This is a genomic window from Gordonia metallireducens (genome assembly GCF_021245825.1).
Taxonomy (GTDB): domain Bacteria; phylum Actinomycetota; class Actinomycetes; order Mycobacteriales; family Mycobacteriaceae; genus Gordonia; species Gordonia namibiensis.
In genome coordinates this window covers 1-57,461 of the sequence record NZ_JAJQJP010000047.1, presented here as the reverse complement: position 1 = coordinate 57,461, position 57,461 = coordinate 1, and the positions used below count along the sequence as shown (strand labels likewise).

Here is a 57,461-nt window from a genome sequence, read left to right as displayed (position 1 = left end):
AGGTGTACGTCCCGCAGTCATGACCATCGTGATCGCGGCGGCGGCAGGGCTCGTGATCGCCGGTGTCACCTCGCCTGCGCGGGCGGCGGTTCCCCCGCTCGGACCCGACTTCGAGTTCGGCGTCGCCCAATCCGGTTTCCAGTCGGAGGGATACAACCGCGACTCGAACTGGCTGCGGTACGGCAAGCAGGGCAAGGTGGATCAGCCCGTCGGCAACGCCGTCGACTTCTACCACCGCTACGACGAGGACATCGACCGCGCGGCGTCGCTGGGCGTGGGCATCTACCGCACGTCGGTGGAGTGGTCGAGGGTCGAACCCACGCGTGGGCGCGATGATCCGGCCGGCTGGGCGTTCTACGACCGCGTGATCCGAAAGGTCGTGGACGCCGGCATGCGGCCGATGATCACCCTCAATCACTGGGTGCATCCCGGGTGGGCAGTGGATCTCGGTGGCTGGAACCGTCCCGGCATGACCGAGGACATGGTGGCGTTCGCCGCGCGGGTCGTCGACCGGTATGCCTGGGCCGACCCGCTGTGGATCACCTTCAACGAACCGACCGAATATGTTCGGCGTGAGGCCCAGTACGGCGGGCTCGCACCGCAGAACATGGGCCGGATGGCCGACGGCATCGTTGCGGCTCATCGAGCCATCTACCGGCACACCCACCGGGTGCAACCGGGTGCACAGGTGTCGTCGAACTTCGCCTACTACCCGATCGTGGGTCTGCAACCGTGGCTGGAATCGGTCTTCCCGCAACGAATGCGCGACACCCTGGACTTCGTCGGCGTCGACCACTACTACTCGTTCTCGGTCACCGATGCGTCGGTCGCCTACGGGGCCCTCGGCGAGTTCTGGAAGAGCTCGCAGGCTCCGGAGAGCATCTACTACGTCCTCCGGCACGTGGCGCGGCAGTTCCCGGGCAAGCCGATCCGCGTCATCGAGAACGGGTTGGCCACCGGCCCGGACGGTCGGCGCCCGGACGGTTACCGGCGTGCAGACCACCTGCGCGACACCGTCTACTGGCTGCAGCGCGCCAGGCAGGACGGCATCGACGTGATGTCGTACAACTACTGGAGCCTCACCGACAACTACGAGTGGGCGACTTCGACTCGCGCTTCGGTCTCTACACCGTCGACGCGCAACGCGACCCATCGCTGACACGGCGACCCACCGACGCCGTCGCCGCGTACCGGGAGATCACCCGAGCCGGGGGAGTGCCCGCCGGATATCGGCCGACGCGACTGCCGGTGCCGTGCTCGCTGGTCGACGTCACCGACAGTTGCGCCGAGCCCGCCACCGTTCGCTGAGTGTTCCGCAAACCCACCCCTTTTCGGCAAACCCAGCACCCCGACGGGTGGTGATTCTGCCGAATAAGGGTGGGTTTGCAGGTGGTCAGGCGATGCCGAGCGCGCGTAGGCCGGCGGCGGTCGCCGCGGCGAGGATGACCACGACCGCGATCGGGGCGCGAAAGATCGCCGCGAGGATGCCGACGGCGACCCCTGCCGGTCGTGCCCATCCGGCGAAGTCGTGGTCGACGAAGAATGCGCCGGTCAGGGCCACTGCGACCAGCAGTACCACGGTGGCGCGGTCCATCAGCTTCTCCGCATTCGCCGACACGGACAGGCGGTTGCGGAGTAGCGGTCCGGCCAGCCGGATCACGTAGGTGCCGACAGCGAGAACGGCGATTCCGATGCCGAGGGACAGTCCGGGGGTCATCGGGGCACCTCGCTGTCGACGAGAGGGTGGGCTGGGGCAGGGGCCCGATGTGGCAGAAGACTCCGAACGACTTCGACAGCGGCGAAACCCGCCAGCGCGCAGAGAATCGGCAACCCGGCCGGCAGGAATGGTGTCGACGCCAACGCGATGGCACCACCGACGGCGACCGCTGCCCAGGTTGCGCGCGTTCTCAGCGCCGGAATGGCAAGTGCGGCAAGCAGAGCGGGGAACGCGGCGTCGAGCCCGAGGACCTCAGGGCTCGCGACGCTGCTGCCGAGCAGGGCGCCCAGTCCGGCGCCGGCCGGCCAGCAGATGAGAATTCCCAAGCCGCACAGCAGAAATGCGGCGCGGGCACGACGCGGCTCGGATTCCGCGGTGGTCATCGCCGCCGTCTCGTCGTTGATCAGGTGCGCACCGAAGAGGATCTCCGTGAGTCCGCGTAAGTGCTTGCCCACCGCGAGTCCGTAACCGAAGTTCCTCGTGTTGACCAGAAGTCCGGCGAGGGCTGCGACGACGGGTACGCCACCGGCGGCGAGCACGCCGACGAAGACGAACTCCGACGACCCGGCGAGTACGACGGTCGCGATCAGCATGATCTGCCACAGGGCCAGCCCCGCGCTGTGGGCCGCGACGCCGTACGACGCGCCGATCACGAGTACCGACAGGCACATCACGATCACGGCGCGCAGGGTCGCCGAATCGAGTGTTCTCCAAGCCGAACGCATGACTATCATAGTGAACACACGACGAGTGTTCGTCAAGATGGACGATCGGACGGTTCAATGAACAATGCTGGGCAGGTGAACCCGAAAGAGCTGGTCGCCGCGTCGCTGAAACGCGAACGGAACCGCGCGGGACTATCGCTCACCGAGCTGGCGCGACGTGCGGGGATCGGTAAGTCGACGCTGTCCCAGCTCGAGTCGGGGGAGGGGAACCCCAGTGTGGAGACGTTGTGGGCGCTCTCGACAGCCCTCGGCGTGCAGTTCTCGGCGTTACTGGACTCGCCGGCACCGACCGTCGAGGTGATCAGATTCGGGGAGGGGCCGGTGATCCCGGCCGCTGATGCCGACTATTCGGCGACGCTGCTGTCGACCGCCGCACCGGGTTCCCGCCGCGACATGTACGTCATCCGGGCAGAGCCCGGGAAGCCGCGGGTGTCCGCGCCGCATGCGCGCGGGGTCCTCGAACATGTCGTCATCAGTGCAGGTCGCGCCCGTCTCGGACCCAGCGACGCCGCCGAGATCCTCGGCCCGGGTGACTACATCTGTTACCCCGGCGATGTCGAGCACGTCTTCGACGCATTGGAACCCGGCACGGTCGCGGTCATGCTGAGTGAGGCGTTCTAGCGGCTCGTTCCGAGTCGCGACCTCGGTCACAACAATTCGCTTCTTTCGTTACCGGCGCGTAGTGTCAATCGCAGTGATGCACCTTGATGGATGCATCTCCGCGTCGTAGAACGCCTCTCTCGCAGGTCGGGGCCCACTTAAGGTGGTCGCCGAGGTAGGACACTTCAGATGTCCACCGCCTGCCATTGACTTCATACGGCGAACGAGCCCGCGTACCCGCGTGTTCGCCATCGGCACCGACCTTTCGGCAGAGATCTGCCGCCCTGCTCGCGTGCCACGCACAGGAAGAGCTCCGCTCACATAATGACTGCTGTCCTCGAGACCCCCTCGGCCACTGCAACCCAGCTCGTCGAGACCATTCCCGCCGACACCGCCGCACCCCAGGTTTCCTTCGAATCCCTCGGCGTGCCAAGCAAATTGGTCGAGGTCCTGACATCGCAGGGCAAGGCCAACGCCTTCCCGATCCAGGCCGACACCCTGCCCGACACCCTTGACGGCAAGGACGTCCTCGGCCGCGGCAAGACCGGCTCGGGCAAAACCCTCGCCTTCTCCATCCCGCTGGTCGCCGGACTCGCCGAGATGGAGGTCAAGCGCTACGTCGGTGCGCCGACCGGCCTCATCCTGGCTCCGACCCGCGAACTGGCCACCCAGATCGCTGCTGTCGTCGAGCCGCTCGCGGCCGCCGTCGGCCTCACCGTGACCACCGTCTTCGGTGGCGTCAAGCAGACGCGTCAGGAACAGGCCTTCCGCCGCGGCGTCGACATCGTCGTCGCCTGCCCGGGACGCCTCGAAGACCTGATGCGCCAGGGCATCGTGAAGCTCGACGAGGTCGAGGTCACCGTCATCGACGAGGCCGACCACATGGCCGACCTCGGCTTCCTCCCGGTTGTCACCAAGCTTCTCGCCGCCACCCCGTCCGACGGTCAGCGCCTGCTGTTCTCGGCGACCCTCGACAACGGCGTCGACAAGCTGGCCAAGCGCTTCCTCGACAACCCGGTCCTGCACTCGGTCGACTCGGCCGAGTCCCCGGTGGCCGCCATGACCCACCACGTCTTCGAGGTCTCCTCGGCAGGCAAGGCCGATCTGGTCGCCGAACTCGCTTCGGGCACCGGTCGCCGAATCCTGTTCATGCGCACCAAGCATCAGGCCAAGAAGCTCGCGAAGAAGCTGACCGAGCAGGGCATCCCGGCGGTCGACCTGCACGGCAACCTGAGCCAGGCCCAGCGCGACCGCAACCTCGCCGCCTTCGGTGAGGGAGACGTCCGCGTCCTCGTCGCCACCGACGTCGCCGCGCGCGGTGTGCACGTCGACGCCATCGAGCTGGTCGTCCACGTCGATCCGCCCGCCGAGCACAAGGCTTACCTGCACCGCTCGGGCCGCACCGCGCGTGCCGGCAGCTCCGGTGACGTCGTCACCGTGTGCCTTCCCGAGCAGCGCCGTGAGGTCTCGCAGCTACTGCGCAAGGCCAAGATCAAGGTCACCCCGAAGCAGGTCGACGCCAAGGCCGACGCCGTCGACGAGCTCGTCGGCGAGCGCGCACCCCGCGTCTCCGCTGCCGAGCGTGCGGCCGCCGAGGCCGCTCGTGGCGGCCGGCGCGATGGTTCGCAGGGCGGTCGCTCGCAGGGTGGCCGTTCGCAGGGTGGCCGTCGCGGCGGCGGACGCCCGGGCCGCGCTCGCGGTGAAGGACGTGGCAACGGTGCCGCTCGCGGCGAGAGCCGTGGCGGCGCACGCGGTCAGGGCGGAGAGTCGCGCTCCGGGGGGCAGCGTTCCACCGACGATCGCTCGGCCGGCCAGTCCCGTTCGGCGGGCCAGTCGCGTTCGGCAGGGCAGGGTCGCTCGGCGGGTCAGCCCCGTACCGGCGATCAGCATCGTGCCGGTGGACGCGCACAGGGCGGACGCCGTTCCTCCCGCCGTCCGGCCGGTTCGCCGACCAACCGCTGAACCAACGCCCTACACAACTGAATCAAGCCCGTTGGACTAGGCGGGTAGGAACTTCGAAGCAAGCCGTGGCGCAAGCCACGGCTTGCTTCCCCATGCGAAGGCTCTTCCGGTCAGTGCAGCCCAGGTGGGGGAGAGCCGACCGTAGCCGGTCAGCAGTGCGGCTGTCGGGTCGACGCTGATGTGGACATCGGGGCGTCGGGGCTCGTCGGGGTTGATGACCAGCTCGCCGTCGGTGAATTCGTAGACGTAGCGTTCCGAACATCCGCGTAGCCGGATGTCATAGGTGGCCCGGTGTCCTGCCGCCATCGTCGTGTCCACCCAGCTGGGCAGGATCTGCTGTCGCCCGCGGACGATCATCAGCACCACCTCGGGCTCGACCCGCCAGCGGGCGCCGACCGCTCGCGCGACGTCGAAGCCGTGCACCACGAACTCGCCGATGAGGATGCCCAGCGCGGCGTCGGCGCGGATCAGCCGGTCACCGTCGAACCGCATCTTGGGGACCTGCGCGTTGAAGTGTGAGACGGCGTCGACCAATGTGTCGAGGTCGTCTCGCAGCTGGCGGGCGAGAACCGACACCTCACGGGTCGGCAGGTTTGCGATCTGCTTCGCGTTGAAGTCCGGGACGTCGATCGCCTGGCGACACCATTCCCCCTCGCCGCGCGCGAGCTCGAGAAACCGAGTCGGTGCCAGGGCAACGTGCCCCAGGCAGTCGACCAGCGTCCATCCCGGTGTATCCGGCACACGCGTCTCCGGCTCGTCGACCCCCTCGACGAGTTCCAGAAAGCGTTCCCCGGTGGTCAGCGCGGCGTCGGTGTAGTCAAACCTCGAGAACATCCCCGTCACGCGTGGTTCCTCCCCCACATGGGGCGCAAGACTACTCGTGCGTAATGCGACGTGCGACACATACTTTGGAACCGGCCGGGTTCCGGTGCCGATAGGGAACGCGCACAACGACATCCGAAGTCGAGCCGCGCTGGTCCCAGGTCTTGAGCCCAGGTTCAGGGTGCCTCGCCCAATCGGACGAACACGACACCGGCGACGATCAGCAGGCCACCGAGAAGCTGTATCGGCGCCGGGAGCTCGTCGAGGGCGAGCCAGGCGAACAGCACCGCGAACAACACCTCGGACAGGGCGACGAACGACATCACCCGGGCGCCGAGTATCCGGCCGGCCGCGATGCCGAAGGCGTACGCCATCGCGGCTGACACGACACCCAGCATCAGCAGAGGAGCCCACCAGGGCAGCGAGAGGTCGCCGATACGGACCGCCGAGGTCGACGCGGTCATCGGCAGCGCTCCGATGACTCCGGCCGCGGCGAGCGTGATCGCGCCGATCACGAGACCGCCGGCCGCGAGCGCGAGGGGCGGCAGACCGGTTCGTTCGTCGGCGGAGATCACGAAGTAGGCAGCAGCACCCACCATCGCGGCCAGAGCCCACAGAACGCCCACGACGCTGATCGAGACCTCTCCCGTCAGGTCGAGGACCAGGGCGAGGCCCGCGATCGCGAGAGCGGCCCCGAACACGGTGACGCGGGTGGGTCGCTGGGCGTGCCGCAGCCACATCCACACCAGGACCGCGACCGGTGCGGTGTACTCGATCAGCAGAGCCACGCCGACCTGCAGGTAGGTCACGGCATAGAAGTAGGCCAGCTGGCATCCCGCGACGGCCAGTAGTCCGTAGGCGATCAGCACCCACCAGGATCGGGCGGGGGATTGTGGGGGCACCGGCGGTGGCAGCAGGGGCTGTCGGTCTCGGAAGGCGAGCAACCCGGGAACCGCGAGTACGGCAGCACCCACCGCGATGCGCACGGTCACGGTCGCTCCCGCCGACCACCCGGACTCGATCATCGCCCGGGCCAGGACCCCGGAGATGGCGAAGCAGGCCGACGAGATCAGCGCCAGTGCGATACCGACGGACGGTCGGTGACCACGGGTCTGGACAGGGCCGCTCACGGATTCTTCGCGGCCACGATCGCCGCACGTACCGCTTCTCGGCACTCCTCGCCGTGAGGTTCCCCGACGCCCAGGTAGTAGCTGCCCGGACGGCCGCTCTCGCCGGCGAAGCCGACCACCGCGAATCCGTCCGGGGATTCCGGCGTCTCGATCGAGGCAATACCCAGCGGCACCGACAGCGCCGAGATCCCGCGCTTCGCCCCCGAGTTGACGATGACGAGGTGCGTCGGATGCAGGACGACGAGCGTCTGGTTCTCGGAGTCGGGGTCGACGGGGTTCGCGCGCCGGCCGAGCACTCTGCCGATCGCGGAGGTAGCGGGCGGGTTGATGCTCCGGGTGCTCCAGGCGGGAAGGTCGTCGGTGACGGTCAGTTGCCGCGAGTCGGCGTGGTCACGCAACGCCGCCGCGACGTCGGCCGGCAGAGCGGACAAATCGGCGCGCACGGTGGTGCGCTGGTATGCGGGCCCCATGGTCGATCAATCTATCGGAGAGTGCACCGGTCTCGAGATCGGTGAGCAACGACGCCACGGTCTCCGCGGAGTCGGTCTTGTTGGTCCCGATGAAGCCCGACGGTCCGCGCTTGATCCACCCGGTCACGTAGACGCCCGGCACCGGTTGCCCACCGTCCATGACCCGGCCGGCGCGGTGCGGGATGACTCCGGTCGCGTCGTCGAACGGCAGACCGGGCACGGCGACCCCGCGGTAGCCGACCGAGGTCAGCACGAGTCCGGCGTCGACGGTGGTGGTCTCACCGGTGGGTTCGATCCCGGTCACGACATCCGCATCGTCGACCGTCAGGCGGTTGCGGCCCACGACGACGCCGGTCGCGCGTCCCTCGCCACCGGTCACCTCGAGCGGGGACCCGAAGAACGCCAACCGGATTCGACGACCCTGCGGTTCGGTGGCGGCGCATTCTGCCAGGATGTCGAGCTTGGCGCGAATGGTGGCGTCGAGTTCGCCGTCCACGTGGGCGGATTCGAGATCGTCGGGATCCACGGTCACCGAGACGCCCGAATCCACGAGCCCTATCAGCTCGGGCAGGGTGAACGCGGCGTGGGCGGGTCCGCGTCGTCCCAGCACGACCACCTCGCGCACCGACGAGTCCTGCAGCGCGGCCAGCGCGGCCGGTGAGATGGACGTGTCGGCGAGTGTCGCCGGGTCGGCGACGAGGATGCGTGCGACGTCGAGTGCGACGTTGCCGTTACCGATGATCACCACGCGGTCGGTGGACAGGTCGACCTCGAGGTCGGTGAAGTCCGGATGGCCGTTGTACCAACCGACGAACGACGTGGCAGACGTGACACCTTCCTGACCGATCCCCGGCAGGTCCAGCGTCTTGTCGGTGGGGGCGCCGCCGGCCCAGATGACACCCTGGTGGCGGGACCGCAGGTCGTCGAGCGTGATGTCGCGTCCCACTTCGGTGTCGAGGAGGATCTCCAGGTTCGGGTTGCGTGCGATGTCGTCGAACAAGCGCATCACCTTGCGGGTGTGCAGGTGGTCCGGGGCGACGCCGAAGCGTGCGAGGCCGAAGGGCCGATCGAGACGCTCGTACATCGTCACCGAGACCTGGGGGTGCCGCAGCAGTTCGTCGGCGGCGTACATCGCCGACGGACCCGACCCGACGATGCCGACCGACACCTTCTCGTCGACCGCGAGCTGACGCGGACGGTCGATCGGGGCGAGCGGGAGCCGGCGCGCGGGGTCCACCGGGAAACGCGCTGCACCATCGACGGTTTCGCGGTACTGCGAGGCGTTGACCTCGGCGAATCGCTCCTGCCCCTCGGGCAGGCGGTGACCGGGGACGATGGCGCCGACGGGGCACGCGCTGACGCATGCGCCACAGTCGACGCAGGTCGCCGGGTCGATGTAGAGCATCTCGGCGATGCCGAAATCCGGCTCTTCCGGAGTGGGGTGGATGCAGTTGACGGGGCATGCGTAAACGCACGACGCGTCGCCGCAGCACGCCTGGGTGACGACGTGAGGCATGGGGTCGGTTCGCTACCTGTGGGTGAGAGGAGGGATCAGGCGGCCGTGTAGGTCGGCTCGCTGCGGAAACGCGAAGGGCGGCCGCTGATTCCGAGCGCACGCCACAGCAGACGCGACACGGGGTTCATCAGCCCGCTCTGGTCGGCGAGCATCCGGACGTCGCCGAAGACGTTGCGCAGGAAGCGCTTCGACTCCTCGGACCGCCAGAAGATGTCCTTCATGACCTCGCGCGGGACGTCGAACTCCTTGGCGAAGGAACGCGGCGGCACCACGATCGCGCTGCACAGGGTGCGCATGGTCAGCGGCAGCATGAGCGACAGCAGGAAACGCTGGAAACGGTTGCGCTGCGGGACCTGCTCGCGGATGAAGTGGTGGGCGAACGAGATGTGCCTCGCCTCTTCGGCGACGTGGAGCTGCATGACCGCGGCCATCGTCGGGTGCAGGCGGGCGCGGGTTCGCAGGAAGTCCTTCTGGATGTGGTCGATCGGCTCTTCACCGCCGAGCACGCCGAAGAAGAAGACGATCGGGAACACCGTCGAGACCAGCGGGACGAACGGCGAGATCAGGCGGTACCCGACCTTCGCGCCGGGAACGTCCATGCCGACGCGGTTCACGAACTCCTGGAACATCAGGGTGTGGTTGCACTCCTCCTTGGATTCGTGCGTGGTGTACCGGAATTCGCGTGCGCCGTTGGGGAGTTTGAAGCTGTATTGCATCAGGCCGCGGATCAGCACGGACTCGAACTGCAGGCCGACCTTGGCGACGTTGGCCTGGCGCCACATGCCGATCTCGATCTGCTTGGTCTCCGGGAGCTGCTGGTACCAGGGATGGCGGCCGATCGGGTCGACCTCGTAGGACAGGATCCATCGCGGATCGTTCTCCGTGATCGCCATGTGCGGCGCATCCCAGTCGATGTCCACGTAGGGATCGAAATTCCGGTGAACCGAGGCCGAGGACAGGTCGTCGAGTACCTGCCCGTAGTCCTGCTCGCCGCCCGTTTTGTCGTGTTCGGGAACGTAGCGGGCGGGGCTGTCGCCGGCGGTGTGCAGGGAGTTCGGATTCGTCAATGCTTTGGTCATCGTCGCGTCCTTCGAGGTGGGCCGGGCTGCGTGAGGGCTGCCACAGCGGATGACTCGAACGTATTTCGACGCTCCGCTATTTGTCAACAGTCAATGTCACGTTCCGTGGCCGAGACGCCTGCGCGGGCTGCGTCCGATCGTGCCCGGTTCATCCGCTGACCTGCCGAGACGGGCGTAATTCGATCGGCTGGTTTCACCCTGTTCCGGGCCACTCCGCGCGTTAGAGTTACCACACCGTCCCGTGCCACCCGACCCCATCGGAGGAAGCGATGTCCCGTCGTGCCCCGTACGCGCCGAGCAACCCCGGTGCGCGCGCATCGGTCCGGGGACACCGGTGAGCCGACCCCCTCAGGGACCGACGCGAATCCCCGCCCCGGGACCGTTCCCGCCGCGTGTGCCCGGACAGTTCCCGCCACGTCCCGCCGCACGACCCGGCCCCGGCGGCCGCGGTGACCTCACGCCGCAACTCGTCGACACCGACGTCTGGACCGAGGCGATGGTGGAGGCGGCGGGCATCCCGATCGTTGACGTCCCGTTCGTCACCGTCGGCTCGGGGATCGGCTCCTTCATCACCGTCGACTATCTGCGGATCTGTGGTGTCCCGCTCGAGCAGATCGCGGTCCTCGGGCCGCAGGACGTGCCGTGGCACAGCTACGAGTACCTGACCCGGGTGTCGCAGATCCCGCGCGGCGAACGACTCCGGTCGGATTCGGCCTCGACCCCCGACAACATCTGGGGGTTCCCGTCATATGCCGTCCGCGAGGCGTGGGCCGACAAGAAGATCAAGCCGCTGTGGAACGTCCTGGTGGAGCCGATCTTCGCGAACTACTACACCCCGAAGGCGGGACAGGCGTTCGAGTCGATGGAGAAGGAGTGCCATCGCATCGGCTACCCGAAGTGCCTGCACCGTGGGCAGGTCCGCATGATCCGACGCCGCGCGGGCGGCGGCTACTTCACGATCCTCACACCGCCACAAGGCAGTTCGCCGACCAAGCGGGTGGCGTTCCGCAGTCGCTGGGTGCACGTGGCCATCGGGTACCCGGGGATCAAACTGTTGCCGGACCTGCAGGCGTTCCGCGAGACCTATCGCGACGCCAGTAAGGTCGTCAACGCCTACGAATCCCACGAACACGTCTACCAGTCGCTGCAACGCAAGCCGGGTACCGTCCTGATCCGCGGTGCCGGCATCGTGGCATCGCGTGTGCTGCAACGCCTCATCGACGACCGGGATGCGCTCGGCCTGCAGACGCAGATCGTGCACCTGTTCCGCACGTATTACGACAAACCGCACGGCCCGCACATCTTCATGCGGCGCAAGGGCAGAGACGGTTGGGCCTACCAGGGCTTCAACTATCCGAAATCGGTGTGGGGCGGCCAGCTCAAGGCGCGCATGCGCAAACTCGAGGGTCACGACCGCGCCGAGGCGTACAGGCAGATGGGCGGCACCAACACCCCGGTCCGCGACGACTGGCAGGAACAGCTCGCGCGCGGACGCCGCGAAGGGTGGTACCGGGCGGCGGTCGGCAAAGCCGAGAGTCTGGTGCCCGGACCGGGCGGCCAGGGCGTGGTGACGACGGTTCGCGTCGACCCCCATGCTCCGATCCGGCAGGAGCACCGGCCGGACGGCACCTTCGAGTTGTACGCCGACTACGTCATCGACTGCACTGGACTCGAAGCCGACGTGCGCGAACACCGGTTGCTGCGTGATCTTCTCGACCACACCGGGGCGGGGATCAACCCGGTCGGCCGGATGGATGTCGAACGCGACTTCGAGCTGAAGGGCACCCGCAACGGCGACGGGAAGCTGTACGCATCGGGCAGTGCGACCCTCGGCGGGTACTTCCCGGGTGTCGACACCTTTCTCGGTCTGCAGATCGCCGCTCTCGAGATCGTCGACGACCTCGCGCGGCAGGGCTTCTGCAAGCGACTCACCCCGTGGCGTTCGACCGCCCAGTGGTGGCGGTGGATGAACAACAAGGGAGTCGACTGATGCTGCCCACCCTGTGGGGACGGATCCAGACCCGCGTGCTGGTGCTCGGCATCCTCGGCGGGGCGTGGACCGTCGTGCTGGTCCCGTTCCTGTGGCTGATCTCGTCGGGTGACCCCACCGTCTTCGAGGTCTACCGCGTCGCATTCACGGTGTTGTTCACCGTCATCGTGCTCGGCGTCGCCTGGGAGTTCGTCTACCACTTCCTGCAGCAGTTCCGCTGGGAGAAGGACTGGCCCACCCTGTTCGGTCTGCTCACCGCGATCAACGAGGGCATCGTGGTGTGGATCGTCGTCGACAAAACGGGTCTGTTGCCGGCAGAGCTGCGCCCGTCGCCGTTCGTGTTCACCGTCCAGTTCCTCACCACCTGGCTGCTGGTGTGGGTCGCGGTCAACGGCCCGTTGCGAGTGATCTTCCCGCACTGGCGATTCCGAGGAGGCCGGTTCCTGTGACCATCCCGGGTGACATCCCGAGCGTGACCCCGACGGTGACGTTGATCCCTGGTGCAGGGATCGTGATCCGCAAACCGGCGTTCCTCTGCCTGATCTCCGACACCGTGCCCGCGGCGTTCATCACCGACCTGCTCGACATCGAATCCGCGGTGTCCGTCCCGGATTCGGCACCCCGGCGGGGCCGCCACCTCGTCCGCGCGCTGGCACAACTCGTGCTCACCGCCGACGAGCAGATCGACATCGCCTTCGCCGCACCCGACAACGTGGGGATCGCGATCTTCATGTCGGGGCGAGTGTACGGCGAGACCGACGGGAAGCGGATCGGGCCGCCCCCCGGCGACTCCTACGACAAGGCCATCCCGTGGCCGTTCGAGGGACTCGGTCTGTACCTCGAGGGCACCGTCCCGGCAGAGGTCGGCGAGGAACGTTTCGACCTGGTCGACGGTGTCGTGCCCGCCGCGGGGACGTTGCTGCACACCCCGCTCGGATTGCGCGGCACCGAATTCCATCCGCTGCCCGCGTCGACGCAGACCCCGGCGCCCGAACCCGAGCCCGAACCCGAGCTGGGGCCGGAGCGGAAACCAGAGCCCGCAGCGGCGGATCCGTTTGCCGACTTCCCGTCCCGGTCGACACCACCTGCCCCGCCCGAACCCGCTGCCGGCGAACCCGATCCGACGGGGACGACCGAGCGGATGCGACCGGACGTCGCCGAACCCCTGCCGTTCACGTCGACGCCGCTCGGAGGGACGTCGGTGGGGCTACCGGACCCGGGCGAGCCTCTCCCGACGGATCCGATGCCGGCCGCACCCGTTGCCCGACCGAAACCGTTGGCCGAACCACTCGAACCGCGCGCCCCGCTGCCCAAGGAGGAGCACCAGCGTCCCGCGACCGAGGTCGTGAAGGTCGAGGCATTGCGGGCGAAGGTGCACGGAATCCGCTGCTCGCGCGGACATCTCAACCACCCGCAGTCCTGGCTGTGCGGCGTCTGCGGCATCCGGATGGATCAGCTCACGACCTTCCTGGTGGAAGGGGAGCGGCCGCCGCTGGGCTGGCTGCTGCTCGACAACGGCTTCACCTTCCTGCTCGACGAGGACCTGGTCATCGGGCGCGAACCAGGATCGTCCGGCGGTGGGCGGGCGGGTTCGCCGAAACCGATTCGCGTGCAGGACGAGACCGGACAGCTCTCACGCCGCCACGTCGAGATCCGGTTGGTCGAGTGGACCGTCCAGCTCGTCGACCTCGGCTCGGCGAACGGCACGTTCGTCGCCGACCCGAGCAGTGGGAACCGGGAGGTGCGCCTGCTCCCGCACCGCCCGCACGTCCTGGTCCCGGGGTCGCATGTGCGAATCGGAGGGCGCCACTTCATCTTCGAGTCGCACCATGCGCGGATCTGACACGGCCGGGATCTGAGATGGACAAGCACACGGTCGCGTTCCTCCTCCTGGATGTCGCGGTCATCATCGCGGTCGCCCGCGTCGGCGGGATGATCGCGCGTGCGGTGCGGCAACCGGCGGTCGTCGGCGAGATCGCGGCCGGGATCGCATTGGGGCCGAGCCTTCTGGGACTCCTCCCGGGAAACCCCGACCAGTGGCTGTTCCCCGAAGAGGTACGGCCACTCCTCGGTGGCCTCGCCCAGATCGGGCTCGTGCTGTTCATGTTCATCGTCGGGCTCGAACTCGACATGCGACTGACCCGCGGCCGTGAGCGGGCGGCGGCGAGCATCTCCGCATGCTCGATCGCACTGCCGTTCGGACTCGGTGCGGCACTGGGGCTTCTGCTGTACCCGTCGCATGACACCGTCGGCGGAGTCGGGATCGAACGGCTCGGCATGGTCCTGTTCATGGGCGTCGCGATGTCGATCACCGCGTTCCCCGTGCTGGCGCGCATCCTCGCCGACCGCGGGATGATGCGGACCGTCCCAGGCGTTTTCAGCCTGGCCGCGGCCGCGGTCGACGACATCCTGGCCTGGACGCTGCTCGCGTTCATCATCGCGATCATCGAGGGTGGCAGTCCGCTGGAGGTCGCGAAGATCGTCGGGATGACACTGGTCTACGCGGCCATCATGTTCGGGATCGTGCGTCCGCTGCTGGCCAGGCTGGTCGAGTGGCGCGACACGGCAGGACGCCTGACCCCGGACATCCTGGCGGTCATCCTGATCGGCGTTTTCCTGTCCTCGGCTGCCACCGACGTCATCGGCATCCACCAGATCTTCGGTGCCTTCATGTTCGGCGCGGTGATGCCCAGGGTCGGTGCCGAGCAGCTGCACCGCGAGATCCTGGAGCGGCTCGAACAGGTCAGCGTGCTGCTGTTGCTGCCGATGTTCTTCGTCGTGACCGGCCTGAGCGTCGATCTCGCGGGGATCGGACTGTCCGGGCTCTGGCAGCTGGGACTGGTGCTCGTCGTCGCGATCGCCGGCAAGTTCCTCGGCGCCTATGCGGGCGCTAGGGTCTCGGCGATCCCGACACGGCAGAGCGCGGCCATCGCCGTGCTCATGAACACCCGCGGACTCACCGAGCTGGTGATCCTCTCGGCAGGACGCGATCTCGGTGTCCTCAGTGACGACCTCTTCGCGATGCTCGTGGTGATGGCGCTGGTGACGACGGTGCTGACCGAACCCCTGCTGCGGCTCGTCTACCCGGACACGGTGGTGGCCAACGACATCGCCGCGGCCGAGCGTCGGGCGCTGGCCGCGGCGACCGCCCCGCGGGTGCTGGTGGTCTTGCGCGACCCCGACGGCACGGTCGAGGACCTGCGCGCACGACACCGTCGATTGCTGGACTGCGCAACCGGTTACGACGTCGTGCTGGCCGGACTGCTCACCACGACGGACAACCCGGCCGGACGTCTCGAGGTCGGCGTGCCGGTGGTACCCGATTTCGCGGCCATGGCGTCGGCCGTCGAGAAGCTGAACCTGCTCGGTGCCTCACTGACCGGAGCCGGGTCGGTGTCGGTTCTTTGTCGCTTCGGCTCGGACCCGGCCACCGACCTCGACGCGATGGCCCGCAACGCCAACGCCGACGTGATCGTCATCGACGCCGCCGACCGCGCCCTCGGCGAGATGTTGCGCGCGGCGCCGGTGGCGATCGTCGACGAGAACGCCGCGGCCGGTGCGGCACCCGGCCGTAGCGTCATCACCTGCATGGTCGCGGACAGTCGCAGTGGTCGGACCGCCGCCGTGGTGGGTGCCGGACTGGCGTTGTTCGGGTCGCGTTCCCTCACCATCGTGTCCACCGGTTCACGGCGGCGCTGGCTCGCCGACCTGCGGCCCGTGATCGATCGCGGTGTCTGGGTCTCCCTCGTCGAGCCGAAACGTCACCGCGGCGAGAACGCCGCCTTCACCGTCGCCGCCGCCGACGACGACCCCACCCACGAGCGTGGTCCGGACATTCCCGTGACCGTCGTCGACAACACCGGGACCAGCGAGGAAGCACTGGGGGACCGGATGTCCACGCTGTACGCCGAGGCGACGGCATCGGCCGACCCCACGCCGAGCGCCGGCAGCGGTTCCACCACGTCATCACCAGAGAGGCACTGACATGGCCACAGTCGAGATCCCGCGACAGCTCGCGGATTTCACCGTGCTCCAGAAGCTCGGAGTCGGCGGCAACGGAACGTTCTATCTCGCCGTGCCGCCCGCGCGCCTCGGCCTGGCGACCGATCGCGTGGTGGTCAAGGTGTTCAGCGGGGTGTGCAGCGACGACGCCTACCGTCGCGGCGTCCGGGAACTGCGGGCGTTCGCCGCGGTCGCCTCGCCTTACCTGGCCGGTCTGTACGACGCGGTGCTGCAGGGCCAGTTCATGTATGCGATGGAGTTCTTCCCGATGGGATCGCTCGGCACACCTGCGCGTCCGCTCAGCCGGGACGAACGTCTGGCCGCGGTCGCCGACGCGGCGCGCGGTGTCGACGCCCTGCACGAGGCCGGTATCGCCCATGCCAACATCACCCCGTCGAGCATCATGGTGACCGAGACGGGCGGCAAGATCTCCGATCTCGGTCTCGCCCGGGTGCTCGCGGCCGACGAGCCGATCACCAGCTTCGCCCAGCCCGGGGCCGTTCAGTACATGGACCCGGCGCTGCTGGCCGGTGACGTGCCGTCCCGTGCGACCGACATCTGGTCTCTCGGAGCATGTCTGCATCGTGCGCTCACCGACGAAGGGGTGTACGGCGAGGTGCCCGACGCCCAGCCGCTGCTGGCGATCCGGGCCGCCCTGTCGACGCCACCCGCGCTGTCGGAGAAGCTCGATCGCGACGAGCGCACGCTGATTGCCAATTGTCTGGCGCTGGCCGGGACCCGGCCGTCGACCGCGCTGCAGGTGGCCGAACGGATCGACGCCCTGCGGGGTCGGTGAGAATCGTTGCCGGTCACCCGAGCGGAGCCGTGCGCCACCAGCCGTCGAGGATCTGCCGGCCGGAATGGCCCGGCCATGTGGTGATCACGGTGTACGGCTCGCGCACCGGCTCGACGAAGTTGGTGACCACCCAACCGTCGGCGAGGCTGTCGCGGCTCGACGATGCGGGACCGTCCCGCCACTGGATCCTGTCACCCGGGTAACCCTCGAGCGGTGCGGTGACGCTGTCCCGTGCGCCGGGGGCGGAGGTGTGCCAGACGACGTAGGTGACCTGCTCGGCGTCGGAGCAGGAGATGGCGTCGAGGCCGTCGCGGAACATGGCCCGGCAGGACGCATCCCGCCACCCCTCCTGGTCGGGGGAGTCGGGCAGCAGTCGTGGGAAGGCATCGGCGATCGGTGCGACCGTCGACGGCCACGGCGGAGGCGCGTTGCGCGCGCCGAGGACGATCACCGCACCCACACAGACCGCGACCACGACGAGCGCCACGAGGACCGGTGCGAGATCCCGGCGTCGTCGCGCGGCAGCAGATTCGGAAGCCGTACCGGCAGAACGGAACTCGCAATGGGGACGACGCCCGGGGCGGCCGGCGACGATCTCGGTCGGCCGATCGGGACTTCCGACGGGGTGGAAGACCCGCGGTGCCGGGTCGATCTTCTCGGTCGGTGGCTTCCCCTCGGTGTGGGTGAGGTGGAGGGCGAGGTCGGCGGCCCGGACGAATTCGGCGCAGGTTCGATACCGGTGATCGGGGTCCGGATCGAGAGCTCTTGCAAGGACGGAATGGAAGGCGGGGGAGACGTCGCCGGAAACACGGTGCCGGGCAACCGATGTGGTCCCGGTCAGGAGTTCGACGAGCGTGCGCCCGAGAGCGGCCACGTCGGAGTCGGGGTGCGGGGTGTCCTCCCCGTCCGCGGGTGGCGTCAGGCCGAACCCGCGCAGCGTGACCGCACCCGGGGCGGTGATGTCTGATGCGGTGATGTCGGACGCGGGATCTCTGCCGGTCGTGATCAGGATGTCGGCGGTGGTGACGCCGCCGTGCACCAACCGTCGGCGATGGGCGGCATCGAGTGCCTCCCCGACCGCGGCCACGATCCGCACGGCCAGGTCGATGTCGATGCCGTCGGGATGGCGTCGGAGGAGTTCGGCCGCGTCGGTGGTGGGCACCGGCGACGTGGCGACCCACAGCCGGCCGTCGGTGAGACCGTGTCCGGCGATCCGCGCGATGGCGGGATGCCTGATGTCCGAGGCCGATTCGTTGGAGTGGGCGAACCAGCTGCGGAACCGCGCATCCGCGGAACGCGCGGGCTCGACGACGGTGAGCACGACGGGGTCAGGGGGCGGCCGACCAGGGGAAGGGGGAGTCGGCGCCACCGGGACCGCGCGACAGGTCGTGCCGACCTCGGATTCCCGGAGGATCCACTCGATGCGATGCGCGGCGACCGCCGACCCCGGAACGATCGAGCCGTGGGCGGGTGCAGCGCCGCGGGTGACGTCGAAGGACACGCTTGGCTCCCTGTGGTGTGAGAGCTCGGATTCTACCGGCCTACGGCGGCGCTATTCGGTGTTCGACTCGAACAGCACGGGAGCGGAATTGAACAGCATCACGATGAAGAACACCAGCAGGAACCAGGCCCCGCCCTGCCACATCTGCCACCGTCCACCGGATTTCCAGACCCGGTAGGCACGCACCAGCATCGCGATCGCGCCGAACAGTACGACGACGGGTGAGGCGATGACGAGCACGTTCTGCACCGAGTCCGACGCTCCGAGTCCGACGAGGAGAAGGCCGAGTCCCAAGACGACGGTGATGGCGACGTGGGTTACGATCGCACGAAAGTCGTTGGAGTTCTGCGGAGTCGGGGAGGTCATGGTGACCACCACGTTACATGCCGGGCGTGAAGGACTTAGTGCTCATTGATGCCGACAGTTCCCGGGAGCAGGATGGAGGTCGAGGACCCGGCCTCCACCAGGCGGTCGTGGCCAGAGGAGATGAGCCCAGAGGAGATGACAGACATGAACGCGATACTCGTCGGCGTGGACGGTTCGGACGCGGCCAACGGCGCGGTGCGATGGGCGGCCAAGGCCGCGGCGGCGGAGGGTCTCGATCTCAAGATCGTCGGCGCCTACGACGCGAGCACCAGCGACTACGCCCCCGGCCTGATCATCCCGCAGGACGTCGTCGACGCCATCCGGCAGGACGCCTCGGATGCCGTGCATGCCGCGAACAACGTCGCCAAGGCAGCAGCACCGAACGTCAGCGTGACGACGTCGATCGTCGACGGTGACGCGGCGCGCGTGCTCCTCGAACTGGGCAGGGACGCCGCGATGATCGTCGTCGGCACCCGCCGGCTGGGCAGCGTGAAGGGCCTGTTCCTCGGCTCGGTGAGCATCAACGTGGCAGCCCACGCACACGGGCGAGTGGCCGTCGTCGCCGCGGAGGGCTCCGACACCGGGCCGGTCGTGGTCGGCGTGGACGGTTCGCCGATCAGCGACGTGGCCGTCGCCGAGGCGTTCCGGCAGGCGTCGCTCCGCAACGCCCCGCTGGTCGCGGTCCACACCTGGACCCCGCTCGACGCCGACGCCCTGCACGGGTACGGGATCGGGCCCGACGAGGTCGAGCGGATGACCCAGGACGCGGTCGAGGTGCTCGCCGAGCGGCTGGCCGGGTACGCGCAGGATTACCCGGACGTCCGGGTGGAACGCCGCGTGCTGCCCGAGGAGCCGGCGAAGGCGCTGCTCGACACGGCCGGCGCCGATGCCCAGCTCGTCGTCGTGGGCAGCCGCGGACGCGGCGGATTCCGCGGACTGATGCTCGGCTCGACCAGCCAGAAGGTCATGCACAACGCCGAATGCCCGGTTCTGGTGGTGCGCAACTGACCGGGGCGGTGCCTACCATCGACGCATGACGCTGAAGAGACTCGAGCTCTCGGTCGGGGAGCTCGCCCAGCGGGCGGGCATCGCGCCGTCGGCGGTTCGCTTCTACGAGGAGCAGGGCCTGATCTTCAGCCGGCGGACCGCCGGCAACCAGCGGCGCTACCACCGGGCGATGCTGCGCCGGGTCGCGTTCATACGGGCCTCGCAGGTCGCGGGCATCCCGCTGTCGGTGATCGGCGAGGTACTCGCCGAACTCGGCGATCACGAATCCCCGTCGAAGTCGATGTGGGAGGCGGCGTCGAAACGCTGGGTGGACGACATCAATCACCGCATCTCGCTGCTGGAGAACATGCGCGACATGATGGGATCGTGCGTCGGGTGCGGGTGCCTGTCGCTCGGCGAATGTCACCTGCTCAATCCTGGAGACGAACTGAACAAACTCGGTCCCGGCCCCCGTCGCCTCATGACCGAGTGATCGGCGTCCCGCGATCTCGGCGGGAAGACCACCGGCGGTAGGGTTGCGGCATGGCTCGACCGTCGCGCGTGGCGCTGGCTCTGGGAAGTGGCGGCGCTCGCGGGTACGCGCACATCGGCGTGATCGCCGAGCTCGAGGCACGCGGATTCGAGATCGTCACCGTCGCCGGATCATCCATGGGTGCGCTGGTCGGGGGCCTGTACTGCGCGGGCAAACTCGACGACTACGTCGACTGGATCTCGGGCCTGTCGCAGCTCGACGTCGTGCGGCTCCTCGACGTCTCTCTCACCAAACCGGGGGTCATCGGTGCCGAACGCATCCTCACCCGCGTGCGGGAGATCCTCGGCGACACCGTGATCGAGGACCTGCCGATCCCGTTCACGGCCATCGCCACCGACCTGTCCGCCGGACGTGCGGTGTGGTTCCAGCGCGGCAACCTCGCCGATGCCCTGCGTGCCTCGATCGCGATCCCCGGGGTCATCAGCCCGCACGAGCACAAGGGGCGACTCCTCGCCGACGGAGGCATCCTCGACCCGCTGCCCGTCGCGCCGACCTCGGGCGTCCCCAGCGACGTCACGATCGGCGTGATCCTTGGCTCCGACGGTGGGCCCGAGACGGGTGCCAGCCGGCAACCGAAGGCGAAAGGCCTGCTCCGACGCAATGTCGCGCCCATCCTCGACAACGAGTTCGTGCGCTCGGTGCGGGACCGGTTCGGATCGGAAACCGGCGAGCTCGCGGGGTCCGGGTCCTCGAGCGCCGAGTCCCCGAACATCGAGTCCGCGAACATCGAGCAGGTGAACACCGAGCAGGTGAACACCGGGGCCGCCACCGACGGCGCCGACCAGGTCGCTCCGGCTGCCGTCCCCGACGAGGAGGGTGCGGTCGTGGTCGACACCGCCGCGGTGTCCCCGGAGACCACCGACGAGCCCCAACGGATGGGTCGCGTCGAGGTGCTCAGCCGATCCCTCGACATCATGCAGGAGGCGCTCACCCGCTATCAGGTCGCCGGCTATCCGCCCGACGTGCTGATCCGCGTGCCGCGTCGTGCGGTGCGCACCATGGACTTCCACAAGGCCACCGAGATGATCGATCTCGGCCGCGAACTCACCGCGAAGGCACTCGACGATCTGCCCGAGCTGCCATGAGGCAGATCCCTCGCGGCATCTGGGTGCTGCTGTCGGCCAACGTCGTCATCGCACTCGGTTACGGCTTCATCGCGCCTGCCCTGCCGAGTTTCGCTCGCGCGTTCAACGTCTCGTTCACCGCGGCCACCGCGGTGGTGTCCGCGTTCGCGATCATGCGACTGCTGTTCGCACCGGCGGGCGGACGACTCGTGTCGGTCTTCGGCGAACGACGCATCTACCTGACCGGACTGCTCATCGTCGCAGCCAGCACGCTGGCTTGTGCTTTCGCACAGTCGTATTGGCAGCTGCTGGTCTTCCGCGGTCTGGGCGGCATCGGGTCGACGATGTTCAGCATCTCGGCGATGGCGTTGCTGATCCGGATGGCGCCCAGCGACATTCGCGGTCGAGTGTCGGGCCTGTTCTCCGCAGGGTTCCTGATCGGTTCCATCACCGGACCGCTCATCGGTGCCGCGCTGGTGGGTTTCGGCCTGCGCGTGCCGTTCGTCGTGTACGCGGTCGCCCTCCTGGTGGCGTCGGCGGTCGTGGCCACCCAGTTGCGCGAGGTGATCGCCCCGGACCAGTCCGAGGGGCCGACAGCCGGACTCATCGGTTTCCGGACCGCCCTGCGGGACAGCGCCTACCGGGCCATCCTCGCGTCGAACTTCACGCAGGGCTGGGCGTCGATGGGCGTGCGTGTCGCGGTGGTCCCGCTGTTCATCACCGAGGGGCTCGGTGCGGGCGCGGGGATGGCCGGGATCGTGCTGGCGGTCTATGCGGCAGGCAACGTCCTCGCGATCCTCGTCGCGGGCAGGCTGTCCGACCGGTTCGGTCGCCGGCCGATCATGCTGCCGGGCCTCACGATCACCGTCGTCGCCACCATCGCGCTCGGTTTCTCGCCCAACGTCCCCGCCGCCCTGGCATTGTCGGTGCTCGCCGGCGTCGGGTCCGGGTTGTTCGCGCCCACCCATCAGGCCGCACTGGCCGACGTCCTGGGCAACCGCCAGCAGGGCGGGTCGGCGCTCGCCGCATTCGGCATGTCCTCCGACCTCGGCGCGGTGACCGGGCCGGTGATCGTCGGGTTCGTGGCCGATCGTGTCGGCTTCGGTCCGGCGTTCGTGCTGACCGGTGTGGTCGCGTCGATCGCCCTGGTCACGTGGTTGTTCGCCCGGGAGACCGCGCCGGCGATCGTCGGTCAGGGCCCGACGTTCACCCACGATGAGGCGACCGATCGGGACGGAACGAATTACGGTTGAGCGATGACGCGTGACGGGCAGCAGGACGCTGCAGAGGGGTCGGCTGCAAAGGGGTCTGCCGCGACCGGGTGGGACTATGCACTGGGTGCCGATTCCGAGGTGGGCACGCTGCGTGCGGTGATGCTGCACCGCCCCGGGGACGAACTGCGACGCCTCACGCCGCGCAACAACGATCAACTGCTGTTCGACGGGATTCCCTGGGTCGACCGAGCGCAGGAGGAACATGACGCGTTCGCCGCGGTGCTGCGGGATCGCGGGGTCGACGTCTACCTGCTCGGCGACCTGCTCACCGAGACGATCGCGCACAGCGGGGCCGCCCGCATCCAGGGCATCGCGGCCGCCGTCAGCGCACGCCGTCTGGGGACGCATCTCGCCGAGGATCTCGCGAGACACCTGCGGGGGCTCGCGCCCGCGGATCTGTCGCACGTCCTGACGGCCGGGATGACGTTCGACGAACTGCCGATCACGCCGTCGGCGGAGCGGTCGTCACTGGTGCGCCGGATGCATCACGGCCCGGAGTTCGCCATCGAGCCGCTGCCGAATCTGCTGTTCACCCGCGACAGCTCGTTCTGGATCGGTTCGCGGTTCGCGATCACGTCCCTCGCACTTCACGCGCGGGCACGCGAGACGTCGCTGACCGACCTCATCTATGCGCATCACCCCCGTTTCACCGGTGCGCGGCGCGCCTACGAGTCGCAGGTCGCGCCGGTGGAGGGCGGTGACGTGCTGCTCCTCGCCCCGGGCGTGGTCGCCGTCGGGGTGGGGGAGCGCACCACGCCGGCCGGTGCGGAAGCGCTGGCGCGCAGCCTCTTCGACGATCACCTCGCCCACACCGTGCTCGCCGTGCCCATCGAACAGTCGCGTGCGTTCATGCACCTCGACACCGTTTGCACCATGGTCGACACCGATGCCGTGGTGATGTACCCCAACATCCGCGACCACATGTCGGCGTTCACCCTCGTCCACGACGCGGACACCGACGCCGTACACGTCACGGGGGAGCGGCCGTTCGTCGAAGCGGCCGCCGAGGCGATGGGTATCGGCAAGCTCAGGGTGATCGACACCGGCCTCGACCCGGTGACCGCCGAGCGTGAGCAGTGGGACGACGGCAACAACACCCTCGCTCTGTCGCCGGGGGTCGTCGTGTCCTACAACCGGAATGTGGAAACCAATCGTCGCCTGCGTGATTCGGGTATCGAGGTCATCGAGATCGAGGGCCGCGAACTCGGCTCGGGTCGTGGTGGGCCCCGGTGCATGTCGTGTCCGCTGGCGCGGGACCGGCTGTGAGGGGCCGACCATGAGCTCATCGCTGTTGGACCATCTGACGGTGGACCCGGCATCGGACCGGCCACCCTTCGAGCAGGTGCGGCTCCGGATCATCGAACTGATCGCGGACGGCACGCTGCTCACCGGTGATCGCCTGCCGACCGTCCGGGCACTCGCCGCGCACCTCGACCTCGCCCCCAACACCGTGGCGAAGACCTATCGCGAACTCGAGGCGGGCGGTGTCATCGAGACCCGTGGACGGTCGGGTTCGTTCATCAAGGCGGGCCGGCACGATGCGCACGACGCCGGTTTCACCGCGGCGTCGAGCTACGTCGAGACCGCCCGTGACCTGGGTCTTGACGACGAAACGATCGTCGCTCTGGTCGAGCGCGCGGTGCGCGCGACTTGAAATAGCGGTACCGACGTTGCTTGGGTGGACTCATGACAAGTGAACAGAATGTGCCGTCAGGCCGTGCGCAGGACTCCTCGCGCGGACCTGTTGGGGGGAGTCGGCCCGCACGACCACGCCTGGATCCCGTGGTCTTCTCGGTCACTGCCCTCATCGTCATCGCCTTCGTCGCCTGGGGTCTCGCCGACAAGGACGGCCTCAACTCGACCAGTTCCGATGTCCTGGGGTGGATCACCACCAACCTCGGCTGGTTGTTCATCCTGTCCGCGACCGGCTTCGTCATCTTCGCGGTGTTCCTGGCGGTGTCCAAGTACGGGCGCATACCTCTCGGCCGTGACGACGAGGCACCGGAGTTCCGCACCGTCAGCTGGATCGCGATGATGTTCAGCGCCGGAATGGGTATCGGCCTGATGTTCTTCGGCGCCTACGAACCGCTCTTCCACTTCGTCAGTCCGCCACCGGAGATCGGCGCCGAGGACGTCCGCGCCGCGATGGCCACCACGATGTTCCACTGGGGATTCCATCCCTGGGCGATGTACGCGGTCGTCGGATTGGCACTGGCGTACAGCACATTCCGGCTGGGTCGCACCCAGCTGATCAGCTCGGTGTTCGAGCGCCTGTTCGGCCCGAAGGTGTCCAACGGTCCGGCCGGTAAGGTCATCGACATCCTCGCGATCTTCGCGACGCTGTTCGGTACCGTCGCGTCGCTGGGTCTCGGTGCGCTGCAGATCGGTTCGGGTCTGGACAAGATCGGCTGGGTCCACGAACCCACGAAGCTCCTGCTGGTCGGGATCATCGCGATCCTCACCGCCGCGTTCGTCGCCTCCGCGGTCTCGGGTATCGCCCGCGGCATCCAGTGGCTGTCGAACATCAACATGGTGCTGGCGGTCGTGCTGGCGGCCTTCGTCTTCGTCGTCGGCCCGACGATCTTCATCCTCAATCTGCTGCCGACCACGCTCGGTGCCTACTTCACCGACCTGACGACCTTCGCCGCCCGTTCGGATGCGACGGTCGCAACCGAGGCCGGAGAGCAGTGGCTGGCCGACTGGACGATCTTCTACTGGGCATGGTGGGTGTCGTGGACCCCGTTCGTCGGCCTGTTCCTGGCCAAGATCAGCCGCGGGCGGACCATCCGCGAGTTCGTGATCGGCGTCATGGTGGTCCCGACGACGGTCTCGCTGGTCTGGTTCTGCGTATTCGGCGGTACCGCGATCCGGGAACAGATGACCGGGGTGCTGAACTTCGACGCGGCGAACGACGCCAGCGAGGACACCTTGTTCGACGTTCTGGCGAATCTGCCGTGGACCGGTGTCGCGTCGGCGCTGGTGATGATCCTGGTGGCGATCTTCTTCGTCTCGGGTGCCGACTCCGCCTCACTGGTGATGGGGACGCTGTCCCAGCGCGGCGCGGAGGAACCCTCACGCCTGATCACGGTGTTCTGGGGTGTGCTCACCGGCGTGGTGGCCGCACTGCTGCTGGCCATCAGCGGCGACGATGCCCTCGACGGCATCAAGACGATGGCGATCATCGCGGCCCTGCCGTTCGTCCTGGTGATGATCGGCATGTGCCTGTCGCTGTACATGGATCTCCGGCACGATCCGCTCATCGTGTCCCGCACCGTGTTGACCGCACGCGTCGACGAGCATGTCCGGGAGCAGGCCGAGGCCATCGCCACCGGTGAGCTCGACTCGATCCACGCCGACGCCGTGCGGCACCTGGAGATCATCGAGCCCGACATCGTCGAGCAGGCCGGACTCAACGGCGACGGGGCGACCCCGGCCGTCGACAAGGACGGTTCACCGGCCTGACGGCTTACCGAGGCACTCTGGCGGCGGCGCTCAGCCCCAACTGGGCAGCCAGATCTGCTGCCGCCAGAGTCCCGGCGAGATCGGGGACGCGGTGAGGATCGGCCACAGCCACACGAAGTTGGTGACGACCAGCGCCACGTAGACGGCGACCACGATGATCGACAGCACCCGGCGCTCGGGCCGGGCGCGGGCCGTGGTCGCCGTCGAGCGCAACAGATCGCCGCAACACAACGCGAGGCCCATCGCCAGGAACGGGGCGAGCGCCGTCGCATAGAAGAAGTACATCTGGCGGTCGAGGGCCAGGAACCACGGCAGGATGCCGGCGCAGTAGCCGACGACGACCGCGGCGTAGCGCCAGTCGCGGCGGACGATCCACGACCACAGCCCCCACAGCAACATCGGCAGGGTGAGCCACCAGAGGGCCGGGGTCCCGATCAGCATCTGGGCGCGGACGCACTCGCCCGTGCCGCACTGGTCGGGCCCGTTCTCGAGGGCATAGAGCATCGGCCGCAGGCTCATCGGCCAGGTCCACGGCTTGGACTCCCAGGGATGCTGGTTGCCCGCGGAGTTGGTCAGGCCCGAGTGGAACTGGAGAATGCCGGACTCGTAATACCAGAGCGAACGCCACGCCCCGGGCACCCACGAGAAGGTTCCGCCGGTCCCGATCGCGTTGCCCTCGGAGTAGCGGTAGACGGCGGTCTCGCTGTTGAACCACGGGATGTAGGTCAGGAAGTAGATGACCACCGGCATCACCGCGAGGCTCGCGCCGGCGGGCACGACGTCGCGGACAAGCGTGCCGACCCACGGACGCCGCACGTGGTACGCCCGGCGGGCCGCGACGTCGAAGCCGATGGCGAGGGCCGTGAAGAAGATGACGTAGTAGACGCCCGACCACTTGGTCCCGCAGTTGAGCCCGAGCATCACACCGGCGGTGAAGCGGTACCAGCGGAAACCGAGGCGCGGCCCGAACGGACTGTCGTCGATCCGGCCCTCGAGGTAGACGCGGTACATCCGTTCGCGGACCTGGTCGCGGTCGGCGACGAGCGCGGCGAAGGCGGCGACGATGAACAGGGCCTGGAAGATGTCGAGCATCCCCATCCGGGACTGCACGAACAGCACACCGTCGCAGATCGCGAAGATGCCGCCGATCGCACCGACGAGCGTCGACCGCGTGAGCCGCCGTACGACGCAGTAGACGAGGACGACGATGAGGACACCGGAGATCGCCGGTGCGACCCGCCAGCCGAGCGGCCCGTATCCGAAGACGGCCTCCGACGCGGCGAGCATCCACTTGCCCACCGGGGGATGCACCACGAGCCCGTAGGCCGGGTTGTCCTCGATCCAGTTGCCGCCGGTGAGCACCTGCCAGCCCTGCGGGACGTAGTGCTTCTCGTCGAAGACCGGGGTGCCCTTGTCGGTGGGGTGACTCAGATTCCAGAACCGCGTCAGGCCGGCGATGAGCGTGATGACGACCCCGACCAGAAGGCCGCGACCCCGATCCGGGGCGCCGAACAGCGGGGCCGGGACCTCCGGTCCGAGGCGGGGCGGCGGGACCACGGCGGGGACCGGGACACCGGCGGGCACAGAGGTGTCACGCGCGGCGGTGATGGTCACCCGATCGATCCTAGTGGGCCCTCGTAAGCTGGCTGACGATGAATGCCGCCGAGCCCGACACGCACCCCTTCGACGACTCCGCACCCGACACCGGGACGACCGGACGGCTGGTGCTGGCCGCCACACCCATGGGGCAGGTCGGCGACGCGTCGCCCCGGTTGCGGGAGGCCCTGCAGACGGCCGACATCGTCGCCGCCGAGGACACCCGCCGCACCCGTGCGCTGGCCGCCGCGCTCGGCGTCGAGATCGGCGGCCGCGTGGTCAGTTACTACGACCAGGTGGAGGCCGCGCGTACCCCGGGGCTCGTCGAGGCGATCGCCAACGGTGAGACGGTCCTGCTGGTCACCGACGCCGGGATGCCGTCGGTCAGCGACCCCGGCTACCGGGTCGTGGTGGCTTGCGCGGAGGCCGGTCTGCCGGTGACGGCTCTACCCGGCCCGTCGGCGGTGACGACGGCACTCGCGGTGTCGGCGCTGCCGTCGGAGCGGTTCTGCTTCGAGGGGTTCGCGCCGCGCAAGCCGGGAGCGCGCGCGGACTGGCTGCGCGAACTCGTCGCACAGCCGCGCACGGCCGTCTTCTTCGAGTCGCCGCACCGGCTGGCCGACACCCTGGCCGCGGCGGCCGACATCCTCGGACCCGACCGGCGTGCCGCCGTGTGCCGGGAGATGACGAAGACCTACGAGGAGGTCCGCCGCGGCGGCCTGGCCGAACTGGCCGACTGGGCGGCGGGCGGCGTCAGGGGCGAGATCACGGTGGTGATCGCCGGCGCGGTGGCCGCCGAACCCGACATCGAGCAACTCGCCGACCGCGCCGAGGAACTGGTGGCCGGCGGGATGCGTCTCAAAGACGCCTGCGCCGAGGTCACGCAGGGCTCGGGTGCCTCGCGGCGCGACGTCTACCAGTCGGTTCTCGATAGGCGTCGAGCTGATCCGAGCTGACCCGGAGCTCGACGCGCGGAGCCAGCCGGTAGGGCCGGCTCGAGACGAGCGCACCCACGACGCGGCGTAGCCGCGACAGCTCGGCACGCACGCTGACGGTGTGGTTCTGGTCGCCGAAAAGCAACTGGCTCAACTGTTGTGAGGTCAGGCCCTGGTCGCCCGCGTCGGCGAGCAGCAGCAGGATCTGCGCGTGGCGCCGCGTGAGGACCGTGCGCCACGGGTCGTCGTCGCCGGTGACCGTGATCGTCGGCTCGCCGTCGAGGTCGAGTTCGGCGATGACCGGGCCCGAGGGGCCCGCCGGACGCACCAGCCAGCCCGTTCCGAGCCGTTCCACGACGCACATCCCGAGTCCGGGTACGAACTGACGCATGTCCTCGGTCGGCGCGGCCACCCGAACCGGCGGCGTGCACCCGCGGCCCTCGGCCACCCACCCGTCGTCGTCGATGAGCAGACCGGGCCCGTGCAGACCGGCCAGCTGGGCGGCCCCGTGATAGCGGAGGTCGGCGAGAGTGCGCTGGTGGGCGAGAGTCACCTCGTGCTCGCTCAGCATGGCCAGGGCAGCCGTGAACGCGGAGACCGCGGGCTGCATCTGCATCGCCGGGCCGGCGAGTCCGGCGACCGCGATCATCTCGCCGGTGCGCGGGTCGTGGACCGGCGTCGCGGTGCAGTACAACCCGTGCAGCGATCGGCTGTAGTGCTCGGGGCCGAAGAGCCGGCTCGGCCGCCGGTTGCGGATCGCCAGGCCCACCGCGGTGGTCGCGGCGGAATCCTCGTCCCACCGGCTCCCCTCCACGAGTCCGAGACGGTTGGCCTCGGGGATCACCGCGCGCGAGCCGCCGCGCCACAGCATCACACCGTCGGCGTCGAAGATGCCCAGGGCCATCAGCGGGTCGTCGGCCGACTGGGCGAACACCCGCTTGAGCGAGTCCACCGCGTGACGGAGCGGATGGGCCGCCCGGCGGGCTTCGAGCTCGTCGCGGTCGATGCGGCCGCGATGGTGATCGTCGACCGTCGAGGGATGGTCCCCGGCCTGTACGCGGCTCCAAGACTCGGCGACCTCGCCTGCGAATCCGGGAGGCGGCGTCGCACCGGACATGATGGCCTCGCGGTCGCGATTGATCTCCCGGACGAGCTCCGTGAGATCGGTCGTCGCCTGGATGGACAGAGTCATGTACGAAATATTACCGAAATCAACGATCAAGTCCGGTATTTGCGATGCCGCAGCGTATGCAGTCAATTGTTAGCGACGATGCTGGCAGCCTTGTCGAGACATTCCTGCCACTCGTTCTCCGGCACCGAGTCGATGGTGATGCCACCGCCGACGCCGAGTCCGAGACGGCCGTCCGGCGCGATCTCGACCGTTCGGATGGCCACATTCAGATCGAGGGCCCGGTCGGGTCCGGCGATGCCGATCGCCCCGCAGTAGACGCCGCGGGCGTCGTGTTCCCAGTCGGCGAGCAGTTCCATCGCGCGCAGCTTCGGGGTGCCGGTCACCGATGCGGGCGGGAAGGCGGCGTCGAGTACGGCGTCGTTGCCCGTGCCGGGCCGCACGATCGCCTCGACCCGCGAGACCAGATGCCAGACGCCGGGCGCGGGCACCACCGACAGGAGTTCCGGCACCCGCACACTGCCCGTGACGGCGATACGGCCCAGGTCGTTGCGGACGAGGTCGACGATCATGATGTTCTCGGCGACGTCCTTGGCGGAGGCGGACAGCGCGTCGGGGTCGGCGTGTGCGGGGAGCGTTCCCTTGATCGGTGAGGAACTGATGATGTTGCCGGTACGACGCAGGAAGGTCTCCGGCGAGAGGCTTGCCACCGTGCCCCAATCACCTTGCAGAAAAGCGGCTTTCGGAGGTTTTGTGGCGCCGGCGAGGTCGGTGAAGAAGTCCACCGGGTCTCCCGACAGTGTGCCGGTGAACCGGGTGCACACGCATGCCTGGTACACCTCGCCGGCGCGGATCGCCTCGAGACAATGCTCGATCGCGGTCAGGTGCGGGGCGTGCGCCGGGGGATGCCAGTCGGTGGTCGTGGGGCGCCCGACGCCGGGGTGCGGGGCGTCGAGCACCGCGTACGCCCAGTCCGGGATGCCGGTGCCGAGAGTCGACCACTCGCCGTCGCGGAGGACGAGGACACCGTCGGTGAGGCCACCGGCATTCACCGGCAGCACCGACTCCTCCGCGCGCACCGGGAAGCCGAGGTGGCCGAGCCAGAAGCGGTCCGGGTCGTCGGGCGGGGGGCACCCCGGGACGATCTCGATAGTCGGCGCGATCACCGCGTCGGCGTCGAACCAGTCGCCGATCAGCGCCGCGGGCGGCGGGAGCTCCCGGGTGAGGGTCTCGGCGTGGAGAGCCCGGAGTGCATCGAGCGCGGACGCGGCCATGTGTGGCGGGGTCGGTCAGTTCTCGTAACGCGGGAACACGGGAGACGGCTTCGGCAGCGCGGTCCCCGCCGCGAGGCGGGTGGTGACGGCGCTGAACTGACGGTCGTCTCCGACCGCGAGCAGGTCGAGGATCTTGTTCGACGACTCCGGCATCACCGGCTGGCTCAGCACCGCGACGATGCGCACCACCTCGGCGCACACGTAGAGCACGGTGCCGGTGCGGTCGAGGTCGGTCTTCGCGAGCTTCCACGGCTCCTGCGAGGAGATGTACCGGTTGGTCTCGGCCAGAGTCGACCACAGTGCCTCGAGTCCGAGGTGGATGGCCTGGTTGTCGAAGTGCTCGCGGACGGTCCCGAGCAGCGAGTCGGCCCGGTCCAGCAGGGCCTTGTCGGTGTCGGTGAGGTCAGCGCCCGCCGGCACCACGCCGTCGAAGTACTTGCCGATCATCGACAGGGTGCGCTGGGCGAGGTTGCCGAACTCGTTGGAGAGGTCGGCGTTGATACGCGACACGATCGCGTCGGCGGAGTACGAGCCGTCCTGGCCGTAGGACACCTCGCGCAGGAAGAAGTAGCGCACCGGGTCGAGGCCGAACTCGTCGATGAGGTTCTCCGGGTCGACGACGTTGCCGACCGACTTGGACATCTTCTCGCCCTTGTTGAACAGGAAGCCGTGCGCGAAAACCCGCTTGGGCAGTTCGACGCCGGCGCTCATCAGGAAGGCCGGCCAGTAGACGCAGTGGAACCGGATGATGTCCTTGCCGATGATGTGCAGGTCGGCGGGCCAGAAACGCTCGAAGGTCGCCGCGTCGTCGGGGAAGCCGACACCGGTCAGGTAGTTGGTCAGCGCGTCGACCCACACGTACATGACGTGCTCGGGATGGTCGGGGACCGGGACACCCCAGTCGAACGTCGTGCGCGACACCGACAGGTCGGTCAGCCCGCCCTTGACGAAGCTGATGACCTCGTTGCGCCGGACGTCGGGGCCGATGAAGTCCGGCTGCGCCTCGTAGAGCTCGAGGAGCTTGTCCTGGTAGGCCGAGAGCCGGAAGAAGTAGGTCTCCTCCTCGGTCCAGGTCACCACGTGCCCGGTGTCGGAGGCGACGCGCTCGCCGGCGTCGTTGACCTCGGTGTCGGACTCGGCGTAGAAGGTCTCGTCGCGGACGTCGTACCAGCCGGAGTACTTGTCGAGGTAGATGTCACCGCGGTCGCTCATCCGCTTCCACAGTTCCTCCGAAGCCCGCTTGTGGTCCTCGTCGGAGGTGCGGATGAAGCGGTCGAAGCTCGAGCCGAGACGTTCCTGCAACGACTGGAAGCGGTCGGAGTTCCGGTGGGCGAGTTCGGCGGTGGGGATGCCCTCGGCCTGCGCGGTCTGCTGCATCTTCTGCCCGTGGACGTCGGTGCCGGTCAGGAACCGGACGTCGAATCCGTCGAGTCGCTTGAACCGTGCGAGAGCATCGGCGGAGATGTACTCGTAGGCGTGCCCGATGTGCGGCGCGCCGTTGGGATACGCGATCGCGGTGGTGAGGTAGTACGGCCGCCCCGCACCGTACGAGGTGCCGTCCTCGGCCGTGCCGGACAGATCAGGGCTGGTCAGATCGGGTGCCATAGTGCTCCACAGAGTACCGACCGGCAGCCGCCGACAGCCAATCGCGGGTCGGCCCCGCTCAGCGGGATCGCAACGACCCGATCGCCCGCGCGGTACGGGCGACCGTCTCGTCGTCGTCGTCGCCCAGTCCGGTCAGGGCCGTCGACGCCGCATCGCCGGTGATCTCCGCCAGGGCCTGGACCAGCCGCAGCCGCACCGCCGGGTCCGGATCGGCGCCGAGGCGGTCGACGAGCCGCGCGACGATCCGGCCGTCGTCGTCCTGTGCCGCCAGGATCTCGGCGGCCTCGACATCGCGGTCACCGGCGGCGACGAGTTCGACGAGGACGTCGACCGCGGTCTCGACGCCGCGGCGGCCGAGAGTGAGGGCGACCGTTCGCCGGACCTCGGGGTCGGGGTCGGTGAGCAACGCCTCGAGCACCGCGGTGGCCCGGGCGTCGTCGATCGCCGAGAGCGCAGTGGCCGCGCGTCGTCGGACCGTCGCGTCGGGGTCGGTCACCCGGGCGGCGAGCTGGTCGAGGGCGCCCGGGGTCTGCGCCAGCGCCCAGCGGAGTGCGCCGGCGACGTTCTCGTCGGATTCGGCGAGCAGGGCATCGGTCAGCGCCTCGGCGGACAGCCCGGCGTCTCCCGCCCGCAGCGCCGCGCGCTGGCGGTGGGCGGGATGTTCGGAGTGCACCGCACGGAGCAGGCCGACCACGTCGAGCACGGCCGGCCAGTCTCCGGCGCCGGTCACCTGGATCTGTTGTAGTCGATCCAGCAATCGGGCGTCGGCGGCCATCCTGTCCCTCGTGTCCTGGATCAGCTTCTCCATCAACGTGTCCGGTGCGAAGTCCGGATCGTCGAGGGCGCGGCCGACGTCGCGCAGCGACAACCCCAGCGACCGAAGGCTTTCCACGTGCAGCAGACGTTCGATGTCGGCGTCGGAGTACGCCCGGTAGCCGCCCGTCGTGCGACCGGTCGGCCGGACGAGACCGAGCGTGTCGTAGTGGCGCAGCATCCGGGTGCTGACACCCGAACGCCGCGCCACCTCGCCGATCAGCACGGCGGACTCGAATCCTGTGCGGAGCCACCGGTGTTCGTCATCCGCGTGGCTCGCTCGAGCTCGTAGGCGAAGTCGCTGTCCGGGTCGTCGAGGATCCGGACGGTGGCCTCGGCATGCGCTCGGACGCGGGGCTCCCGGTGGCGACGAGCCGTGGTGAGCGCGTCGAGGGACGCCTCGTCCAGCGCGGCCAGCGCCCGACTGAGGCTGCGCTGCACGTCGGTCGGGTCTCGTCCGAGTTCCCGGGCCAGTTCGGCGGCGAGTGCGGGCTCCTCACCCGGCGGGACGAGAACCACCGCCGCGCGCCATGCGGTCCGCGCGACCTCGGGATCGGCGTCGTGCAGCAGATCGTCGGTGACGGCCGGCCATGCGGACCGGTCGCCGATCTTCGACAGTGTGTGCAGTGCCTGGCTGCGGGCCTGGGGCACGTCCGAGAGCAGCTCACCGACGAGCCGCGGCACCGTCACCTGTGCGGGCAGCCTGGTCAGCGCCCACGTCAGCATGTCCCGGACGAAGAAATCGTCTTCGACGCCGCAGCGTGCGATCAGGTCGTCGGTCAGAAGCGGGTCGGGTTCGGTCCCCGCCGCCATCGCCGCACGCAGACGCGTCGACGGATCGGGTGCGTGCAGTGCGGCCGTGATGGTCTGAGTCATCGTCAACACCTCCTCGTGCACCCACTACAGACCCTGTCACAGTGTCAAGGTCAAGAGGCGTGTTGCCGAGGCGTCCGTGTTTGCCGAGGTGTCGGGCCCCGCTCAGATCTCGCGGCGGTAGGGCTCGCAACCGGGAGGTGCCTTCGGCGGTTCCCGGTATTCGAGGTCGGGGATCTTCATGCTCACCGGTGCCGACGTGAGGGTGAACTTCTCGCCGTGATGCGAGAGATCGATCGGCGGTCCCGACAGCAGCCGGTAGGTGGCGTGCTCCTTGTCCACCGCGACCACGAACTTCGACTCCCGCACGATCATGCGGAACGACATGTACGTCAACCGGGTCGGCAACCGCGGCGCGAAGGTGATCTGCCCGCCGAAGTCGCGCATGCCGCCGAAGCCGGCGACACAGTCGGTCCACGCGCCGGCGAGCGCGGCGATGTGCAGACCGCTGCTGACGTTGTTGTGCAGGTCGTGTAGATCGGTGAACACTGACTCGGCGAGCAGGTCGTAGGCGAGGTCGAGGTAGCCGACCTCGGCGGCCGTCACCGCCTCGCAGCACGCCGAGAGCGACGAGTCGCGCACGGTGATCGGGTAGTAGTAGTCGAAGTTGCGGAGCTTCTGCTCGGCGGTGAACGAGTCGCCGAACAGATACGTCGCGAACACCAGGTCGGCCTGCTTGACCACCTGTTTCCGGTAGAGGTCGTAGTACGGGTAGTTCAGCAGCAGCGGATAGCGGCCGACGGACGATTCGAAATCCCAGGCACCGAGCAGCGTGAACGACTCACATTGCTGGTGCACGCCGAGGGCGTCGTCGTAGGGGATCGACATGTCGTCGGCGCATGACTCCCAGTGCGCCGCTTCGGCTGTCGTCACCCCGAACTGATCGGCGAGGTCGGGGCGTCGATGGACGGCGGCCACCGCGTCGCGCAGGTTCTGTTGCGCGGCGAGGTTGGTGAAGGTGTTGTTGTTGACGACGGCGGTGTACTCGTCGGGGCCGGTGACGCCGTCGATGCGGAATTTTCCGTTGACGTCGTGGTGCCCGAGACCGGCGAACAACCGGGCGGTCTCCACGAGAAGTTCGACGCCGCACTCGGTCTCGAACTGTTCGTCGTCGGTGGCGCGCAGGTAGCGGGCGGTGGCGTTGGCGATGTCGGCGGACACGTGCACACCGGCCGTACCCGCGGGCCAGTAGCCCGAACACTCGTCGCCGTTGATCGATCGCCACGGGAACATCGCGCCGCGCTGGCCCAGTTCGGCGGCGCGGGCCTTCGCCTTGTCCATGGTGGCGTGGCGCCAGCGGAGTTCCTCACCGGCCGCCGCGGGCACCGTGTAGGTGAGCATCGGCAGGATGAAACTCTCGGTGTCCCAAAAGGTGTGGCCGTCGTAGCCGGGACCGGTGAGTCCCTTGGCCGGGATCGCGCGCGACTGGCCGCGGGCACCGGCCTGCAGGACGTGGAAGAGTGCGAACCGAACCGCCTGCTGGAGTTCGGGATCCCCGTCGAGCTCGATGTCGGCGTCGCGCCAGAAGTCCTCGAGATAGCGGACCTGGTCGGCCTTGAGCGAGTCCCAACCGGTCTCCATCGCCATCGCCAGCGCGGCGTCGACCTGTGCGCGCAGCGCCGGGACCGAACGCCGGGCCGACCAGCCGTAACCCATGTACTTGGTGAGGGTCAGGCTCTTGCCCTTCGGCACGTTCGCCGCGATGGTGAGGCGGGCGAGGTCGCCGTCGGCGCGGATGAAGGTGTCGGCCTTGTCCGGGAAGTAGATCTCGTGATCCATGCCGGCGGCGATGTGCAGGCCGGACTGCTTGGTGTGGTGGACCAGCATGCCCCAGTAGTTGCGGCAGGTCGCGAGATCCGACACCAGCGGGGCGTCGAGCGCCGCCGCGAGACGTGGGTCGTTGCCGGGGGCCGGGACCGGCTCGTTGGCCAGTAGGTCGGACTGCAGGACGAGCTTCATGTCCTCGTCGACGGGTTCCACCTCGTAGCGGATGGCCGCGATGGTGCGTTTGGTGAACGAGACGAGTCGTTCGGACTTGATACGCACGGTACGGCCGGTGGGCGACGTCCACAGCGTGTGACGACGCAGCGTGCCGGTGCGGAAGTCCAGTGTGCGTTTGTGTTCTTCGGTACGGCCGTACCGGAGATCCATCGGCTCGTCCTCGACGAGCAGGCGGATGATCTTGCCGTCGGTCACGTTCACGACCGTCTGGCCTGATTCGGGGTAGCCGTAGCCGCTCTCCGCATAGGGGAGGCCGCGCAGCTCGTAGAAGCCGTTGAGGTAGGTGCCCGGGTGGTCGACCGGTTCACCCTCCTCGAAGGTGCCGCGTAAACCGATGTGCCCGTTCGACAACGCGAACAACGTCTCGGTGCGGCCGAGCATGTCGAGATCGACTCCGCCGCTCCACTTCAGCTGCCACGGGTGGATCTCGAACCCGTGTGGCTTGTCCGCGCTCATGCGGGCAGCAATTCGTCGAGATCGTTGACGACGATGTCGGCGCCGGCGGCGCGCATCGCCTCCGCCTGGCCACCGCCGACTCGATCGACGCCCACGACGTACCCGAAGTTGCCGGCGCTACCGGCCTGTACGCCGGAGATGGCGTCCTCGAAGACCGCGGCCTCGGCCGGTTCGACGCCCATCAGTTCGGCCCCGAGGAGATAGGAGTCGGGGGCGGGTTTGCCGTTGAGTCCACGCGCGGCGATCTCGAGACCGTCGACGCGGACCTCCACGAATTCCGACAGGTCGGCAGCTTCGAGCACTGGTCCTCCATTCTTCGACGACGTCACGACCGCGATGCGCAGACCCGCATCGCGCGCCGCGTTGAGGTATCGCACCGAACCGGGGTAGGCCTGGCCGCCGTCTTCGGCGAGGCTGACGAGGAACATGTCGTTCTTGCCGTTCCCGATCGCGGTCACGGTCGCCGGGTCGACGTCGGTGATCCCGCGCGACGCCAGGACGGCCCGCACCCCGTCCTCGCGGGGACGCCCGTCTACGTAATCGAGGTAGTCCTGATCGGTGAACTCCACGAAACCGGGCGCGTCGCCGCCGCCCGCCCGATCGGCGAGGAAGGCGTCGAACGTCTTCTTCCACGCCTTGCGGTGGAGCACCGCGGTTTCGGTGAGGACCCCGTCGAGATCGAAGAGCGCGACAGTGATCACTTCTGGCAATCCCAACACGATTCGCAACGCTACCCGCCCGAGTCGGGTAAGGCGCGATGAAGCGCGATAGCGCGCGTCAGGCGGAGCCGACCGTGTGCGCTTCGGTTGTCGGTGAACGGCCTTCATCCCAGAAACCGATCGATTCCAGCTGCGCGATCAGGCGGTCGCGTGCGTCGTCGAAGGCGGCGACGATCTCGTCCTTGATACCCGCGGTATCACCCGTGCGCAGCAGCTCGATGAGGCGTCGATGGCTGGCGACCGCGGACCGGCCCCATTCCGTGTCACTCGAATACAGCTGCAGCGGATTGTATTTGCTGGCCGAGTACTGGAACCAGGCGAGCTTTCTGCTCTCGGCCATCAGGTGCACCTTGCGGTGGAAGGCGAACTCCGCGGACAGCACCTCCTCGGCGCGGCCGGAGGCGACGGCCGCCTCGAGGTCGTCGACGAGCGCGGCCAGGTCACCCAGATGCTGCTCCAGGTCCGGGTTCTCGGCGGCATGACTCGCCAGACGCGCAGAGAGTTCGGCCTGTATCCAGAAGATGTCCACGATGTCGCCGCGGGTGAGCGTCTCGACGATGAAGCCACGGTGCAGGGCCTGCTTCACGAGTCCCTCACCGCGGAGGGTCGCGAGCGCCTCACGGACCGGGGTGACGCTGCACCCGAGCGCCGATGCCGTCTCGTCGAGCCGGACGAAGTCTCCCGGTCGCAGGATTCCGGTCATGATCCGGGTGCGCAGGTAGTCGGCCACCTCGACGGCCAGCTGGGTCCTGTGTAGTGGTCCGGGCGTCATCGACTCTTCCGTCCGTGTGCGTCGGTCAATCGACCTTAACCGCCGCAGGGTCCTACCGGCCGGTATCCGTTTCGCGGAAAACTCCGTGGCCGACGCGTGAACCCCTCTGAGACGATGGCGCCATGACTCGTCGTTTCGCTCAAGTCGATGTGTTCTCCTCCACCGGCACCGAGGGCAATCCCGTGGCGGTGGTCGTCGACGGCGGTGGCCCCGGCGCTCCCATCGCGGAGGACCGGATGGCGGCCTTCGCCCGCTGGACCAATCTCTCGGAGACCACGTTCGTGTTGCCGCCGACAGATCCGGCCGCCGACTACAAACTGCGGATCTTCACTCCCGACGGGGAGCTGCCGTTCGCCGGCCACCCGACCCTGGGTTCGGCGCACGCCTGGCTGACCTCGGGCGGCCGGCCGAAGGGGGAGGACGTCGTGCAGGAGTGCGGCGTCGGACTGGTCCGCATCCGCCGGTCGGGTCCACGGCTCGCCTTCGCCGCGCCGCCGCTGCGCCGATCGGGTCCGGTCGCCCCGGAGACCGTCGACGAGATCGTCGCCGCACTCGGCGTCGATCCGGACGAGGTGTTGGCGGCGGAATGGGTCGACAACGGGCCCGGGTGGATGGTGATCCAGGTGGGTTCGGGAGAGCGGGTGCTCGAGGTCCGCCCGGACATCCCGGCTCTCGGCGGCCACGAGGTCGGCCTGCTCGGTCTCTACTCGTCGGGCGACGTCTTCGCCGAGGTCCGCGCCTTCGTCCCGGGCATCGGTGTTCCCGAGGACCCGGTCACCGGCAGCCTCAACGCGGGGATCGCGACCTGGCTGAGGGCCACGGGGCAGGCGCCGGAGAGTTACGTCGCCGCCCAGGGTGGGGCCATCGGTCGCGCCGGCCGCGTCCACATCCACGACGACGGGGAGAACATCTGGGTCGGTGGCGACACCGCGACGGTGATCGAGGGCACAGTCGCGCTGTAGTCGGGCACGAGAGGTCGCCGGTCTGTGCCAAGGTGTTTGCCATGAGCGACGCCAGCGACGCCGCAGCCGACGCCCCTGCCGAGACCCTGAGCAACAAGGCGGCCAAGAAGCGTCGCCGGCGCGAGCCGCCGCCCGATCCGACGCCGTTGCCGGGCCTCGTCGACGCCCACACCCACCTCGCGGCGTGCGGTGGACGGGATGCGGAGTCGGTCCGCGCCATCCTCGACCACGCCCAGGCGGTCGGCGTGGACCAGGTGGTGACGGTCGCCGACGACATGGTCGACGCCCGCTGGGCGGTCGCCGCGGCGGAGTGGGACGACCGGGTCTACGCGGCCGTCGCACTGCATCCGATGCATGCGGGCGATCTGACCGACGAGACCGCCGCCGAACTCGAGCAGATGGTCCGTCATCCGCGGGTGGTCGCGGTGGGTGAGACGGGTCTGGACTACTACTGGCCGGGTAAGTCCGACGACTGCGCGCCGCCGGAGGTGCAGCACGAGACGTTCCGGTGGCACATCGACCTCGCCAAGCGCGTCGGCAAGCCGTTGATGATCCACAATCGTGAGGCCGACCGGGATCTGCTCGACATCATGGCCGCCGAGGGCGCCCCCGACACCGTGATCATGCATTGCTTCTCCGGTGACCGAAATGTGGCCCGTGAATGCGTCGACCGCGGGTACATCCTGAGTTTTGCCGGGACTGTGAGCTTCGCCAATGCCGAGGAGCTGCGCGTCGGGGCCGAACTCGTGCCCGACGACCAGATCCTGGTCGAGACCGACGCGCCGTTCCTGACCCCCCATCCCTACCGTGGCCAGCCGAATCAGTCGTACTGCCTGCCGTACACGGCGCGGGCGATCGCCGAGGTCAGAGGGATGTCCGAGGAGGAGATGGCGCGTCTGTTAGGCGCCAATGCGCGGCGCGTCTACAACATCCCTTTGCCATAATCTGGCCGGTTCGTTATCGTACTGTGATCCCGCTCGGCCAGAGCGATACATCCGGCTCTCAGCGGTTCAGCCTTGTGATGCGTATGCATCCCGAACAGCTCGGATGGGTCTTCCGGTCGCGGCGGCGCGCCTTGTTCCCGACCAGATTGTTGTGCCTTGCCTTCTCTGCCTCCCTCAGTGTCGCCCAAGTCGGTCTTCTCCAAGATCAACGGGACCGACTCCCTGCGTGCCCGCCTGGCGGTGGGAGCCGTCTGCGCGACCGTCGCCGCCGGTGGTGTCATGGGCGTCGCGATGCACAAGACCGTCACCATCGACGTCGACGGGCAGACCCGTCAGGTGTCCACGATGGCGATGTCGGTGGAGAGCCTGCTCGAGTCCGAGGGCCTCGCCCCGGCCGACGGCGACAAGGTCAGCCCGTCGCTCGACTCCGGTTTCGGCGAGGGCCAGACCATCAAGGTCAACCGTCTGAAGAAGCTCACCCTCGACATCGAGGGCAAGCGCGAGACCATCATCACCAACGCCTCCACCGTGGACCAGCTGCTCGAGGAGCGGGGCCTGGAGCACGCCGCCGAGGAAGCCGACTTCGGCACCGACGAGCTGCCCGTCGACGGCGGCAAGATCGACGTCGCCCTCCCCAAGCCGGTGCGCCTGGTGGACGGTCCGACCAAGAAGCGCCCGGTCGTCGCCGCCCACACCGTCAAGGACCTGCTGGAGGCACTCGGTACGCCGCTCGGCGCCGAGGACAAGGTCGTCCCGGCCGCCGACACCGAGGTCACCCCCGACCTGAAGATCGTCGTCACACGCATCAAGACCGAGGACGTCACCGTCACCGAGCCGGTGGCCCCGCCGGAGATCAAGAAGGAAGATCCCACCCTCGTCCGCGACCGCAAGGTCGTCGAGAAGAAGGGCACCCCCGGCGAGGCCCGCGTGACGTATAAGGTCACCAAGGTGAACGGACGAGTCGTGAAGCGAGACAAGCTGACGAGCGAGGTGGTCAGCGAGCCCGTCGCCGCCACCGTCCGTATCGGCACCAAGCCGGGTGCGCCGTACGTCCCGCCGGGCTCCGTGTGGGACGCCCTCGCGCAGTGCGAGGCCACCGGCAACTGGGCCATCAACACCGGAAACGGGTTCTACGGCGGCGTGCAGTTCGACCAGAACACCTGGGAGCGCTGGGGCGGCCTCGAGTACGCACCGCGCGCCGACCTCGCCACCCGTGAAGAGCAGATCGCGATCGCCAAGAAGACCCAGGCCGCCCAGGGCTGGGGCGCATGGCCGTCGTGCACGTCCAAGTTGGGCCTGCGCTGAACGACGACACGCCAGGCGACGCACCGCGGCTCCTCGGACCCGCGCAGATCCGCGAGCTCGCCGCCGAGGTCGGTGTCCGGCCGACCAAGACCCTCGGTCAGAACTTCGTCCACGATGCGAACACCGTGCGCCGGATCGTCGCGGCCTCCGGCGTCGGTTCCGACGACGTCGTCCTCGAGGTCGGCCCAGGGCTCGGGTCGCTGACCCTCGCCCTTCTCGGCACGGCGGGCCGGGTTGTCGCCATCGAGATCGATCCGATTCTGGCGCAACGGATTCCGCAGACCGTCGCTGAATACGCACCGGCGCAGAGCGCCGACTTCGACGTCGTGCTCGCCGACGCCCTACAGGTGACCCGCGACGACCTGCCCGTCGTACCGACGGCGCTCGTCGCCAACCTGCCGTACAACGTCTCGGTCCCGGTGCTGCTGCACCTGCTGGGACTGTTCCCCGAGATCACGACCGCCCTGGTGATGGTCCAGGCGGAGGTGGCCGACCGGCTCGCCGCACCGCCCGGCAGCCGCACCTACGGCGTGCCGAGTGTGAAGGCCCGCTACCACGGCCGCGTGAGTCGCGCAGGTGCGGTGGGACGCAACGTGTTCTGGCCCGAACCCAAGGTCGAGTCCGGACTCGTGCGCATCGAACGCACCGACGACTACCCGATCGACCCGGTGTTCCGGCAGACGGTGTTCGCCGTGATCGACGCGGCATTCGCGCAGCGCCGCAAGACGATGCGGTCGGCACTGGCCGACTGGGCGGGCTCCCCGGCCGAGGCCGAACGCCGGTTGCGCGCCGCCGACATCGATCCCGGCATCCGCGGCGAGAAACTCGACGTCGACGACTTCGTGCGCCTGGCCCGCACCGTCTGAGTTCTCAGCTCGACGCCGCGCGGAGCTTCTCCAACAGTTCCGGGGCGGCGTCCCGCAGGAAGTCGTCCTGTGTCTCGCCACCGATCTGGATGAGTGCGACGTCGGTGAATCCGGCCTCCCAGTAGGGCTTCACGGCGTCGACGATCTGGTCGAGGTCGGGGCCGCACGGGATGTTGGCGGCCACGTCGTCGGGGGTGACGTACTGGGTCGCGGCCGCGAAGCCCGCGGTGGTGCGGAGGTCGGCGTTGACATCCCAGCCGCCGGCGAACCACCGGAACTGGTCGTGGGCCCGTTCGACGGCGGCATCGCGGTCCGGGCCCCAGCTGATCGGGATCTGCCCGATGGCGCGGGTGCCCTTGCCGTCGATCGTCCCCGTGGCCGCCTGCGCGTTCCAGGACGAGATGAGGTCGGCGTTCGGTTCGACCGCGATCAGATGATCGGCCAGCGGCCCGAAGGTCTCGATCCCGGCGTCGCCCGCCACCGCGACGCCGATCGGCACGGGCTGCTCGGGAAGATCCCAGATGCGCGCGGCGTCGACCTGGAAGAACTCGCCGCGGAAGTCGACGAGGTCGCCGGAGTGCAGTTTGCGGATGATCTCGATCGCCTCGGCCAGCATGTCCTGGCGGTCGGTGACCGCGGGCCAGCCGGCGCCGACGACGTGCTCGTTGAGGTTCTCGCCCGAACCCAACCCGAGGGTGAAGCGGCCGTCGGCGAGGATCTGCAGGGTCGCGGCCTTCTGCGCGATGATCGCCGGGTGATAGCGGATCGTCGGGCAGGTCACGTAGGTCATCAGCTCGACGCGTTCGGTCGCGTGGGCCACGGCGCCCAGCACCGACCATGCGTACGGGGCGTGCCCCTGCGAGGACAGCCACGGGAAGTAGTGGTCGCTGGACACCTCGAAGTCGAAGCCGGCGTCCTCGGCGCCGACGGCATAGCGGACGAGGTCCTTGGGGCCGGCCTGCTCGGTCATCAGGGTGTACCCGAATCGGGTTGTCATCTTCAACTCCTCTGCACGGCTCTCATCGACATCGGTCACTTCGGTGTAGCCAGCGAGCCGTTCGGGTAAACGGACGGCTCACAATCGCGTCCCCGACCCGGAAGAAGGTGCAGATGACCCAGGCCAACGAGAGCGGTTCTGTCGATACCGTGCTGCTCGACGTCGACGGGACTCTGATCGACACGACCTACCTCCATGCGCTGGCCTGGATGCAGGCCTTCACCGCGCGTGATCTCACGCCGCAGTGGTGGGAGGTCCACCGCGCCATCGGGATGGGTGGCGACCGGCTCGTCGGCGAGATCTGCGGCGATGAGGTCGAGGAGTCGCTGGGCGACACGCTTCGCGACGACTGGGAGCGGCACTACCGCAAGCTGTTACCCGACGTCCGGCCGCTGCCCGGCGCCGTCGACTTCGTCCGGGGATTGCTCGACGCCGGCTACCGGGTCGCACTCGCGTCGTCGGGTAAGGCCGAATTCACCGACGCTGCACTGGAAGTGATGGGTTTCGAGCGGGACGATCTCGCGGCGGTCACGTCGTCGGACGACGCGGACGATTCGAAGCCCGCCCCCGACATCCTCGAAGTCGCGCTGAAGGACGCGGGTGGTGGTCGGGCGATCGTCGTGGGTGACACGGTGTGGGACGTCGCGTCCGCGCATCGGCTCCCCGCCGAGTGCGTCGCAGTCCGTTCCGGTGGTTTCGCCGAGGCCGAGTTGCGCGATGCGGGTGCAGTCCTGGTGGTCGACCACGTGGGTGAACTCGCGCGACGCGGATGGCGGCCCTGAGTCGCCGCGGAGCAGCCCTGAGCGCGTATCCGCACCGGCCCGACTAGCCCTGAGCGCGTATCCGCACCGGCCCGACTAGTCTGACTCATTGTGTCGCGAACGTCGCTGTCGGTGGTAACCGACTCGGTCACCGCGCGCGCCCCGTCGAAGGTGAACCTCCACCTCGGTGTCGGCCCGCGCCGCGATGACGGCTACCACGATCTGGTCACCGTGTTCCAGGCACTGTCGCTGCACGACGACATCCGGGTGGCACGCGCTCACGAGCTGTCCGTGACGGTCCGGGGTGAGGGTGCCGGTTCGGTACCCGCCGACGCCTCCAACCTCGCGGCCCGTGCGGCGCAGGCCCTCGCCGGGTGGGCGGACCGTGCGGGGCACGTCGCCATCCAGATCGAGAAGACGATCCCGGTCGCCGGGGGTATGGCCGGCGGTAGCGCAGACGCGGCCGGTGCGCTCGTCGCGCTCGCGCATCTGTGGAAGCTCGACATCTCCCGTGACGAACTCGCCGAGATCGCCGCCGATCTCGGCAGTGACGTCCCGTTCGCCCTCCACGGCAACACCGCGTTGGGCACCGGCCGCGGTGAGCATCTGATGCACGTGCTCTCCCGCGGCGAGTTCCACTGGGTGCTCGCCCTTGCGCGCGAGGGCTTGTCGACCCCGGCGGTGTACAAGGAGCTGGACCGGCTGCGCGACAGCAGGTCCGGTGACGTCGACGGCGACGGCGATTTCCTGCGTTCCCCCGACGACCTGATGCAGGCCCTAGCCTCCGGTGACTCCCGCGCGGTGGCTCCGTTGCTGCACAACGACCTCCAGCCGGCCGCGCTGAGCCTGCAGCCGACGCTCCGTCGCACATTGCGGGCCGGTGTCGACGCGGGGGCCCTCAACGGGATCGTGTCGGGCTCGGGCCCGACGTGTGCATTCCTGTGTGCGGACGAGCAGTCCGCGGTGAACCTGGCCGCCGAGCTGTCGGGCGCGGGTGTCGCCCGCGCGGTCCGCACCGCGAGCGGCCCCGCACCGGGAACCCGCGTCCTCGGCACGGACTGACACTCTCGCGACTCCCTGACCTCGCCTTCTCGCGGGAGTCACTACAGTTGTCCGGGTGCTCCGCAGACTCCTGACCGCCGTGGTGACGTTCGTCGTCGCCGTACTCGTCGGCATCGGGTCGTTCGCGTCGACGCCGCCGTCGTCGGCCGCGGCCCCCGACAACGGATTCGTCTTCACCACCACCGATGTCCCCGACGACCAGCTCCCGTCGGCAGCTGCCGCCGGTACCCGCCTGACCTACGCGACGCGGGACCAGCGCGGCCGTCCGGCGATGGCCACCGGCGTCTACTGGGTCCCGCGCGGCACACCGCCGGCCGGGGGCTGGCCGGTGGTCTCCTGGGCACACGGCACCGTCGGTATCGCCGACGAATGCGCACCTACGAAGCACCGGCTGGGGGACGGTGTCGAGGCACCCGTGCGGGCCGCGCTGGACGCCGGTTACGCGGTGACCGCCACCGACTACGCCGGGCTGGGATCGGCCGGGGAGACCGACTATCTCGGCGGTGCCGCCGCGGCGTACTCGGTCATCGACATGATCCGCGCGGCACGGTCGGTCGACGCCGCGCTCGGCAGCTCCTGGGTGTCGGTCGGACATTCCCAGGGCGGTCACGCTGCACTGCATGCGGCGCACCGTCAACCGGCGTACGCCCCGGAGCTGCCGGTCAAGGGTGCGGTCGCGATCGCCCCGGTCTCGTCCCTGGAGAACCTGTTCGGCCTCTTCGGACCCCGGATTCCCGGGCTCGGTGCCCTGAACGTCCTGAGTGCGCCGTTCCTCTACACCCTCGCGGGCCTCGACCATTCGCAGCCGGACCTGAGGATCGGGGACTTCCTCACCGACAGCGGCAAGCGCTTCCTGGACCGGTCCCGCGCCCGCTGCAACGGCGACGTCGTCGGCGCGCTGCGGTCGGTGTCACCGGGATCGCTTGTCGCGTCGTCGTTCACGAAGGACCAGAAGTTCCGCGACGCGCTCCGCGCCTACGCCGAGGTCCCCACCGCCGGCTACCCGGCAAAGGTCACCATCGCCCACGGCATGCTCGATCCGATCCTGCCGTACCCGCTGAGCCGTTCGCTTCGGTCGTCGATGGAGCGCAACGGCACGAACGTCGACCTGAAGACCTACGCCCGCGCCAACCACAGCAGCGTCGTCGACGGGTCACTGCCCGACGTCATGACCGCGGTCCGGGAAGCCTTCGGGCGGTAGCGGTTCGACACGCCTCGTCGTAGGCTCCTCGGCTACGCGACCAGCGGAGTCTGCCGGCCATGGCGAGGTCACTCGATGGCTTCGCCGAGCTCCATCCAGCGTTCCTCGATCTCGGCGAGTTCGGACGCCATCTCCCGAATGCGTTCGGTCTCGGCGGCCAGGCCCTGATAATCGGACTGGTCGTGATCGGCGAGGGCCGTCTTTGCGTCGTCGATCTTGCTGTGCAGCTTGTCGATCCGGCGTTCCAGTGACGCCAGCTCCTTGTTCGCCGCCCGTAGTTCCGCACCGCTGAGTGCAGAGGTGGATTCGTTCGACGAGCCGCCGGAGCCCGACGCCGTCGCGGAAGCCGTTTCCTTTTGCTGTGCCGCACGGAGTTTCAGGAACTCGTCGACGCCGTTGGGGAGATGGCGCAGCTTGCCGTTCATCACGGCGAACTGCTGGTCGGTGACCCGCTCGAGGAAGTACCGGTCGTGCGAGACGACGATGAGGGTGCCCGGCCAGGAGTCCAGGAGATCCTCGAGGGCGGCCAGCATGTCGGTGTCGAGGTCGTTGGTCGGCTCGTCGAGGATCAGCACGTTCGGGGCGTCGAGCAGGATGAGCAGCAACTGCAGACGACGTTTCTGGCCACCGGACAAGTCCTTGACCGGGGTGGACAGCTGCGCACTGTCGAAGCCGAGTCGTTCGAGCAGCTGCGAGGGGGAGAGCTCCTGTGCCTTCGAGCCGGCGCCGAAGGTGTAGGTGGTCTGCAGGTCGGCGATCACCTTGCGGACCGGGTCGTCGAGGAAGCGGTTCAGGTCGTCGAGTCGCTGGGTGAGGGTGGCGACCTTGACCGTCTTGCCGCGCTTGACCTTTCCGCCGGTCGCCTCGACCGTGCCCGCGATGAGCCCGAGCAGCGTCGACTTGCCTGCACCGTTCACGCCGAGGATGCCGGTCCGTTCACCCGGGGCGAGGCGCCATTCGACTCCGTCGAGGACGTTGCGGTCACCGTAGGAGACCGACACGTCGAGGAGGTCGACGACGTCCTTGCCGAGGCGGGCGGTGGCCAGCGACTGTAGGGCGACCTTGTCGCGGACGGGCGGGACGTCGGCGATGAGTGCGTTGGCCGCGTCGACGCGGAACTTCGGCTTGGAGGTACGGGCCGGAGCACCGCGACGCAGCCACGCGAGTTCTTTCCGTGCCAGGTTCTGGCGACGTGCCTCGATGGTCGCGGCCTGCCGGTCACGCTCGACGCGCTGCAGGATGTAGGCGGCGTATCCGCCCTCGAAGGGTTCGACGATCCGGTCGTGGACCTCCCAGGTCACCGTGCACACCTCGTCGAGGAACCACCGGTCGTGGGTGACGACCAGCAGCCCGCCGGCGTTGGCGGGCCAGCGGCGCTTGAGGTGATCGGCCAGCCACGTGATGGCCTCGACGTCGAGGTGGTTGGTCGGCTCGTCGAGCGCGAGGACGTCGTGTTCGCCGGCGAGGAGCCGGGCGAGCGAGACGCGTCGGCGCTGACCGCCGGACAGGGAACTGGTGGTCGCATTCCAGTCGACGTCGCCGAGCAGTCCGCCGATCACGTCGCGGACCTTGGCGTCGCCCGCCCATTCGTGTTCGGGACGGTCGCCGACGACGGCATGCCCGACGGTCTCGTCGTCGTCGAAGCGGTCGACCTGGTCCAGGACGCCGACCCGCACCCCGCCGCGGACGGTGACGCGGCCGGAATCGGGTTGCTTGCGGCCGGCGAGCATCGCGAGCAGGCTCGACTTGCCGTCACCGTTGCGCCCGACGATGCCGATCCGATCGCCCTCGTTGACGCCGAGGGAGACCGAGTCGAAGACCTTGGTCGTCGGGTATTCCAGACCTAGGGTTTCCGCGCCGAGAAGATGAGCCACGCCGACCAGGTTAGTGACCGGTCATGCGCGCGCTACCGGCGGATCGCGCCGTTGATCATCATGGCGATCGCCAGTGCTCCCGCCTGGTTGACGTGATACGGCATCGCGATCCGGTTCGACAGTGCGCTCTCGTACCAGGGATTGATCAGATTGCACGGATCGTGGCCGAGCGACCCGCGATTGGCGTCGACGAAACGGCCCTCGACCTTGGTCGTCGCACGCAGGAGAGCGTCGTTGGCGCGGTGGAAGACCTGGCGCATCCACCGGGCGTCGGGGTCGCTGAGTGGGATCAGCGGCCAGCAGCCGCTGTTGCCGATGAAGCCGCCGAGGCCGACGACGATGATCTGCGCGCGGGGCGCCTTCTTGCGGATCGCCCGCAGCGCCGGGGTGACGCGGTCCTCCATGCGCTGCACGCGCCACCGGACCTCGTTCTCGAGCCGCGGATTGCTTCGGCAGCGTCGGTCGGTCAGCGGCTGGCGGATCTTGCACTGCGCGAGGATCGCGGCCCACTGCATGTCGTTGCCGCCGATGCTGACGGTGATGAGCTGGGCGTCGCGGGGGACCAGGTTCAGCTGCACAGTCTTCGCGCCGCGCGGGGTGTGCTGCGCGGCGCGATACAGATGCGCCGACTGTGCCCCGGCACACGAGATGTCGACGAAGCGACGCGGCAGCGTTATCGCCGCCACGTACTTCGGGTAGTTGAGCGCCGACCGCTTGCAGCCGTCGAAGTAGCCCGGCGTCGGCGTGAAGAACCCGCCCGACGCGCGCGAGTCGCCCATCGCGATGTAGGGACCGCCGGTGTAGCGGACGGGCGCCGCCTGCGCGGGGGATGCGGTTGCGGCCACCAGTGCCGTCACGAATGCGGTGATAAAGACCGCCGCCAGGACACGTACCCCGCGCTTAGACTCCGGCACCAACTGTTTCCCGCACTTTCCCACGTCCCGACCCACTGTTTCGCTCAGCGAATATTAAGGCAAGCAGATCACGCGCGTGCGCAGAGTGCGTCATCGGTGCTGCTTCTCGGCACTGATTTCGCTTCCGGGAGGGTCGGCGTTACGGCGCCTGCTGATCACGTTGCGTTCTGTCCCGAGAAGCGGCACAAAACGCAACGTGATCACGGAGCGGGAACCTAGAGCCCCAGATCCTTCGCGATGATCGTCTTCATGACCTCGCTGGTACCGCCGTAGATGCGTGTGACGCGGGTGTCGGCGTAGAGGCGGGCGATGGGGTACTCGAGGACATAGCCGTAGCCGCCGTGCAGCTGCAGGCACTTGTCGATGACCTTGCCCGCGGTCTCGGTCGCGAACAGCTTGGCGCGTGCGGCGTCGGGGACGGTCAGCTCGCCCTCGTTGTGCAGCTCGAGGGCACGGTCGACGATGGCGCGGATCGCCTCGACCTCGGCCGAGCATTCGGCGAGCACGAACTTCGTGTTCTGGAATGCCGCGACCGGCTTGCCGAAGACGTCGCGTTCCTTGGTGTAGGCGATGGCGTGCTGAACGGCCGCGGCGGCGGTGGCCGACGCCCCGATCGCGATGGTCAGACGCTCCTGGGCGAGATTGTGGCTCAGGTACTTGAAGCCGGCGCCCTCTTCGCCGAGGAGATCTTCGACCGGCACCTTCACCGAGTCGAAGGACAGCTCGGCGGTGTCGGACGCCTTGAGGCCGATCTTCTCGATCTTGCGACCCACCGCGAAACCCTCGGACTTGGTGTCCACCACCAGGATCGACAGACCCGCACGACGGTTCTCGGGATCGAACGGCGTGGTACGGGCGACGACGAGGATGCGGTCGGCGAGGGCGCCGCCGGTGATGAAGGTCTTCGCGCCGTCGAGCACGTAGTGGGAACCGTCCTCGGAGAGCTTCGCGGTGGTGGCGATGTTCGCGAGATCCGAGCCGGTGCCGGGCTCGGTCATCGCGATCGCGAACATGATGTCACCGGAACAGAATCCGGGGATCCAGCGCTCCTTCTGCTCCTGGGTCCCGTACTCCATCAGGTAGGGGAGGATCAGGTTCGAGTGCACCGAGTAGCTGCCGAAGGTGACACCGGCCGCGGAGGTCTCCTCGGCGATCACCAGGGAGTAGGTGAAGTCGCTGACGCCGCCGCCGCCGAACTCCTCGGGGGCCTCGATACCCAGGACGCCGAGATCGCCGAGCCGGTTGTAGAACTCGCGCGGGGGATGGCCCTGCTTCTCCCAGTCGTGGTAGACGGGCGTGACCTCCTTGGCGATGAAGTCCCGGATCGTCTTGCGGAAGGCCTCGTGGTCCTCGGTGAAGATGCGACGCTGCATATCGGTTCCTAAAGGTGTTGGTGAAGAGGAGGATTGGGTTACTGCTCGCGGTACTCGCGCAGGAGTCCCTTGGAGATGATCTGCTTCTGGATCTCGCTGGTGCCCTCGCCGATGAGCAGGAACGGCGCATCGCGCATCAGGCGTTCGATCTCGAATTCCTTGGAGTAGCCGTAGCCGCCGTGGATGCGGAACGACGCCTGGGTGACCTCGGCGCAGTATTCGCTGCACAGGTACTTGGCCATGCCGGCCGCGACGTCGTTACGCTCGCCGGAATCCTTCAGGCGGGCTGCGTTGACCATCATCAGGTGTGCGGCCTCGACCTTGGTCGCCATCTCGGCCAGCGAGAAGGCGATGGCCTGGTGCTCGGCGATGGGCTTGCCGAAGGTGGAGCGCTGCTGGGCGTACTTCACGCCGAGTTCGAAGGCGCGCTGGGCGATTCCGCACGCCCGCGCGGACACGTTGACGCGGCCGACCTCGACCCCGTCCATCATGTGCGCGAAACCCTTGCCGGGTACGCCGCCGAGGATGTCGGTGGCCGGCGCGCGGTACCCGTCGAAGATGAGCTCGGTGGTGTCGATTCCCTTGTAGCCCATCTTGTCCAGCTTGCGGGGGATGGTCACGCCCGGGACCACCTCGCCGAAACCGGCGGGCTTCTCCACCAGGAAGGTGGTCAGGTTCTTGTGCGGGCGCTCCTCGCCTTCCTCGGTACGGACAAGGGCCGCAACAAGAGTCGACGACCCGCCGTTGGTCAGCCACATCTTCTGGCCGTTGATGACGTAGTTGTCCTCGCCGTCGCGCTTCGCGGTCGTCTTGATCGCCGCGACGTCGGAACCGAGTTCGGGCTCGGACATGGAGAAGGCGCCACGGACCTCACCGGTGGCCATCCGCGGCAGGAAACGCTGCTTCTGCTCGTCGGTTCCGTGCTGGCGCAGCATGTACGCGACGATGAAGTGGGTGTTGATGACGCCCGAGACGCTCATCCAGCCGCGAGCGAGTTCCTCGACGCACAGGGCGTAGGTGAGCAGCGATTCGCCGAGGCCGCCGTACTCCTCGGGGATCATCAGGCCGAACAGGCCCATCTCGCTCATACCGTCGACGATCGCCTGCGGGTATTCGTCCGCATGCTCGAGTTCCTGCGCATTCGGGATGATCTGTTTGTCGACGAAAGATCGCACGTTGGCGACGATCTCGGACTGGATCTCGGTGAGGCCCAGGGTCTGCGCGAGACGGGTCATGGTGGTGTGTTCTCTCCCGTGAGTGGGCGGTGCGGGGTCGCACCGACGGGTGGATGTGGGACGCAACGTAACCAAGCATGCCGTCCGGCGGCCGCCCGAAGTAGACGCGATGCGCTAAGGGTGCGATAGCGCGGGCCAATGACAGACGCCGTCTCCGAAGACGGATCGAACAGTGCTCGCGCCTAACCCTCCGATAGGGCCGACCAATGAACGCTGCTCAGGGCGTTGTGATCGCAGACACATAGGCTGTGACAGTCGGAGCGTTCACCGAGCGCCTGTTGCGGCGACGGGAACATGGCCCGTTCAATCGGGTGCAGATGTGATCCACCCCACTGGATCGGCATCGTCCTCAGACCCCCGATTCCATTCCCCCTGGAAGAGGTAACCCTCATGACGGTCACGACCGCCTCCGGCTCCGGCTCCGGCAGGAAGCCCTCGGCGTCCGCTGCTGCCGACGCCCCCATCACCTCCGACTTCGAGAGTGTTCCCACCCCGCGCGGCGGCTACGGTCCGCTCGGCGAACGCCGCCTCACCGCCTGGGGGCTCACGTCCCTGCTGGTGAGCCTGTACGTGATCAACTATGCCGACAAGGCCGTGCTGGGCATCATCGCCAAGCCGCTCCGTGTCGAGCTCGGCCTCACCGCGGCTCAAATCGGTCTCGTCGGCAGCCTGTTCTTCCTCACCTTCACCATCGGCGGCTTCTTCGCCGGTCTGCTCAACCGCTGGATGACGCTGCGCTGGTCGCTGGTCCTCCTCGGCCTGTGCTGGGCGGCGGCCATGTTGCCGATGATCGCGGTGGCGGGCTTCGCGGTCCTCCTCATCAGCCGGCTGTTCCTCGGCCTCGCCGAGGGGCCGTCGTCGGCGTTGCTGCACACCGCCGCCTACGCGTGGCATCCGCCCGCCCGCCGCGCATTGCCCGGCGCACTTCTCGCCGGTTCCGCGTCGATCTCCAAGATCGCGATCGCCCCGCTCCTCACGGTGATCACGGTCAGCTTCGGCTGGCGCTGGGCGCTGTTCTCGCTGGCCGCCGCCGGTCTCGTCTGGGCCGTCGTGTGGCTCACGGCCTGGCGTCCGGGCCCGTACATCGCGAGCGGCAAGACCAAGAAGGTCGACGACACCGAGAAGGCCGAGGCCTCCCCGGCCGATGCCGAGCCGGCCACCCCGTGGATCAAGATCTTCCTCGCGCCTACCTTCATCACCGGCGCCCTGCTGGTCATGAGTGTCTACGCACTGGTGTCCGTCGTGCTCACCTGGCTGCCGTCGTACTTCGAGGACGGCCTGGGATACAGCCAGTTGCAGTCCGGTTCGATGTTCGCCTTTCCGTCGATCGTCGGCCTCGCCCTCATGCTGCTGAGCTCGGTCACCAGCGACCGGATGATCACCAAGGGGGCATCCCCGCGGGTGCTCCGCATCGTCGTCCCGTCGGTCGGCGTCCTGATCTCCGGTGTCCTGCTGTTCCTGCTGCCGTCGATCAGCACCCCGATCGTCTGTGTCCTGATCCTGTCGGTCGGCTACGGCTTCGCGGCCATGGTGTTCCCGCTGCTCAACGCCGCTGTCGCGGAGATCTGCCCGCCCCGTCAGACCGCAGGCACCCTCGGTGTGTTCCTGGCGATCATGGCCATCGGTGGCCTCGTCGCGCCGTACGCCACCGGCGTCATCGTCGACGCCGCGGCCACTCCGGCCGAGGGATATGCCACCGCGTTCCAGGTCCTCGGACTCGTGGCCTCGGTCTGCGCCGTGCTGGCGCTGGTCTTCGCCAACCCGGTCCGCGACCGCAAGCGTCTGCGCCCGAACGCGGTCCTGACCGCCTAGGCCCATAGGCAGCACCTCATCGTCCGTGAGCGGGAATCGACTTGTCCGCCAGACCTGTTCATGGTCGGCTCGATAGGACGGGTGATTTCCGCTCACGGACGTCCTCGGTTCCATCCACAACGCAATCCACTGCCCGACCTTCTTAGGAGACCTCATGCGCGATGCAGTGATCGTCGACGCCGTCCGCGCCCCGATCGGACGCCGCCGCGGAGCCCTGTCCGGAATCCACCCGGCCGACCTGTCCGCCCACGTCCTCGAGGCTCTCGTCGAGCGGACCGGCGTCGATCCCGCGATCGTCGACGACGTGGTCTGGGGCTGTGTCAGCCAGTCGTCGGAGCAGGCCGGCAACATCGCCCGCACCGCGATCCTCGCGGCCGGCTGGCCGGAGTCGGTGCCCGGCACCACCGTCACCCGTGCCTGCGGTTCGAGCCAGCAGGCCGTGAGCCAGGCCGCCGCCGCGGTCATCTCGGGCCAGCAGGACGTCGTCATCGCCGGTGGCGTCGAGTCGATGAGCCGCGTCGCGATGGGCAGCTCGGCCCCCAACGGCGAGCACCAGCCGGCCACCGTCCTCGACCGCTACGGCATCGACAAGTTCAGCCAGGGCCTCGGTGCGGAGACCATCGCCTCCAAGTGGGGGTTCGACCGGACCCGCCTCGACGAGTACTCCTTGCGCTCACACGAACTCGCGGCCGCCGCCGTCGATCGCGGTGCATTCGACGGCCAGCTCGCCCCGATCTCCGGTGTGCTCGAAGGTGACGAGGGCATCCGCCGTGGCGGCACCCTGGAGTCGCTCGGCAAGCTCAAGCCGGCGTTCGCCGAGGACGGCGTCATCCACGCCGGCAACTCCTCGCAGATCTCCGACGGCTCGGGTGCACTGCTGATCATGTCGTCGGAGACGGCGAAGTCGCATGGGCTGACGCCGATCGCCCGCATCCACACCGCCGTCGTCGCCGCCGACGACCCGGTCGTCATGCTGACCGGCCCCATCCCGTCGACGGCCAAGGCGCTCAAGCGGTCCGGTCTGTCGATCGACGACATAGGCGCCTTCGAGATCAACGAGGCCTTCGCCCCGGTGCCGCTGGCATGGCAGGCCGAGACCGGCGCCGACATCGAACGGCTCAACCCGCTCGGCGGCGCGATCGCCGTCGGTCACCCGCTCGGTGGTTCGGGCGCGATCCTGATGACCCGCCTCGTGCACCACATGCGCGACAACGGGATCCGCTACGGGCTCCAGTCGATGTGTGAGGCCGGCGGTATGGCCAACACCACGATCCTCGAACTCCTCTGACCCCTCTGCTCGAAGCCGGCCGGCGCCACGCCGGCCGGCCAGCAGTCAGCCAGCACTGAAAGGCACACCAGCACAATGGAACTCAAGGGACTCTCGGTCGCCATCACCGGCGGCGCATCCGGTCTGGGCCTCGCCACCGCCAAGCGCGTCCTCGACGCCGGCGGCCTCGTCACCCTGATCGACCTCCCGACCTCCGACGGCCAGGCCGTCGCAGACGGTCTCGGCGCGTCGGCGAGCTTCGCCGCCGCCGACATCACCGACGCCGAACAGTTCGCGGCCGCGCTCGACGTCGCCGACGAGCGCGGTGGCCTGCGTGGCCTCGTGCACTGCGCCGGCGCGGGTCGTCGTATGCGCATCCTCGACAAGGAGGGCAAGGCCGGGTCGGCGGAGGACTTCGAGTTCGTCATCAAGCTGAACCTCGTCGGTTCGTTCCATGCACTGTCGCTGGGTGCCGAGCGCATCGCGCGCCTCGAGCCCATCGACGGCGAGCGTGGCGCCATCGTCATGACCGCCTCCGTCGCCGCGTTCGAGGGCCAGATCGGCCAGATCAACTACTCGGCCTCGAAGGCCGGCATCGTCGGGATGACCCTGGTGGCCGCCCGCGATCTGGCCAGCAAGCTGATCCGCGTCAACACCATCGCGCCCGGCACCATGGACACCCCGCTGCTGGCCCGCCTGCGTGACGATGTGCGCGAGTCGCTCGCGGCGAGCATCCCCAACCCGTCGCGCCTCGGCCGCCCCGACGAGTTCGGCCAGCTCGCGGCGAACATCCTGGAGAACGCCTACCTGAACGGCGAGACCATCCGCCTCGACGGCGCGATCCGCATGGCACCGCGATGAGCGCCGGGGCGCCGACGACGCTCAACTACCCGGACACGAGCATGGCGGTGCTGCCGGCCAGCATGGCCGCGCTGTACGGCGATCGTGCCGCGGTGGTCGACGGGGACACGACGCTGACCTACGCCGAACTCGACGCGCGTTCGGCGGCGGTGGCTTCTGCGCTCCGATCGGCGGGTGTCGCCGAACGTGGCGTGGTGCTGATCTATCTCACCAACAGCATCGAATTCGTTGTCTCCTACTACGGTTCGCTGCGGGCCGGTGCCACGGTCACTCTCGTCAATCCGTTGCAGCCGGTTCCCGGCCTGCATCGCCAGATCGTCGAGACGGGCGCGGTGGCCGGCTTCACGCAGGTCGAGCAGTCCGATCGGCTCCTGTCGGCTGCCGCGGACTCGCCGCTCTCCACCGTGGTGGTCGTCGACGGCTCGGCCGCGGCGGTCGAGGGCACGCGGGTCGAGGGCGTACGGGTCACCTCGCTCGACGAGTTCGTCGTCGGACACAGCGAGGCGCCCGACGTCACCGTGACCACCGAGGACGTCGCGCACCTGGCGTTCACCGGTGGGACGACCGGTGTCTCGAAAGGCGTTCGGGTACTTCATCGCAACGTTCTCGGCAACGCCACCCAGATGATCGGCTGGCGTGCCGGCCATGCGATCGAGGTCGGCGACGACGGCCTGCTGCGGTTGACGCCGCGCCCGGGCTCCGATCGCGGAGTGGTTCCGGGTGACGCCGCGACCGTCGTCGTGTCGCCGCTGTTCCACGCCCACGCGCTGATCAACATGACCTTCCTGTTGCTGTGTGGTGCAACGCATGTGCTCGCCGGACGATTCGAACCCGGCCGGATGCTCGCGCTGATCGAGCAGTACCGGGCGTCGTATGTGACCGGTAGCCCGGCGATGTGGCATGCGCTGGCCGTCCACCCTGATGTCGAGTCGCGCGACCTGACCTCGGTGCGTGTCGTGTCCTCGGGCGCCGCGCCGATCGACCTGGTGACGCTCGAACAGCTCGAGAAGGCATTCCCCGCCGCGGCGATCATCGAGGGCTACGGCCTCACCGAGGCGACCTGCCTGGTGTCCTCGGCGCCGCTGACCGCCGAAGGTCAGTACCGGCTCGGCAGCGTCGGACTCCCGACGTTCGACACCGAGGTCGAGATCCGCGCCGCCCACGACTCGACCGTCGTCCTGCCGGCGGGGGAGCGGGGGCAGCTCTGGGTCCGCGGACCGCAGGTCACCGACGGTTACCTCGGACATCCCGAGAAGACCGCGGAACAGTTCGTCGACGGCTGGCTCGACACCGGCGACATCGCCTTCCGCGACGCCGACGGCTACATCTACATCTGTGACCGCGCCAAGGACATGCTGATCTACAAGGGCTACAACGTGTATCCGCGAGAGCTCGAGGAGATCCTGGTGACCCACCCCGATGTCGCGGCCGCCGCGGTGGTCGGACGCGAGGCCGGACCCATCGGCCAGGAACCGGTGGCGTTCCTGGTCCCCAAGGACGGCCACGTCGTCGACGAGGATGCGGTCGCCGCGTTCGTCGCCGAACAGGTGTTGCCGTACAAGAAGATCCGCGACGTCGTCGTGGTGGAGGAACTGCCGACGTCGGCAGCCGGCAAGATCCAGAAGGTCGCCCTGCGCGAGCGTCTGACGCACGCCTGACCCTCTTCGCCGGTTGAGCCCTCGCGGTTCCGCCGGTTGAGCCCTCGCGGTTCCGCCGGTTGAGCCCTCAAGGTTCCGCCGGTTGAGCCCGTCGAAACCTCATAGCCCGAAACCGCGCTCAGCGCGGTTTCGGGCTATATCTTTTCCGGAGTTGCACAGACAAAGCGGCCGGCCCACCTC

The 57,461-nt window shown here is 68.5% G+C and carries 49 protein-coding genes and 1 pseudogene; 27 read left to right on the top strand and 23 right to left on the bottom strand.

Annotated features, from left to right (window positions below):
* Positions 1-19 precede the first annotated feature (19 nt).
* Positions 20-1,308, top strand: a pseudogene (locus LQD00_RS18665) (family 1 glycosylhydrolase).
* Positions 1,309-1,393: 85 nt separating this feature from the next.
* On the opposite strand, the gene LQD00_RS18660 reads toward LQD00_RS18665, so the two are convergent.
* Together LQD00_RS18660 and LQD00_RS18655 are read right to left on the bottom strand one after the other, a co-directional pair.
* Entirely contained in the window at positions 1,394-1,717 is a 324-nt protein-coding gene (locus LQD00_RS18660; RefSeq protein WP_232718710.1) for an AzlD domain-containing protein, read from the bottom strand.
* Entirely contained in the window at positions 1,714-2,442 is a 729-nt protein-coding gene (locus LQD00_RS18655; protein WP_232718708.1) for an AzlC family ABC transporter permease, read from the bottom strand. The genes LQD00_RS18660 and LQD00_RS18655 overlap by 4 nt, the downstream gene beginning before the upstream one ends.
* Positions 2,443-2,499: 57 nt before the next feature.
* Here LQD00_RS18655 and LQD00_RS18650 point away from each other — a divergent pair, with 57 nt between their 5' ends.
* Together LQD00_RS18650 and LQD00_RS18645 are read left to right on the top strand one after the other, a co-directional pair.
* Positions 2,500-3,063: a helix-turn-helix domain-containing protein gene (locus LQD00_RS18650; protein WP_232718707.1), complete on the top strand. Its 564-nt coding sequence runs from the start codon at positions 2,500-2,502 to the stop codon at positions 3,061-3,063.
* 303 nt (positions 3,064-3,366) lie between these two features.
* Entirely contained in the window at positions 3,367-5,004 is a 1,638-nt protein-coding gene (locus tag LQD00_RS18645; RefSeq protein WP_232718705.1) for a DEAD/DEAH box helicase, read from the top strand.
* Positions 5,005-5,040: 36 nt separating this feature from the next.
* Here the strand turns inward: LQD00_RS18645 and LQD00_RS18640 are convergent, their stop codons facing one another.
* The 5 genes from LQD00_RS18640 to LQD00_RS18620 form a co-directional block, all read right to left on the bottom strand.
* Positions 5,041-5,847 (bottom strand): maleylpyruvate isomerase N-terminal domain-containing protein, encoded by an 807-nt coding sequence (locus LQD00_RS18640; protein WP_232718704.1) that lies wholly within the window; start codon positions 5,845-5,847, stop codon positions 5,041-5,043.
* A 155-nt stretch (positions 5,848-6,002) separates the two neighbouring features.
* Complete coding sequence (locus tag LQD00_RS18635; protein ID WP_232718702.1) at positions 6,003-6,956, bottom strand: EamA family transporter; 954 nt, start codon at positions 6,954-6,956, stop codon at positions 6,003-6,005.
* Positions 6,953-7,426: a hypothetical protein gene (locus LQD00_RS18630; protein WP_232718701.1), complete on the bottom strand. Its 474-nt coding sequence runs from the start codon at positions 7,424-7,426 to the stop codon at positions 6,953-6,955. Before LQD00_RS18630 ends, LQD00_RS18635 begins: the two co-directional genes overlap by 4 nt.
* A complete protein-coding gene (locus LQD00_RS18625) occupies positions 7,347-8,942 on the bottom strand; it encodes a 4Fe-4S binding protein (protein WP_232718699.1) in 1,596 nt (531 codons plus the stop codon). Before LQD00_RS18625 ends, LQD00_RS18630 begins: the two co-directional genes overlap by 80 nt.
* A 35-nt stretch (positions 8,943-8,977) precedes the next feature.
* Entirely contained in the window at positions 8,978-10,021 is a 1,044-nt protein-coding gene (locus tag LQD00_RS18620; RefSeq protein ID WP_232718698.1) for an AurF N-oxygenase family protein, read from the bottom strand.
* A 394-nt stretch (positions 10,022-10,415) separates the two neighbouring features.
* Here LQD00_RS18620 and LQD00_RS18615 point away from each other — a divergent pair, with 394 nt between their 5' ends.
* Genes LQD00_RS18615 through LQD00_RS18595 form a run of 5 tightly spaced genes read left to right on the top strand, consistent with a single transcriptional unit; the run spans position 10,416 to position 16,809 of the window.
* A complete protein-coding gene (locus LQD00_RS18615; protein WP_406567062.1) occupies positions 10,416-12,011 on the top strand; it encodes an FAD/NAD(P)-binding protein in 1,596 nt (531 codons plus the stop codon).
* On the top strand, positions 12,011-12,460 hold the full coding sequence (locus LQD00_RS18610) for a hypothetical protein (protein ID WP_232718697.1): 450 nt from the start codon (positions 12,011-12,013) through the stop codon (positions 12,458-12,460). Before LQD00_RS18615 ends, LQD00_RS18610 begins: the two co-directional genes overlap by 1 nt.
* Positions 12,457-13,854, top strand: coding sequence for an FHA domain-containing protein (locus tag LQD00_RS18605; protein ID WP_232718695.1), 1,398 nt, complete (start codon positions 12,457-12,459; stop codon positions 13,852-13,854). The genes LQD00_RS18610 and LQD00_RS18605 overlap by 4 nt, the downstream gene beginning before the upstream one ends.
* Before the next feature lie 17 nt (positions 13,855-13,871).
* Positions 13,872-15,995: a cation:proton antiporter gene (locus tag LQD00_RS18600; RefSeq protein WP_232718694.1), complete on the top strand. Its 2,124-nt coding sequence runs from the start codon at positions 13,872-13,874 to the stop codon at positions 15,993-15,995.
* A gap of 1 nt (position 15,996) precedes the next feature.
* Positions 15,997-16,809 (top strand): protein kinase domain-containing protein, encoded by an 813-nt coding sequence (locus LQD00_RS18595; protein ID WP_232718689.1) that lies wholly within the window; start codon positions 15,997-15,999, stop codon positions 16,807-16,809.
* A gap of 13 nt (positions 16,810-16,822) precedes the next feature.
* Here LQD00_RS18595 and LQD00_RS18590 read toward each other — a convergent pair whose 3' ends face one another.
* Positions 16,823-18,310 carry a serine/threonine-protein kinase gene (locus LQD00_RS18590; protein ID WP_232718686.1) on the bottom strand — a complete coding sequence of 496 codons (1,488 nt, stop codon included), beginning with the start codon at positions 18,308-18,310 and terminating at the stop codon, positions 16,823-16,825.
* Positions 18,311-18,361: 51 nt separating this feature from the next.
* On the bottom strand, positions 18,362-18,676 hold the full coding sequence (locus tag LQD00_RS18585; protein WP_232718684.1) for a hypothetical protein: 315 nt from the start codon (positions 18,674-18,676) through the stop codon (positions 18,362-18,364).
* Between the two features lie 144 nt (positions 18,677-18,820).
* Between LQD00_RS18585 and LQD00_RS18580 the strand changes: the two genes are divergently transcribed.
* The 7 genes from LQD00_RS18580 to LQD00_RS18550 are packed head-to-tail and all read left to right on the top strand — an operon-like array spanning position 18,821 to position 26,016.
* Entirely contained in the window at positions 18,821-19,684 is an 864-nt protein-coding gene (locus tag LQD00_RS18580; protein ID WP_232718683.1) for a universal stress protein, read from the top strand.
* Positions 19,685-19,709: 25 nt separating this feature from the next.
* Positions 19,710-20,156 (top strand): redox-sensitive transcriptional activator SoxR, encoded by a 447-nt coding sequence (soxR, locus tag LQD00_RS18575; protein WP_232718682.1) that lies wholly within the window; start codon positions 19,710-19,712, stop codon positions 20,154-20,156.
* A gap of 50 nt (positions 20,157-20,206) precedes the next feature.
* Complete coding sequence (locus tag LQD00_RS18570) at positions 20,207-21,301, top strand: patatin-like phospholipase family protein (protein ID WP_232718681.1); 1,095 nt, start codon at positions 20,207-20,209, stop codon at positions 21,299-21,301.
* On the top strand, positions 21,298-22,533 hold the full coding sequence (locus LQD00_RS18565) for an MFS transporter (RefSeq protein ID WP_232718679.1): 1,236 nt from the start codon (positions 21,298-21,300) through the stop codon (positions 22,531-22,533). Before LQD00_RS18570 ends, LQD00_RS18565 begins: the two co-directional genes overlap by 4 nt.
* Positions 22,534-22,536: 3 nt before the next feature.
* On the top strand, positions 22,537-23,820 hold the full coding sequence (locus LQD00_RS18560; protein ID WP_232718677.1) for an arginine deiminase: 1,284 nt from the start codon (positions 22,537-22,539) through the stop codon (positions 23,818-23,820).
* 10 nt (positions 23,821-23,830) lie between these two features.
* Entirely contained in the window at positions 23,831-24,208 is a 378-nt protein-coding gene (locus tag LQD00_RS18555; protein ID WP_154882717.1) for a GntR family transcriptional regulator, read from the top strand.
* Positions 24,209-24,240: 32 nt separating this feature from the next.
* Complete coding sequence (locus LQD00_RS18550) at positions 24,241-26,016, top strand: BCCT family transporter (protein ID WP_232718675.1); 1,776 nt, start codon at positions 24,241-24,243, stop codon at positions 26,014-26,016.
* Positions 26,017-26,046: 30 nt separating this feature from the next.
* Here the strand turns inward: LQD00_RS18550 and LQD00_RS18545 are convergent, their stop codons facing one another.
* Positions 26,047-27,630 carry a dolichyl-phosphate-mannose--protein mannosyltransferase gene (locus LQD00_RS18545; protein ID WP_232718674.1) on the bottom strand — a complete coding sequence of 528 codons (1,584 nt, stop codon included), beginning with the start codon at positions 27,628-27,630 and terminating at the stop codon, positions 26,047-26,049.
* Between the two features lie 38 nt (positions 27,631-27,668).
* Here LQD00_RS18545 and rsmI point away from each other — a divergent pair, with 38 nt between their 5' ends.
* A complete protein-coding gene (gene rsmI, locus LQD00_RS18540) occupies positions 27,669-28,568 on the top strand; it encodes a 16S rRNA (cytidine(1402)-2'-O)-methyltransferase (RefSeq protein ID WP_232718669.1) in 900 nt (299 codons plus the stop codon).
* Here the strand turns inward: rsmI and LQD00_RS18535 are convergent.
* From LQD00_RS18535 to LQD00_RS18500, 8 genes are all read right to left on the bottom strand, one after another.
* Positions 28,492-29,739: a helix-turn-helix domain-containing protein gene (locus LQD00_RS18535; protein ID WP_232718668.1), complete on the bottom strand. Its 1,248-nt coding sequence runs from the start codon at positions 29,737-29,739 to the stop codon at positions 28,492-28,494. The two genes, rsmI and LQD00_RS18535, sit on opposite strands and share 77 nt — an antisense overlap.
* 62 nt (positions 29,740-29,801) lie before the next feature.
* The gene (locus LQD00_RS18530; protein WP_232718666.1) at positions 29,802-30,950 is read right to left on the bottom strand and encodes an aminodeoxychorismate synthase component I; all 1,149 of its coding nucleotides are present in this window, start codon (positions 30,948-30,950) and stop codon (positions 29,802-29,804) included.
* A 15-nt stretch (positions 30,951-30,965) separates the two neighbouring features.
* Positions 30,966-32,555 carry a methionine--tRNA ligase gene (metG, locus tag LQD00_RS18525; protein WP_232718664.1) on the bottom strand — a complete coding sequence of 530 codons (1,590 nt, stop codon included), beginning with the start codon at positions 32,553-32,555 and terminating at the stop codon, positions 30,966-30,968.
* A gap of 58 nt (positions 32,556-32,613) precedes the next feature.
* Entirely contained in the window at positions 32,614-33,594 is a 981-nt protein-coding gene (locus LQD00_RS18520) for a HEAT repeat domain-containing protein (protein WP_232718663.1), read from the bottom strand.
* Positions 33,588-34,244, bottom strand: coding sequence for a HEAT repeat domain-containing protein (locus LQD00_RS18515; RefSeq protein WP_232718662.1), 657 nt, complete (start codon positions 34,242-34,244; stop codon positions 33,588-33,590). Before LQD00_RS18515 ends, LQD00_RS18520 begins: the two co-directional genes overlap by 7 nt.
* Before the next feature lie 102 nt (positions 34,245-34,346).
* Complete coding sequence (locus LQD00_RS18510; protein WP_232718661.1) at positions 34,347-36,698, bottom strand: glycoside hydrolase family 65 protein; 2,352 nt, start codon at positions 36,696-36,698, stop codon at positions 34,347-34,349.
* The gene (locus LQD00_RS18505) at positions 36,695-37,417 is read right to left on the bottom strand and encodes a beta-phosphoglucomutase family hydrolase (RefSeq protein ID WP_232718660.1); all 723 of its coding nucleotides are present in this window, start codon (positions 37,415-37,417) and stop codon (positions 36,695-36,697) included. The genes LQD00_RS18510 and LQD00_RS18505 overlap by 4 nt, the downstream gene beginning before the upstream one ends.
* 58 nt (positions 37,418-37,475) lie before the next feature.
* Entirely contained in the window at positions 37,476-38,189 is a 714-nt protein-coding gene (locus LQD00_RS18500; RefSeq protein ID WP_232718659.1) for a GntR family transcriptional regulator, read from the bottom strand.
* 122 nt (positions 38,190-38,311) lie between these two features.
* Between LQD00_RS18500 and LQD00_RS18495 the strand changes: the two genes are divergently transcribed.
* The 4 genes from LQD00_RS18495 (at position 38,312) to rsmA (ending at position 42,266) form a co-directional block, all read left to right on the top strand.
* Entirely contained in the window at positions 38,312-39,151 is an 840-nt protein-coding gene (locus LQD00_RS18495; RefSeq protein ID WP_232718658.1) for a PhzF family phenazine biosynthesis protein, read from the top strand.
* A 41-nt stretch (positions 39,152-39,192) separates the two neighbouring features.
* A complete protein-coding gene (locus LQD00_RS18490; RefSeq protein ID WP_232718657.1) occupies positions 39,193-40,095 on the top strand; it encodes a TatD family hydrolase in 903 nt (300 codons plus the stop codon).
* A gap of 177 nt (positions 40,096-40,272) precedes the next feature.
* Positions 40,273-41,400 carry a resuscitation-promoting factor gene (locus LQD00_RS18485; RefSeq protein ID WP_232718656.1) on the top strand — a complete coding sequence of 376 codons (1,128 nt, stop codon included), beginning with the start codon at positions 40,273-40,275 and terminating at the stop codon, positions 41,398-41,400.
* A complete protein-coding gene (gene rsmA / locus LQD00_RS18480; RefSeq protein ID WP_232718655.1) occupies positions 41,364-42,266 on the top strand; it encodes a 16S rRNA (adenine(1518)-N(6)/adenine(1519)-N(6))-dimethyltransferase RsmA in 903 nt (300 codons plus the stop codon). The genes LQD00_RS18485 and rsmA overlap by 37 nt, the downstream gene beginning before the upstream one ends.
* A gap of 4 nt (positions 42,267-42,270) precedes the next feature.
* Here the strand turns inward: rsmA and LQD00_RS18475 are convergent, their stop codons facing one another.
* The gene (locus LQD00_RS18475) at positions 42,271-43,263 is read right to left on the bottom strand and encodes an LLM class F420-dependent oxidoreductase (RefSeq protein ID WP_232718649.1); all 993 of its coding nucleotides are present in this window, start codon (positions 43,261-43,263) and stop codon (positions 42,271-42,273) included.
* A gap of 113 nt (positions 43,264-43,376) precedes the next feature.
* Here LQD00_RS18475 and LQD00_RS18470 point away from each other — a divergent pair, with 113 nt between their 5' ends.
* The 3 genes from LQD00_RS18470 (at position 43,377) to LQD00_RS18460 (ending at position 46,287) form a co-directional block, all read left to right on the top strand.
* Positions 43,377-44,045 carry an HAD family hydrolase gene (locus LQD00_RS18470; RefSeq protein ID WP_232718647.1) on the top strand — a complete coding sequence of 223 codons (669 nt, stop codon included), beginning with the start codon at positions 43,377-43,379 and terminating at the stop codon, positions 44,043-44,045.
* A gap of 90 nt (positions 44,046-44,135) precedes the next feature.
* Complete coding sequence (locus tag LQD00_RS18465; RefSeq protein ID WP_232718646.1) at positions 44,136-45,086, top strand: 4-(cytidine 5'-diphospho)-2-C-methyl-D-erythritol kinase; 951 nt, start codon at positions 44,136-44,138, stop codon at positions 45,084-45,086.
* A 55-nt stretch (positions 45,087-45,141) separates the two neighbouring features.
* Positions 45,142-46,287 carry an alpha/beta fold hydrolase gene (locus LQD00_RS18460; protein ID WP_232718638.1) on the top strand — a complete coding sequence of 382 codons (1,146 nt, stop codon included), beginning with the start codon at positions 45,142-45,144 and terminating at the stop codon, positions 46,285-46,287.
* Between the two features lie 68 nt (positions 46,288-46,355).
* On the opposite strand, the gene LQD00_RS18455 is transcribed toward LQD00_RS18460, so the two are convergent.
* From LQD00_RS18455 to LQD00_RS18440, 4 genes are all read right to left on the bottom strand, one after another.
* Positions 46,356-48,161: an ABC-F family ATP-binding cassette domain-containing protein gene (locus LQD00_RS18455; protein WP_232718636.1), complete on the bottom strand. Its 1,806-nt coding sequence runs from the start codon at positions 48,159-48,161 to the stop codon at positions 46,356-46,358.
* Between the two features lie 32 nt (positions 48,162-48,193).
* Entirely contained in the window at positions 48,194-49,078 is an 885-nt protein-coding gene (locus tag LQD00_RS18450; RefSeq protein ID WP_232718635.1) for an SGNH/GDSL hydrolase family protein, read from the bottom strand.
* Between the two features lie 212 nt (positions 49,079-49,290).
* The gene (locus tag LQD00_RS18445) at positions 49,291-50,448 is read right to left on the bottom strand and encodes an acyl-CoA dehydrogenase family protein (RefSeq protein WP_006867394.1); all 1,158 of its coding nucleotides are present in this window, start codon (positions 50,446-50,448) and stop codon (positions 49,291-49,293) included.
* Positions 50,449-50,486: 38 nt separating this feature from the next.
* Entirely contained in the window at positions 50,487-51,683 is a 1,197-nt protein-coding gene (locus LQD00_RS18440) for an acyl-CoA dehydrogenase family protein (RefSeq protein WP_232718633.1), read from the bottom strand.
* 390 nt (positions 51,684-52,073) lie between these two features.
* Here LQD00_RS18440 and LQD00_RS18435 point away from each other — a divergent pair, with 390 nt between their 5' ends.
* The 4 genes from LQD00_RS18435 to LQD00_RS18420 all read left to right on the top strand — a co-directional run bounded on the left by LQD00_RS18435 (position 52,074) and on the right by LQD00_RS18420 (position 57,281).
* Positions 52,074-53,495, top strand: a complete 1,422-nt coding sequence (locus LQD00_RS18435) for an MFS transporter (protein WP_232718631.1) — start codon at positions 52,074-52,076, stop codon at positions 53,493-53,495.
* Positions 53,496-53,649: 154 nt separating this feature from the next.
* Entirely contained in the window at positions 53,650-54,783 is a 1,134-nt protein-coding gene (locus tag LQD00_RS18430) for a thiolase family protein (RefSeq protein ID WP_232718629.1), read from the top strand.
* 75 nt (positions 54,784-54,858) lie between these two features.
* On the top strand, positions 54,859-55,623 hold the full coding sequence (locus LQD00_RS18425; RefSeq protein WP_232718627.1) for an SDR family NAD(P)-dependent oxidoreductase: 765 nt from the start codon (positions 54,859-54,861) through the stop codon (positions 55,621-55,623).
* Complete coding sequence (locus LQD00_RS18420; RefSeq protein ID WP_232718618.1) at positions 55,620-57,281, top strand: class I adenylate-forming enzyme family protein; 1,662 nt, start codon at positions 55,620-55,622, stop codon at positions 57,279-57,281. Before LQD00_RS18425 ends, LQD00_RS18420 begins: the two co-directional genes overlap by 4 nt.
* The last annotated feature ends 180 nt before the right edge of the window (positions 57,282-57,461 follow it).

What these genes read in the sequence shown, in the direction of transcription:
- LQD00_RS18660 (WP_232718710.1), bottom strand. Translation starts at nt 1,717, where the DNA reads ATGACCCCCGGACTGTCCCTCGGCATCGGAATCGCCGTTCTCGCTGTC.
- LQD00_RS18655 (WP_232718708.1), bottom strand. Translation starts at nt 2,442, where the DNA reads ATGCGTTCGGCTTGGAGAACACTCGATTCGGCGACCCTGCGCGCCGTG.
- LQD00_RS18650 (WP_232718707.1), top strand. Translation starts at nt 2,500, where the DNA reads ATGAACAATGCTGGGCAGGTGAACCCGAAAGAGCTGGTCGCCGCGTCG.
- LQD00_RS18645 (WP_232718705.1), top strand. Translation starts at nt 3,367, where the DNA reads ATGACTGCTGTCCTCGAGACCCCCTCGGCCACTGCAACCCAGCTCGTC.
- LQD00_RS18630 (WP_232718701.1), bottom strand. Translation starts at nt 7,426, where the DNA reads ATGGGGCCCGCATACCAGCGCACCACCGTGCGCGCCGATTTGTCCGCT.
- LQD00_RS18625 (WP_232718699.1), bottom strand. Translation starts at nt 8,942, where the DNA reads ATGCCTCACGTCGTCACCCAGGCGTGCTGCGGCGACGCGTCGTGCGTT.
- LQD00_RS18620 (WP_232718698.1), bottom strand. Translation starts at nt 10,021, where the DNA reads ATGACCAAAGCATTGACGAATCCGAACTCCCTGCACACCGCCGGCGAC.
- LQD00_RS18610 (WP_232718697.1), top strand. Translation starts at nt 12,011, where the DNA reads ATGCTGCCCACCCTGTGGGGACGGATCCAGACCCGCGTGCTGGTGCTC.
- LQD00_RS18600 (WP_232718694.1), top strand. Translation starts at nt 13,872, where the DNA reads ATGGACAAGCACACGGTCGCGTTCCTCCTCCTGGATGTCGCGGTCATC.
- LQD00_RS18595 (WP_232718689.1), top strand. Translation starts at nt 15,997, where the DNA reads ATGGCCACAGTCGAGATCCCGCGACAGCTCGCGGATTTCACCGTGCTC.
- LQD00_RS18585 (WP_232718684.1), bottom strand. Translation starts at nt 18,676, where the DNA reads ATGACCTCCCCGACTCCGCAGAACTCCAACGACTTTCGTGCGATCGTA.
- LQD00_RS18580 (WP_232718683.1), top strand. Translation starts at nt 18,821, where the DNA reads ATGAACGCGATACTCGTCGGCGTGGACGGTTCGGACGCGGCCAACGGC.
- soxR (WP_232718682.1), top strand. Translation starts at nt 19,710, where the DNA reads ATGACGCTGAAGAGACTCGAGCTCTCGGTCGGGGAGCTCGCCCAGCGG.
- LQD00_RS18570 (WP_232718681.1), top strand. Translation starts at nt 20,207, where the DNA reads ATGGCTCGACCGTCGCGCGTGGCGCTGGCTCTGGGAAGTGGCGGCGCT.
- LQD00_RS18565 (WP_232718679.1), top strand. Translation starts at nt 21,298, where the DNA reads ATGAGGCAGATCCCTCGCGGCATCTGGGTGCTGCTGTCGGCCAACGTC.
- LQD00_RS18560 (WP_232718677.1), top strand. Translation starts at nt 22,537, where the DNA reads ATGACGCGTGACGGGCAGCAGGACGCTGCAGAGGGGTCGGCTGCAAAG.
- LQD00_RS18555 (WP_154882717.1), top strand. Translation starts at nt 23,831, where the DNA reads ATGAGCTCATCGCTGTTGGACCATCTGACGGTGGACCCGGCATCGGAC.
- LQD00_RS18550 (WP_232718675.1), top strand. Translation starts at nt 24,241, where the DNA reads ATGACAAGTGAACAGAATGTGCCGTCAGGCCGTGCGCAGGACTCCTCG.
- rsmI (WP_232718669.1), top strand. Translation starts at nt 27,669, where the DNA reads ATGAATGCCGCCGAGCCCGACACGCACCCCTTCGACGACTCCGCACCC.
- LQD00_RS18535 (WP_232718668.1), bottom strand. Translation starts at nt 29,739, where the DNA reads ATGACTCTGTCCATCCAGGCGACGACCGATCTCACGGAGCTCGTCCGG.
- LQD00_RS18530 (WP_232718666.1), bottom strand. Translation starts at nt 30,950, where the DNA reads ATGGCCGCGTCCGCGCTCGATGCACTCCGGGCTCTCCACGCCGAGACC.
- metG (WP_232718664.1), bottom strand. Translation starts at nt 32,555, where the DNA reads ATGGCACCCGATCTGACCAGCCCTGATCTGTCCGGCACGGCCGAGGAC.
- LQD00_RS18515 (WP_232718662.1), bottom strand. Translation starts at nt 34,244, where the DNA reads ATGACTCAGACCATCACGGCCGCACTGCACGCACCCGATCCGTCGACG.
- LQD00_RS18510 (WP_232718661.1), bottom strand. Translation starts at nt 36,698, where the DNA reads ATGAGCGCGGACAAGCCACACGGGTTCGAGATCCACCCGTGGCAGCTG.
- LQD00_RS18500 (WP_232718659.1), bottom strand. Translation starts at nt 38,189, where the DNA reads ATGACGCCCGGACCACTACACAGGACCCAGCTGGCCGTCGAGGTGGCC.
- LQD00_RS18495 (WP_232718658.1), top strand. Translation starts at nt 38,312, where the DNA reads ATGACTCGTCGTTTCGCTCAAGTCGATGTGTTCTCCTCCACCGGCACC.
- LQD00_RS18490 (WP_232718657.1), top strand. Translation starts at nt 39,193, where the DNA reads ATGAGCGACGCCAGCGACGCCGCAGCCGACGCCCCTGCCGAGACCCTG.
- rsmA (WP_232718655.1), top strand. Translation starts at nt 41,364, where the DNA reads ATGGCCGTCGTGCACGTCCAAGTTGGGCCTGCGCTGAACGACGACACG.
- LQD00_RS18475 (WP_232718649.1), bottom strand. Translation starts at nt 43,263, where the DNA reads ATGACAACCCGATTCGGGTACACCCTGATGACCGAGCAGGCCGGCCCC.
- LQD00_RS18470 (WP_232718647.1), top strand. Translation starts at nt 43,377, where the DNA reads ATGACCCAGGCCAACGAGAGCGGTTCTGTCGATACCGTGCTGCTCGAC.
- LQD00_RS18445 (WP_006867394.1), bottom strand. Translation starts at nt 50,448, where the DNA reads ATGCAGCGTCGCATCTTCACCGAGGACCACGAGGCCTTCCGCAAGACG.
- LQD00_RS18440 (WP_232718633.1), bottom strand. Translation starts at nt 51,683, where the DNA reads ATGACCCGTCTCGCGCAGACCCTGGGCCTCACCGAGATCCAGTCCGAG.
- LQD00_RS18435 (WP_232718631.1), top strand. Translation starts at nt 52,074, where the DNA reads ATGACGGTCACGACCGCCTCCGGCTCCGGCTCCGGCAGGAAGCCCTCG.
- LQD00_RS18430 (WP_232718629.1), top strand. Translation starts at nt 53,650, where the DNA reads ATGCGCGATGCAGTGATCGTCGACGCCGTCCGCGCCCCGATCGGACGC.
- LQD00_RS18425 (WP_232718627.1), top strand. Translation starts at nt 54,859, where the DNA reads ATGGAACTCAAGGGACTCTCGGTCGCCATCACCGGCGGCGCATCCGGT.
- LQD00_RS18420 (WP_232718618.1), top strand. Translation starts at nt 55,620, where the DNA reads ATGAGCGCCGGGGCGCCGACGACGCTCAACTACCCGGACACGAGCATG.